Raw genomic sequence first — 55,208 nt, 5'->3', positions numbered from 1 at the left:
CGGCTGCTCCGCACATATAGTCATCATTTTCGCTGGACACACTGGAGCCCTGCCCATGGCCTTCGCCGCCGAAAAACTCCAATCGGATGACGCCTTGCTCGACACTTACTCGGCCACGGTTGCCGATGCCGTCGACCGCATCGGTCCGGCTGTCTGCCGCATCGAGCGCATCGGCGCCGGCGGCCACGGCTCCGGCTTCGTCATCTCGCAGGACGGGCTGGTCGTCACCAACTTCCATGTCGTCGGCGATGCGCGCGCCGTGCGCGTCACCATGCCGGACGGTGCTTCACGCGAAGGCCACGTGCTAGGCCGCGATCCGGATACCGACATTGCGCTGGTGCGCGCCGACGGCAGTTTCGCCGATGTCGCTCCGCTGGGCGATTCCAAGCGGCTGCGCCGCGGCCAGATCGCGATCGCGATCGGCAATCCGCTGGGTTTCGAATGGACCGTCACCGCCGGCGTCGTCTCCGCGCTCGGCCGGTCGATGCGCGCCTCGACCGGCCGGCTGATCGACGACGTCATCCAGACCGACGCCGCGCTCAATCCCGGCAATTCGGGCGGGCCGCTGGTGTCTTCGGCGGGCGAGGTGATCGGCGTCAACACCGCCATGATCCACGGCGCGCAGGGCATCGCCTTCGCGGTCGCCTCCAACACCGCCAATTTCGTCATATCGGAAATCATCCGCTTCGGCCGCGTGCGCCGCGCCTTCATCGGCGTTTCCGCCGACACGACCAACCTGCCGCGCCGGGCAGCACTTCTGTCGCAGGTGACCACGAACACGGCCGTGCGCCTGCGAAGCGTCGAGAAGAACGGTCCCGCCGCCAAGGCCGGGCTGAAGGAGGGCGACATCATCGCGGCAATAGACGGCCGGCCGGTGACCGGCGTCGACGACCTCGTGCGCATGCTCGATGCCGAGCGTATCGGCCGCGAGACGCTCTGCACCGTCGTACGCCGCACCGGCGTTAGCCAGGTGGCGGTGACGCCGGTGGCACGGACGAACTAAGCCTCTGCGACCGTACCTTCGGCGTATTGCGCCAAAAATTCCTCGCTGGGCGGGATCGGCTTGATCACGTCGATCAGCACGCCATTGGGATCGCTGGTGATGAAATGGCGTTGGCCGAAGGGCTCGTCTCGCAAGCTGCGCAGGATCGGCAGACCGGCGGCAACCACGCGCTCGTAGACGGCGTCAGGATCGCGGACCTCGAAATTGATCAGCAAGCCGGACGTGCGTCCGCGTCCCTCCTCCGGGATTGTCTCATGGTCGCCTTGGACGATGCCGAGATTGACGCGCCGGTCCTCTGTCGACTGCAGATGCACATACCAGTCGCTCTCGAAGAGTGGCTTGAAGCGGAAATGCGCGACGTAAAAGGTCGCGGTGCCTGCGACATCGTCCGTCATTAGCACCGGATAGTAGCTGGTCGTCTTCATCTTTCCTTCTCCTCTCGTTCGACATACAGTCTGTATGTAAGTGCAATAACATACAGGCTGCATGTATGCAACAGGAGTCGGGACGCCGCTCCAACCGCGACCGCACCGAGGGGACGCGCGCCGATCTGATCCGCGCGGCGCGAAAGCTGTTCACGGAAAAATCCTATGCCGAGACCGGCACGCCGGAGATCGTCGCCGAGGCCGGCGTGACGCGCGGCGCGCTTTATCATCATTTCACCGACAAGCAGGCGCTGTTCGCCGCGGTCGTCGAGCAGGAGGCGGCAGCGGTCGCGGCGGAGATCGACCATGCCTCGCCGCCGTCGCTGTCGGCGCGTGAGGCGCTCATCGCCGGCTCGGACGCCTATCTTAAGGCGATGCGCGCGCCCGGCCGCACGCGGCTTCTGCTGCTCGATGGGCCGGCCGTGCTTGGCCGCGCCGCCATGGACGAGATCGACAACCGCCATGGCAACCGCTCGCTCCGCGAGGGCCTGGTCGCGGCGATGCGGGCGCAAGCGGTGACCAGACTGCCGGCCGAGGCGCTGACCGCCCTGCTGGCCGCGGCTTTCGACCGGGCAGCTTTGGCCATTGAGGCCGGCGCGTCTGCCGCGGATTACCGCGCGGTGCTGATCGCGCTCATGGACGGCTTGTCCCCGGCTCCTCCTCCGTCCAAACGCCCGGCTCCATCTCGTTGAAGCAGCCAAGCTGGCGCTTGAACTCGTCGATCAGCCAGGTCGCCGCCGGCTTGGGGCTGCGGTCGGCGCGATGCATGGCATAGAGCGGCGAGCGCACCTCGCGATAGGGTTCCAGATCGAGCTCGACCAACCGGCCGCTGGCGAGGTCGTCGGCGATCAGCCAGCGTGGCAGGCCGCCCCAGCCGAGACCCTCGCGCATCAGCGCGTGCTTGGTGCGCACATCCGTCAACCGCCAGGTCCGATAGGCGAACACGCCATAGTCGCGCCCGCGCGTCCGCTCCGACTGGTCGGAGACGACGAGTTGGATATGCTCGCGCAGGTCCTCGACGGCCACCGGCTTCGGCAGTTTGGCCAAGGGATGGTCGGGCGCCGCCGCCGGCACCATCGAGGTGAAGCCGATGCGCAGCAGAGTGACGTCGGCATCGCCTTGCAGGCCGCCAAAGCCCAGATCCGACTGGCCGCTGACGACCTGGTCGACGATCAGGCCGAGCGAGCCGATATAGAGCCGCAGCATCACCGCCGGGAACTGGGCTTCGAAGGCCTTGAGCACGCGCACCAGGGCCGGTGAAGGCAGCGCCACGTCGACCGATATCGCCACTTCCGCTTCAAGCCCTTGCCGGTAGCCGTCGGCGCGCGAGCGGATGCGCTGCAGGACGCCGATCATGCGCCGCGCATCTTCCAGCATCGCCTTGCCGACATCCGTCAATTGCGGCTCGCGCACGCCCTCGCGCTCGAACAGTTTCAGGCCAAGCTGAGCTTCGAGATTGGCGATGCCGTAGCTCACCACTGACTGCGCCCGGTTGAGCTTGCGACCCGCGGCCGAGAAGCTGCCGGTGTCGGCCACGGCGACGAGGATTTGGAGCTGATCCAAGGTAGGGTTTGGTTGCATACTAAGCCATCCATTTTGTTGATGGATTGTATGCATATTATGCCAGTTTCCCTGATATGGCGGCAATCCCATATTGGCGGGGAAAGTTCAATCCAACCCAAGGGACACCGCCATGTCTATTCTTCTCGTTACCTCCAGCCCGCGCGGCGCCGCTTCGCATTCGACCCGCGTCGCCACCGATCTTGCCCAAAAGCTCGTTGCCGCCGATCCGTCCAACACGCTGGTCGTACGTGATCTGGTCGCCAATCCGCTGCCGCACATCGACCCTGATTACGCCTCCGGCATCTACACGCCGGCCGAAGCCCGCACCGCGCGCCAGGCCGAGGTCGTCGGCGTTTCCGACGCCGTGCTCGACGAGCTTTTTGCCGCCGACACCGTGATCCTCGCCACCGGCTTCATCAACTTCAACATCTCCTCGACGTTGAAGTCCTGGGTCGACCACGTCGCCCGCTCCGGCAAGACCTTTGCCTATGGCGAAGGTGGCCCGAAGGGGCTCGTCAGCGGAAAGAAGGTCTATATCGTGCTCGCTTCCGGCGGCATCTATTCGGAAGGCGCCGCGGTGCAGATGGACCATGCGGTCCCGTATCTGCGCAGCGTGCTCGGCTTCCTCGGCATGACCGATGTCGAAGTCATCCGCGTCGAGGGCGTCGGCATGGGCGCCGACGCCGTCACGGCAGCGCTTGCCAAGGCCACGGCCAAGGTCGATGCGATCGCTGCCGCCAGTGCCGATCAGGTCGCCGCCGCGGCCTGATCACCGATGCCGGGAATGAAAGGGGCAGGCGCCCGCCAGCGCCTGCCCCTTTTTGCATTCGCGCTCGCGGCCGGCACTGGTGATCGTGGCGATCCAAAACGCCGTGCCGATCTGGAACGACTTTTTCTTCCCGCTGGTGCTGATCACCTCCGACAATTTGAAGACACTGCCGCAAGGGCTGACCGTGTTCGTCGGCGAATTCACCACCGACTGGGGGGGTGTTGTTCACCGGGCTGACACTGGCGGCGCTGCCGATTACCTTGCTCTATCGTGCTGTCGAAGCAGTTCATTTCCGGCATCACGCAAGGCGCGGTCAAATAGGCGCGGTCCAACAACGAAGTCAGGACATCGAAAGTGGCGAACCAGAACAAGATCATCATCACCTGCGCGGTCACAGGCTCGATCCACACGCCATCGATGTCGCCGCATCTGCCGGTGACGGCGGAAGAGATCGCGACCGCCGCCATCGAGGCGGCCGAGGCAGGTGCCGCGATCGTCCATCTTCACGCCCGCAATCCGGTCGACGGACGTCCCGACCAGTCGACCGAGGCCTTCGCGCCTTTCCTGCAGGTCATCAAGCAGCGCTCCAATTGCGTCGTCAACATCACCACCGGGGGCGCGGCGACGATGAGCGTGGAGGAACGCGTCAAGCCGGCGAAGGTGTTTGCGCCTGAGGTCGCGTCGCTCAACATGGGGTCGATGAATTTCGCGCTGTTCCCGATGCTGGAGCGCTTCAAGACCTTTGAGCATGATTGGGAGCGGCCTTATCTGGAATCCTCGCGCGACCGCATCTTCCGCAACACCTTCGGCGACATCGAGCACATCTTGCGCACCTGCGCCGACAATGGCACGCGCTTCGAGATCGAATGCTACGACATCGGCCATCTCTACACGCTGGCGCATTTCGTCGAGCGCGGCCTGGTGAAGGCGCCCTTCTTCGTTCAGAGCGTGTTCGGCATTCTCGGCGGCATCGGCACGCATCCGGAGGATGTCGCGCACATGAAGCGCACGGCCGACCGCCTGTTCGGCAACGACTATCATTGGTCGGTGCTCGGCGCCGGCCGCCATCAACTGCCGATCGCCACGCAAGCGATCGCGCTCGGCGGCAATGTGCGGGTCGGCCTGGAGGATTCGCTATGGATCGGCAAGGGCAAGCTTGCCCGCTCCAGCGCCGAGCAGGTGACCAAGGTGCGCCAGATCATCGAAGGCCTCGGCGCATCGATCGCCACGCCCGACGAGGCACGGCAGATCCTGCAGCTCAAGGGCGGCGACAAGGTCGCGTTCTGAGCGGGTTGTAGGCAACCGGTTCTTGGGGCGTTGCAAAAGCAGCGGAAATAACGTCGCGCCGCGATTGGTTATTCCGATCGGCTGCGTTATCGCTTTGCCATGTTTCTTTCGGTTGCAACCACACATCGTCCTGCCACGGATCTTGGCTTCCTGTTGCACAAGCATCCCGAACGCCTGCACGAAGCAGACTTGTCCTTCGGCAAAGCCTGGCTGTTCTATCCCGAGGCCAGTGATGCGCGTTGCGAGGCCGCGCTGCTGCTCGATGTCGATCCGATCGGACTGGTCAGAGGCAAGGGTCAGGCGGACGGACTGCTCGACCAATATGTGAACGACCGGCCCTACGCGGCATCGTCCTTCCTGTCCGTTGCGCTCAATAAGATGCTGCGCACGGCAATGACCGGCATATCCAAGGAACGCCAGCAACTCGCCGACAGCGACCTGCCCCTGGAAGCTGTCGTGGCGCCCTTGCCGATGCGGGGCGGCGAGGCGCTGGTGCGAGAGCTATTCGAACCGCTGGGCTGGACCGTCGAGCTGACCCCGATCGAAGCCGTCAGTTCCAGTTCGGGAGGGCTCCGTTACGGCCATCTGAAATTGTCCGGCCTCGGCCGGCTGAGCAATCTGCTCAACCACCTCTATGTCCTCATTCCGGTGATGGACGACGCCAAGCATTATTGGGTCGGCGACGACGAGGTCGACAAGCTGCTGTCCAAGGGCGCGGGATGGCTGGAGCATCACCCCGCCAAGGAGCTGATCGCGCGCCGCTATTTGCGCAACAAATCGGGTTTGGCACGCTCGGCCCTGGCGCGACTGGTCCCTGAAACCGCGGCAGCGGAGACGCCAGCCGAAACCCGCAGCTCGCCCGAGGAAACGCTCGAGACGCCGATCCGGCTGCACGACCGGCGCCTGGATGCGGTCGTCGAAGCCATCCGCGCGAGTGGCGGCAAAGTTGTCGCGGACCTGGGATGCGGCGAAGGCAAGCTTCTCGACCGACTCTTGCGCGAGCGATGGATCCAAAAACTGTTCGGCTTGGACCCTGCCATCCGCGAGCTCGAATGGGCGGCAAGGCGGTTGAGACTGAATGAAGCGGGCGGCCCGCCGGAAGGGCGCGTCACGCTTCTGCACGGTTCGCTGACCTATCGCGACGGTCGCTGGGCCGAAGCCGACGTCGCTGTATTGGCCGAGGTCATCGAGCATCTCGACCAAGACAGGCTTCCTCTGGTCGAGCGGATTGTCTTTGGCGAAGCCGCCCCGAAAACAGTTGTCGTAACGACGCCCAATGCCGATCACAACGCTCTGTTCGACAATCTGGCGACTGGCGCTTTCCGTCATCCCGACCATCGCTTCGAGTGGAGCCGCGCCGAGTTCAAAACCTGGACGGCCAGAATAAGCGGGACTTACGGCTATACCGCTGAAATCAGCGGCATAGGCCCTGAGGATGCCACTTTGGGCGCGCCGACACAGATGGCGGTGTTCACGCGATGAGGGAAGCCGACAAGACAAACCTGGATATCCCGGATTTCGCTCTGGTCGTGCTGATCGGCTCGACCGGGTCCGGCAAGTCGACTTTTGCGGCGAGGCATTTCCTGCCGACCGAGATCGTCTCGTCCGACCGATGCCGCGGGCTCGTCTGCGATGACGAAACCAATCAGGATGTGTCGGCCGACGCTTTCGAACTGATGCGCGACATCATCGGCAAGCGGCTCAAGCACCGCAAGCTGGCCGTTGTCGACGCTACCAATGTGCGCGCGGCCGACCGCAAGGCCTGGATCGAACTGGCGCGCAAATGGCACGCTCTGCCGGTCGCCATGGTGCTCGATCCCGGTGTTGACGTGTGCGTGGCGCGCAATGCGAGCCGGCCCGATCGCCCCTTTGGCGCTGGGGTGGCCCAGCGCATGACGATGGAGATTCGCAAGGGTTTCGGCGCTCTGCAGCGGGAAGGCTTTCGCCAGGTCTGGAAGCTCACCAGCGAAGCCAGCATCGAGGCTGCCAAAATCTCGCGCCAGCCGCTTTGGACCGATAAGCGTCAGGATGCCGGCCCCTTCGACATCATCGGCGACGTGCATGGCTGCGCCGAAGAGCTTCAAGCCTTGCTGGGCAAACTCGGATACAGCCTTGCCTGGTCTGAGCATCGCGGCGAGCGGAGCGTGCTCGTTTCTCCTCCAGAAGGCCGCAAGGCTGTCTTTGTCGGCGATCTTGTCGATCGCGGCCCCAATACGCCCGACGTTCTGCGCATTGCGATGAGCATGGTCGCCGCCGGCACCGCCTACTGCGTCCAAGGCAATCACGAACGCAAGCTCGGCCGCTGGCTGGAAGGTCGCAAGGTCACGATCGCTCACGGCCTCCAGCAAACGATCGACCAGCTGGAGACCCAGGATCGTGGACTGAAGGAGGCGCTGCCGGCCTTCCTCGACAATCTGCGCAGCCATGTCTGGTTGGACGGGGGACGGCTGGCCGTCGCCCATGCCGGCCTCAAGGAGGACATGATCGGACGCGGCTCGGGCGCTGTGCGCGAATTCGCGCTCTATGGCGAGACGACCGGCGAGATCGACGAATTCGGCCTGCCGGTCCGAGCCGACTGGGCAGCCGCCTATCGCGGCAAGACGGCGGTCGTCTATGGTCATACGCCGATGCTGGCGGCCGAATGGGTCAACAACACCTTGTGCATCGACACCGGCTGCGTATTCGGCGGCAAGCTGACGGCGCTTCGTTGGCCGGAACGCGAGTTGGTCGAAGTACCAGCGATCCGTACCTGGTCGGAGCCTGTGCGCCCACTTGCCGCGTCGAACCCGGAAAAATCCGCGCAGGCCGACGCCGACGATGTGCTCGACATAAAGGACGTTTCCGGCCGACGCTGGATAGAGACGGAGCTGAAAGGCCGCGTCGTCGTGGCCGAGGAAAACGCCTCGGCCGCGCTCGAAGTAATGAGCCGCTTCGCGGTGGCGCCGCAATGGCTGGTGTACCTGCCGCCGACAATGTCGCCGTCCGAGACAAGCAGTCACGCCGGCTGGCTTGAACGCCCGGAAGAAGCTTTTGCTTATTTTCGCGAGCGCGGCGTCGCCGAGGTCGTGTGCGAGGAAAAGCACATGGGTTCGCGGGCGATCGTCGCGCTGTGCCGGACCGCGCAGGCGGCGCGCAGCCGGTTCGGCGTTTCAGGCGAAGAGACCGGCGCGATATGGACCCGTACAGGGCGTTCTTTCTTCGGCGACAACGCCATGACGGCGGGTCTGCTTGCCCGGCTTCGCGCAAGCGTCGACGCCGTCGGCCTCTGGGAGGAACTGCAAACCGACTGGCTGCTGCTCGACGCCGAAATCATGCCTTGGTCGGCCAAGGCAAGCAGCCTCATCGAAAGTCAGTACGGACCGGTGGCGGCGGCATCCGCGGCCGGCCTGCGGCTCGGTCGCGATGTCTTGGAGAGAGCGAAGGCGCGAGGCGTCGACGTGGCGGATCTGAATGCACGATTCACCGACCGGGCCGCGCGTGCAGGCAAATATGCCAGCGCCTGGTCGCCCTATGTCTGGCCGGTTTCGAGTGTCGATGATCTCAGGGTGGCGCCGTTCCATCTGCTGGCCAGCGAAGGCCGCGTCTGGTTCGACCATGACCACATCTGGCATATGTCGCTGGCCGAAGGTGTCGTCGTGCACACCAGATGGCGCAGCGTCGACTTGGCCGATGCTGGGGCCTGCGAGGAGGCCGTCGCTTGGTGGGAGATGCTGATCGCTTCAGGCGGCGAAGGTATGGTGGTCAAGCCGCGCGACTTTGTCAGCCGCGGTAAGAAAGGTCTCATCCAGCCGGCGCTCAAGGTCCGCGGCCGCGAATATCTGCGCATCATCTACGGACCGGAGTATGATGCGCCCGACAATCTTGTCCGGCTGCGCGAGCGGCATCTGGGCGGCAAGCGCAACCTGGCGCTCAGCGAGTTCGCCCTCGGCCACGAGGCGTTGAAACGATTTGTCGCGAGCCAGCCGCTGCGGCGGGTCCACGAATGCGTGTTCGCTGTGCTGGCGCTGGAGAGCGAACCGATCGATCCTCGACTATGATGACCTTCAGCCGAACATCTTCTCGCCCTGCTCATCGACCAGCTGGATGCCCTTCTTGATCGAGATGTCGATGGCGTCGTCCAGCCCGGCGAAACGGTCGGCGCGGATGAAGCGGTGTTCTTTCATCACGCCGTCCACTTCCTTCGAGACCACGCCGCAGGTCTGGTACTGGCCGTCGGCCTTGTAGGGCGTCGCGCTGATCAGGAAGCCCTTGTGTTCGACCTGCTTGGCCGGCTTGGCGGAGCCGGTGTCCGTGGCCTCACTGCTGCCGCCGCCGAAAAGCTTTTTCAGAAAAGACATTGTTCAAAACTCCATCTCACGCGGGCGCCGCCGAAGGATTCACGGCGCCCTGTTCATTCTGACTTTGTCTCAGCATGCGCGAATGCGCCGCCGTGTTCCAGCCCCTTGACGAAGACGCCGACCAGAAGCTCGATCTGATGCCAGATCTCCTCGGCCTGCCGGCTGTCCGAATTCGCCACATAGCCGCTGGTCACGATGCCATGCACGCTTGACCACAAGGTCCGGGCCGCAAGCGCGCGGCGCTTGTCGTCGAGCCCGAAGTCTCCAGCCTTGAGCACGCCGGCGACAATGTCGAAGAGTGCGTCGAGCAGCGCGTCATAGGCATCGGGGCCCGGCCGCGTCGCGCGGCGGCGGTTGAAGGCAAGCACGGCCGGCCAGCTGCCGGGATGCGCCTCGACGAAACGCACATAGGCCGCGGCCATGGCGAGGATGCGGTGCTGGACATCGGTCACTCCTTGTCTTTCGAGATCGGCCATCGCCGCCAGGCCTGTCGCGCCGAGCCGGTCGAGCAGCCGCATGTTGACGGCACGATGCACCTCGTCGAGATCGGCAAAGAGGTTGTAGACCGATCCGACCGAAATGCCGGCCTGCTCGGCTATCGTGCGCGCCTTCAGATTCTCGGCCCCGCCCTCATTGAGCAGTGCCTCGGCAATGGCGAGCACCTTCTCGCTCATCTCTTCCTTATCCAGCGCCATGCTGTTTCCCGTCCTTGTTTCCGGAGCCGGCGCCCGGCCGGATGCATTCCATTGCCTGCGTTTACCATGTCCAGCACTGCATGAACAGCGTTCAAAATAGCGCTTGAACAATGTTCACTTCCTGTTATGTTGACCACGTGAACATTGTTCACATCAACAGGGAGAAGACCATGCTTAGCCTGATCAAGACATTGCTGGACGGCGCCAGTGCCCGGGCCGAGGACAATCTGAAGGATCGTTTCGCCATCGACCTTCTGGCGCAGCGCATCCGCGACGCGGAGGCGGGCCTCGCCGCCGCCAAGCAGACGCTCGCCGCGCTGATCGTGCGCCAGCGTGCCGAGCAGACCAGCCTCGACCAGCTCGACCGCCGTATCGCCGATCTGGAAACCCGCACGCTGAGCGCGCTCTCGGCCAACAACCAGGCGCTTGCCGAAGGCGGCGCTTCAGCGATCGCCGAACTAGAGAACGAGCGCGAAGTCCGCCGCGCTACGGTCAAGAGCCTGGGCGAGAAGACCTTGCGGATGCGTCTGTCCGTCGAACAGGCGCACCGCCGCATCATCGGCCTCAACCAGGGCATGATCTCGGCTCGGGCGATCGATGCAGAACGCAAGGCGCAGTCGCGCCTCAACCGTTCGATTGGCCGCACGGCGAGTATCAATGAAGCGGAGGAATTGCTCGCCCGCATCAGGGAAAGCAGCGACCCGTTCGAGGAGGCTGGCATCCTTGACGAGATCGACGGCGAGTTGCGCCACGAGGCGATCCGCGAACGCCTCGCCGAAGCGGGTCATGGACCGGCCATCAAAGTGCGCGCCGAGGACGTCCTGGCGCGCCTGAAATCGCTCAACTGAACCCGCAATTCCCAGACAGATCAAATCCTCCAAACGGATCAAATCGAAGGAACGTTACGATGAACGGCAATCAGACCTACATCCTGTTCAACACCGTGTCGGTAGGCGCCGCCTATTTCATGCTCGGCCTGTCACTATGGCTGGCCCCGGTCGACCTCTCGACCAAGGGTTACTGGGCCATGGGCGTCCTCCTGCTTACCGGCAGCCTGGTGAACTTGGTCAAGTACCGCACCGACGAGCGGATCGCGGCCGAGACCACCGCCAAGATCGAGAAGGCGCGCAATGAGAAGCTGATCAGCGAATATGTCGGCAAGGAATAGTCCCTGCCCCGTCGATCACTGACTGAATGCAAAAAGCCCGGATCGCTCCGGGCTTTTTGGCTTCCATATGGAAAATGGCTTAGCGGCGCGACAGCGCCTCGATCGCCTCGGCGGCGTCTTCCAGGATGCTGATCGCCTCGGCCTGCTTGTCTTCCGGCGCGTCGGCGATGTCGCCGAGCGCGGCGCGGAGCCGGTGGCGCAGCGCGCGGAAGCGGTCGCGCGTCTCCGAGCGGCCACGGCGCCCCTCGTCCCTGTCGTCGCCCCAGCCGAACCATTCGCGCGCGGCGGCCATCTTGCGGCCAAAGCGCTCGAGATGGTCGAGGACGTTGTCGATCATCTCGCGGTTCTCCTCGAGATGCGCCTTGCCGGCCTCGGTGATCGAAAACACCTTCTTGTTGCCTTCGCTGGACGACACCGCATAGCCCGCCTCCTCCAGGAAGGTCAGCGTCGGATAGACCACGCCCGGGCTCGGGCTGTAGATGCCGCTGGTGCGCTCTTCCAGCGCCTTGATGATGTCGTAGCCGTGGCGCGGCGCGTCGGCCAGAAGCGACAGCGTGATCAGCTTGAGATCGCCGTCGGCCAGCATGCGCCCGGCGCGGAACATGTCGCCCGGGCCGCCGCGGCCGCCGCCCCTGCCGCCATGGCCGAACGGGCCGAAGCCGCCGCCCCCTTTGCCACCAAATTTGCCGGCCATATGCATGAACATGCGCTCGCCGAAATGGTTGTGCCCGAAGTGACCGTGTCTGTGCATAGATTGCTCCTTGCGTTATATCTTACGATACATCGTACGTAAGGCTGGCCCCTTTCGAAGTCAAGATATATCGTAAGATGTATCGTAACCTTAGCCAAGAGCCTGCCGTTCCGCGCACGGAGCGACCAAGCCGCCTACCAGCGGCCCTTGTGCCGGTTCCAGGCATAGAGAAGGTCCGCGAAGCGGTCGTAGCCAAAGCGCGTCAGCGGAAGCGCGATCACGTTGCCGAATAAGCGCGCCAGCCATCCCTCGCCCGGCGTGAGCCGCCAGACCGCGATCGCCACATCGGCGCCGACCAGCAGCCGTCCTTCGGCATCGATGGCATGTAGGCGCCGGCGAATATCCTCGAGCGAGGCGCCGAAGGCCGAAAGCGCTTCGGGCTCGAAATTGATGTCGCGGAATTCAACACGGCCCGCCTTGACCGCGTCGATGAGCCGCCGCTTCTGGCGGCTGACGCCGGCGTCGCACACCGGACAGCGTGTGTTGTACCAGACGATGAGCAGCGGCTTGGGCATGGCGCGACTATCGGGAATGCAGCGCGGCTTCGCAACAGCCGCGCCGATCCCCAAGCCGCCTCACCCCAGCGAGCTGATGATCTCGCGGTAGGCGAATTCCGGGAACGCCTTCATCGTCCGCGTCTTGACATTGCCGCCTGACGCCAACATCAGCGCAAAGCGGGCGAGCACCGCATCGTCCGGGGCTTCGACGATGGCCACCATGTCGCATTCGCCCATGGTCAGGTAGAATGATTTGAACGAGCCGCCCATCTCCCCCAGCAGCTTCTTAGCGGCATCGAGCCGTTTCGGCGACTCCCGCACATTCCTGGCGCCCAGCTCGGTCCAGTTGATAAGCACGATGTAGGTTGTCATGGCACACCTCCCTCCGGTGCCACGGAGCGAGCGTCTGGCCGTTTACGGCCGGCGCCGGGCGGGCATCCGGTCTATCGCCCACAAATGCATCCGACCCTGAAATTATCCTCCTGTCGGGCAAACCCGGCAAGGCGCCATGAGGGATAGCCAGAAACGCAAAAAAGGGCGCCGGAGGCGCCCCTTGGATCTTGGTGTGTTTGCGTTTCCGCTCAGCTGTCGAGGAAGCTTCTCAGCTTCCGCGACCGGCTCGGATGCTTGAGCTTGCGCAGCGCCTTCGCCTCGATCTGGCGGATGCGTTCGCGCGTCACCGAGAACTGCTGGCCGACTTCCTCCAGTGTGTGGTCGGTGTTCATGCCGATGCCGAAGCGCATTCTGAGAACGCGTTCCTCGCGCGGGGTTAGCGAGGCCAGCACGCGCGTCGTCGTCTCGCGCAGATTGGCCTGGATCGCCGCGTCGATCGGCAGGATCGCCATCTTGTCCTCGATGAAATCGCCGAGATGCGAATCCTCCTCGTCGCCGACAGGCGTTTCGAGCGAGATCGGCTCCTTGGCGATCTTCAAGACCTTGCGCACCTTTTCCAGCGGCATGGCGAGCTTCTCGGCCAGTTCCTCCGGCGTCGGCTCGCGGCCGATCTCGTGCAGCATCTGGCGCGAGGTGCGCACGATCTTGTTGATCGTCTCGATCATGTGCACCGGAATGCGGATGGTGCGCGCCTGGTCGGCGATCGAGCGGGTGATGGCCTGCCGGATCCACCAGGTGGCGTAGGTCGAGAACTTGTAGCCGCGGCGGTATTCGAACTTATCGACCGCCTTCATCAGGCCGATATTGCCTTCCTGGATGAGATCCAGGAACTGCAGGCCCCGGTTCGTGTATTTCTTGGCGATGGAGATGACCAGGCGAAGGTTCGCCTCGACCATTTCCTTCTTGGCGATTGCGGCCTCGCGCTCGCCCTTCTGCACCTGGTTCACGATCTTGCGGAATTCCTGGATCGAGATCGCCGTTTCGGTGGCGAGGTTCTGGATCTCGGCGCGCAGTTCCTTGATCGTGTCCTTCTCGTTCTTGGTGAACTCCTTCCAGCCGCGCGAGGTCAGGTTGGAGATCGAGCGAGTCCAGTTCGGATCGAGCTCGGAGCCTTGATACTCCTTGAGGAATTCCTCGCGGCGCACGCCATAGCTTTCGGCCAGCCGCAAAAGCTTGCCCTCGTTCTGCACCAGGCGCTTGTTGATGTCGTAGAGCTGCTCGACCAGCGCCTCGATGCGCGCGGCGTTGAGCGACAGCGACTTCACCGCCTTGATCAGTTGGTCCTTCAGCTCCTTTAGACGGCGATCCTGGCTGGGCGAGAGCGTGCCGGCCGCGGCCAGGCGGTTCTCGACCTGCTGATCCTGCAGCTTGCGGAGCTTCTTGTAGGTATCGGCGATGACGTCGAGCGTCTCCATCACCTGCGGACGCAGTTCGGCTTCCATCGCGGCCAGCGACAGGCTTGCCTCGTCCTCGTCGTCTTCCTCTTCCTCCAGCCCGCGCGTGTCGCCGCCGACATTGGTGATATCGTCTTCTTCCTCGCGTGCCGCCCCACGTCCGCGCGGCTTCTCTTCAGGCTTGGGCGCTTCCTCGACGCGTTCGACCACCGGCGCCTGCTTGGCCTCGGGGCCGGCATAGGTCGCCTCGAGGTCGATGATCTCGCGTAGCAGGATCTTCGATTCGTTGAGCTCGTCGCGCCAGATGATGATGGCCTGGAAGGTTAGCGGGCTTTCGCAAAGCCCGGCGATCATGGTCTCGCGGCCGGCCTCGATGCGCTTGGCGATGGCGATTTCGCCCTCGCGCGACAGAAGCTCGACCGAGCCCATCTCGCGCAGATACATGCGCACCGGGTCGTCGGTGCGATCGGTCGGCTCTTTCTTGGTGGTCGTGGCGGCGACGGCGGTGCCCGTCTGCTCGGCAAGCTCGTTGGCGTCTTCCTCGCTGTCGCCGGCCGCTTCGCCTTCGCTCTCTTCACCCTGCTCGTCGTCTTCGACGACATTGATGCCCATGTCGTTGAGCATCGCATTGATGTCTTCGATGCGATCCGGATCCGTCTCTTCCGAGGGCAGCACCGCGTTGAGTTCGTCGAGCGTGACATAGCCGCGTTTCTTCGCGGCCTTGATCATCTTCTTGACAGCATCGTCGGAAAGGTCGAGCAGAGGGCCATCGGTGGCGCCTTCACGTTCGGTCTCGACCTCTTCCTTTTCCTTTGTCGCCATTCTTTGTCGTCTCCAAGCGGCCGATATCGAGGCCGCGTAAACTGTCGGACCGGTTGCCGGTTGTGCCCGCGCCGGAACGCTTTCTACCGGCCCGGCAACCCGCGTCATCTCTTTTGTTTGTGCATGTCGCCCAAAACCGGCTTTCCACCTTTGGGCGACATGCATTAAGTCCAGCTTAACCGTGATATCTGGAGCAGGCATTTTGCCTGTCCAGCCATCACCAGTATCTCACATCGCTCAAATTTCCCGCCGACGCCGGGGCACGGTTAACGTTTCGAATCGTCCTGATTCCGCCAATCTGCCAGAAGGTCAAGCGCCTCTGGCATGATTCGCATGAAAAAAGCGAATCAATTACCCGACTTAGAGGCGTCGATTCGACGCGCTGCGTATTTCCACTTCACTTTCAACGGGTGGTGTTCGGCCCTAAACGCGGCCAACCCTGCCCGACGAAACGCCGAATCCTTCGATCAGCGCTTCCGTTGCCTGCACATCGTTGAATTGCGCTTGAATCTCGACGAGATGCCGGAAGTTTTCGTCCGAAGGGTCCGCATCGAGCGCCGCCTGCGCCTGTTTCAGCTCTCTATGTAATGTGCGGGCGCTGCGCTGCAAGTGCATCGCCTGGTTGAAGGCGTCGCGGGCGTCCTCGAGCGCCGCGGTTTCGAGCGCCGGCCACTGCCGCGCGCGCTTGATCAGTTCCACCGCCCGCTCCCAGATGCCGCCGCATCCGGCGCGCTCTATGGTGGCGATGACGGCGCCGCGCTCGTCGGCCGCGTCATGCGCCATCGCGTCGAGGATGGCCGCGTGGAGCTTGCGCAAATCCGAATTGGCGAGGTCGAGGAATTCGACATGCGCGAAATTCTCGTCGATCAGCGCCGGATGGTTGACCAGCGCCACGATGATCGTCGCCTCGCGCACCGACATGGCTTCGCCCGTGCGCTTGACCAGCGCCGAGCGGCCCAGGCTCTCGGTGATCGCGGCGCGCCCTCCCGCAGCGCTCCGGCCAAACGCCCCGCCTGGCGCCGACCTCCTGCCGCGCTCGCCCGGGCGGCCGTCGGAGCGTGCCCCGTGCTGGCCTTGCCGCGCGCCGCGCTGCGAGCCGAAGAAGCTCTGTTCCCGCTCGCGCATCTCCTGTTGATAATGATAGCGCGTGCTCTCGTCGCGGATGCGGCTGGTGATCTCGCGCAGCCTCTTTCCGAGTTCGGCGCGCCGCTCCGGCGTATCGAAGACACCGCCGGCCGTCTCGCGCGTCCAGAGCAGGTCGGCGAGCGGCCGCGCTTCCGAAAGCACCGCCCGAAACGCGTCAGGCCCTTCCGCCTTGACCAGATCATCAGGATCCTTGCCCTCGGGCAAGAGCGCAAAGCGCGCCGAGCGCCCGGGCCGGACGGCCGGAAGCGCCAGATCGGCCGCCCGCCATGCCGCTTTCAGCCCGGCCTTGTCGCCGTCGAAGCACAGCACCGGCTCCGGCGCCATGCGCCACAGAAGCTCGAGTTGGTTTTCGGTGAGTGCGGTGCCGAGCGGCGCCACGGCGTTCTCGAAGCCGGCCTGCGCCAGCGCGATCACGTCCATATAGCCTTCGACCGCGATCACCGTGCCGCCCTTGGCGAGAGCCTTTCGGGCTCGGGCGAAATTGTAAAGCACATTGCCCTTGTGGAAGAGCTCGGTCTCCGGCGAGTTCATGTATTTGGCCAAGGCATCGGGCGCTAGCGCCCGCCCGCCGAAAGCGATGATCTTGCCGCGCGAATCCGGGATCGGGAACATGATGCGGTCGCGGAACCAGTCATAGGAGACCGGGATGTCGTCGCCGTGCCGCACCAGCCCGCAGGCCTCGATGTCGGCCTTCGGCACGCCCTTCGCGGCGAGATGCTCCTTGAGCGCGTTGCGGCTGTCGGGCGCGTAACCCAGACGGAAGGATTGCTGCGTCGCCGGCGTCAGCCCGCGGTCGCGCAGATAGGCACGGGCCTTGGCGCCTTCCGGTCCCTGCAGCCGCTCCTGGAAGAAGGCGGTGGCCATTTCCATGACGTCGGTCAGGCTGGCGCGTTCCTTCTCTCGCCGCTCCTGCGCCTCATCCCGCACCGGCATCGGCACGCCGGCCATCTCGGCGATCTTCTCGACCGCCTCGGGAAAACTCATGCCGTCGAGCTCGGTGAGGAACTTGAAGTGATCGCCCGACACCGAACAGCCGAAGCAGTGGTAGCGGCCCTTCTTGTCCTCGCAATGGAAGGACGGGCTTTTCTCACCGTGGAACGGGCAGCAGGCCCAATAGTCGCCGCGCGACGTGTTGGTCTTTTTCCTGTCCCATGCGACGCGCTGGCCGATGACCTGAGAAATCGGCACGCGGTCGCGTATCTCGTCGAGGAAAGCGGGCGGAAATCGCATCGGGTAAAAGCTCGTTTGCCTCCATATAATCGAGCCGCCCGGGCGCGGCGACTCCGGCTGACCCATCGTACCCGCTTTTCACAGAGGAAAAGAAGGCGGCCGGGTGACCGCCTTCCGAATTTCCGGATTGCCGTGGATTAATGCGCGGCGATCGCGCCGAAGATGATGCCGGAAAGAATGCTGACCAGCACATAGTCATTGCCGACGCGGATCCACTCCTGGCCGGGGCCGGGACGGCGCAGGCCGTAGCGGTTCCAGTCGCGGATCGGCTGGTGGCGCCTCCAGTTGGAATATTTCTGACCGTTGCGCCAATGGCTGCGCTTTACGACGACCTTCTTCTTCACGACACGCTTGTCGACATGCCTGCCGGGCTTCTGCCAGTCGACCTGGGTGTAATTCGACTGCGGCGCGCTTGGTTGGGCAAGCGGCGCGGCCTGGCCGGAGAAGGCCGAGGCGGCCAGCATCGAGGCGGTGACGGCGGAAAGTATGAGACGCTTCATGGTCGGTACTCCTTGTTGTCGATAGGCGGAGGAGTAGCCGCCAATGGATGAACCGAAACTGAACGTTAGAATTACAATTCTGTAATGATTTCCGAGGCTTGCACAAGCTGCTTCAACAAAGCTTCGGATCGTCTCCGATCACCCGGCCGGGCATCGGCCACTACGAGGCGAAGCGCAGCTGCCAGGCGCATGCAACCAATGCCTCCTCCATTCATTTCCGACATGCGCCGTCGAGCCGAGACGATCATCGCATCAGAAAATCTATTATTCGGCTAATATTAATTGGTATATTTCGACGCGTTGAAATGGCTAAGATTCGTACTCCTCTCCACGTCGCCAAAGCCAACTCGCGAGGTCGGCTGTGAGCGGCTCTGTCATCCTCCTGCACCTTGCCGGCGCGGTGGCGCTGATGCTGTTCGCCACCCGCATGGTGAAGACCGGAGTCGAGCGCGCCTATGGCGACGTGCTGCGCCACAGGCTGCGCGCCACCATGCGCAATCCGGTCATGGCGGTGCTGGCCGGCTGTGGGCTGGCGGTCGCGCTGCAGAGCTCGACCGCGGTGACGCTGCTGGTCGGCTCCTTCGCCGGCGCCGGCATCGTTTCGGGCGCCGCCGGGCAACTGGCGGTGCGCGGCGCCGAGATCGGTTCGGCGCTGGTGGCCAAGCTGCTCACCTTCGACCTTACCCTTCTCGTGCCGCTCTGCCTGATCGCCGGCACGGTCATGTTCATGACCACCGAGCGGCGAAACTGGCGGCAGTTGGGCCGCATCCTGATCGGCGTCGGCCTGCTGATCCTGTCGCTCGAGATGATCGGCCAGGCGTCAGAGCCGCTGCGCAACAGCCAGTTGATGCCGCTGATCATCAATTATTTCTCGGGCGACTCCATCACCACTTACCTGTTGGCCGCGTTGGTCACCTGGCTGTTCCAGTCGAGCATCGCCGCGGTGCTCTTGATGGCGACGCTGGCGGGCCGCGGGCTGATCACGCCGGAACTGGGCGTGGTCCTGGTGCTGGGCGTCAATCTTGGCTCGTCGCTGATCGCGCCGATGCTGACGCGGTCGGCGCCGCCCGAGGTGCGGATCGTGCCGGTCGGCAATCTTTTGATGCGCGGCCTCGGCTCGCTGATCATGCTGGTCCTGATCATGACCTTCAAGCCGGATGTCGCCTTCCTCGGCAAGACCGCGCCGGATCAGATCGTCAACGCCCACATCCTGTTCAACGTGCTGATCCTGCTGGCCGGACTGCCGCTGGCCGGCCTCGTCTACCGCGCTTCCGAAAAGATCGTGGCGCTGGGCAGCAAGCCGCAACCCGCCGCCACGCTCGAGGTCGTGGAGCTTTCGGCGCTGAACGAGAGCGCGCTCGACACGCCGAGCCAAGCGTTGGCCAACGCCACGCGTGAGGTGGTGCGGGTCTGCGAGACGGTCGAGATCATGCTGAAGCGCATCATTGAGCTCTATGAGGATGCCGACCCCGCCAAGATCAAGGCGCTTGCCGCGCTCGACGACCGCGTCGACAGGAAGCACGCCGCGATCAAGCTCTATCTCGCCAAGGTCACCAGGAATCCGCTCACCGAGGACGAGGCATTGCGGTGCCAGGAGCTGATCGGCGCCTGCGTCAAGCTGGAGCAGGTCGGCGACATCATCGTGCGCAACATGCTGGTGCATGTCAGAAAGAAGCTGGAGCGCGGCTTGGAATTCACGTCCGAGGGCTGGCAGGAGCTCTGCGCCTTCCATTCCTCGGTGCTCGCCAATGCGCGGCTCGCCTTCAACGTCCTGGTCTCTCGCGATCCGGAAACCGCCAGGCAATTGGTTCTGGAGAAAGACCTGCTGCGCGAGCGCGAGAAGGAAACCAGCGCCAGCCATTTCCTGCGCCTGCGCGAAGGCACCGCCAAGAGCGTCGAGACGAGCTCGATCCACCTCGACACCATCCGCGACCTGAAGCAGATCAACTCGCTGCTTGCCTCGATCGCCTATCCGGTGCTCGAGGAGCGCGGCCTGCTCGGCGGCTCGCGGCTGAAGGCGAGTTGAGGCGATAGAGCGCAGTCGAAAAATTAGTCTTTGCCCATCCTCGCTTCCGTCGGCTAAGGATCGCCCGAGGACCTGTTGGGAGGATGATCGGTCGATGGACACGCATTCGCGCAGCTTCGCCAAGGCGCTTTCATGGCGTGCCACCGGCACGATCGACACGATGATCATATCGCTGGTGGTCACGGGAAGCGTCAAGCTGGCAGCCACTATCGGGCTGACCGAAGTCGTCACCAAGTCGCTGCTTTACTATTTGCATGAGCGGGCGTGGTTGAAGATACCTTACGGGCGCAAGACGACCGCGTAATCGGAGCAAAGGGCCGGCTTCGATCGGTCCACTCAAGAAAAGCTAAAGCGCCATCGTCAATTTCTGCATTGCCGCGCCCGCCCGGACGTGGTTTGAGGCCATGCATTCCTCGCCTGTGGTTTGAACCATGCTGCCGCTGATTGCCCTTTTCCTTGCCGCCTTTGCCTTCGGCACCACCGAGTTCGTCATCGCCGGCGTGCTGCCGGAGGTGGCGCAGGGCCTCGGGATTTCGGTGCCGACCGCCGGCTATCTCGTCTCCGGCTATGCCTGCGGCATCGCTATCGGCGGCCCTCTGTTGGCGCTCGCGACCGGCAAAGTCTCACGCAAGACGCTGCTGATCGGACTGACGATCGCCTTCACCCTCGGCCAGGTGGCCTGCGCGTTGGCGCCTGACTTCACCGCGATGCTTTTGCTGCGCGTCGCCACGGCCGTGGCGCATGGCTGCTATTTCGGCGTTGCCATGGTGGTTGCGGTGAGCCTGGCGCGCGAGGATCAGCGCGGCCGGGCGGTCGCGGTCATTCTCTCGGGATTGACGGTTTCCAATGTCATCGGCGTGCCCGCCGGTACCGCGATCGGCAGCCTCTGGGGCTGGCGCGCGACCTTCTGGGTGATGGGCGCGCTGGGCGTCATCGCGATGCTCGCCATGCTGGCGCTATTGCCGCGAACGGCGGGCGCCGCCAACCGGCCCGCCGGGCTGGCGCGCGAAGTTCGTGTGCTCGGCCGCCAACAGGTCTGGACGTCGCTGATCCTGATGCTGATGCTGATGATCGGCCAGTTTGCGCTGTTCACCTACATCACGCCGATGCTGCTCGAAGTGACCGGCCTCGACGAGAGCCTGATCCCTTGGGTGCTGCTGCTCAATGGTGCTGGCGCCACGATCGGCGTTCTGGTCGGCGGCAAGCTCGCCGACTGGAAGCTGATGCCCTCGCTGATCGTCATGCTTGCCTTGCAGGCGGCGGCGCTCGGCGTCATCCATCTTGTCAGCCCCTACCCGATGCCGATGATCGTCGCCATCGTCATCTGGGGCGGTCTCAACTTCGCCATCGGCGCGCCGATCCAGACGCGCATCCTCGCCTGGACGGCCGATGCCTCCAACCTCGCTTCCTCGCTGATCCCGTCCGGCTTCAATGTCGGTATCGCGCTCGCGGCGTCGCTTGGCGCGGCGATGCTCAATGCCGGTTACGGCTATCGCAGCCTGCCGCTCGCCGGCGCCTTGGCCATGCTGGTGGCGGTGGTGGTGGCTGTCGGCTCGCAGGCCTGGGAATGGCGCAGCCGGGCGACTCCGCCGCTGCCGGCGGCGGCGGAATAATCTAAAGGTCGATCCGGAACCTCAGGCTTTCCGCGCCTCCATAGGCAGCGACCTTGGCGAAGCGCCCGACAAGGATGCCACCGTTGGCGAGGATCACCTTCTGGGATGCCGGATTGTCGAGGTCCGTGGTGATCTCGACATGGTCCAGTCCCACTGCTCTTGCCTCGTCGAGCATCAGCCGCAGCGCTTCGGTGGCGTAACCGCGTCCCTCCTTCCACGGCACCACCGCATAGCCGATATGGCCAAGCACGTGCGGCGGCAGCGCCGACGTGCCTTTTTGCCAACGCAGCCCGATCGAGCCGGCAGCCTCGCCATCCCAGATCCAGCGCCGGAAGCCGGGCAGGCGCGGCACGGTTGTGCCGTCGGGCAAGGTGATGGGCGGCCCCTTGGCCTGAGGATCGTCAAGGCTGGCAAGAAAGGCCACCGGATCCCGTTCGATCGCCTCAAGCTGTTCACGCGTCGCTTCCAGCAGCCGCACATTGTCGGGCGACCACCCGCGCTCCAGCGCCGCCTTGTAGGACGGCAAATGTTCGAGCGCGGGTTTGACGATCTCGATCATAGTTCGTTCCTTGCCGAGACCGACATAGCCGCCACACGGATCGCTCTCAAGTTACCTGGAACTGGATTTCGCCCCTGTTGAGGAAACAGGCCTTGTCGAACAGCGAAAGGTCGAGCGGGTTCGGCAGCCGGATATCGCCGATATCCGGGAACGGCTTCCGGGCGTGATCGTATGACCTGTCGACCTGGGAGATGAAGACCAGCACCAGCCCGCGTTCGCGGGCGAACGACCTCAGCGCGCGGATCTGGACTATGAGCTCGGGATTCTCGCGCTTCTGGTCGAGCAATTGCAGATAATCGATCACCGCCAGCGTGCCACGCGGCGCCGACCGCAACGTCCGGATGGCGTAGGCAGCGCTGATGGCGTCGGAATTGTCGAACTCGAACAAGTGGCCGAAATCAGCAGGGTCGACGCCGATATCACGGAACCGATCGAGGATGTCGGCATGCGTGTATTCCAGGGTGAAGAATACGGCGCGACTGCCCTGCTTCATGGCCGCCACGGCGAGTTCGAGGCTCATCAGGGTCTTGCCCTGGCCCGGCCGCGCCGCCAAGAGAACCATGTCGCCGGGCATCAGCCGGGCGAGCAGCCCGTCGCCGGGCGCAGTCTCGGCGACCTTGGCCGCAAGCAGGCTCCAACTGGCAAAGCCTGCTTCACCGGCAACGCGGTCGAGCGCTTGATGGAGCGGAATATTTTCCCGGCGGGAAAGGAGCCTCGCCTAGCGTTTCAGATGATAGACGGGTGCGGAAAGCCGCATCGAAAGACCTCCTGCCGCGAGCAGTCTTGGCAATCCCTCCTTATGCCTTGCGCTCAAACAGTTGGTCGGGTGATCGACTGCCCTGCATGAACGATGCTTTCCCGGTGGAGGGAGGAGGCGTGGGCGCGCCGGGAATCAGATCATAGCTCAATTGAAACGGGCCGAAAATCCGACCTTCAAAAGGCGTCGCTAAACTAGAAGTGTTTCGCCGATGGACGCGAGACCTTCTATGATCGGCCCGGGTGATTCCCGAGATATTGGCCAGGAGGGGCAAAAGGGTGCGGTTGAGATCTGTTCCGCTGGGTGTTGCCATCTTCTGCCTTGTCGCGATTCTGGCCGCCCTGACGGCATCGGTCAGCTCGTTCGCGGCGTTGCGACCGTCGACCATTCCCGACTGGCTGCAGCGCCATGTCGGCGACGGCGAAGGCCAGATCTCTCAGGTCGTGCTGGAGCGGGCGCGCGCGCTCTACCAGAAGAAGGTCAGTGAAGGCTCGGTCAGCAACCCCTGCTATTTCGCCATGGATGCCACGCGTCCGGGCGACCTCGGCAACGGCGTGCTCGGTCAGCGTTATTACATCATCTGCGAAGCCAAGCAGCTCTTTCGCGCGGTTTCCTCGGGCCATGGCGGCGGCCGCAACCTGAGAGGCGTTGCGGATTTCTCCAACGGCAGGCGCTGCGCGAAGAATTTCGGCAATGCGATGGATTCCGAGCTCACCGCCGGCGGCGCCTACATGACCGCCGAGACCAAGACCTCCTTCAAGGGCTACTACCGTGTCGGCGCTCAGAACGCTGCGTTCATGCGCACCTTCATCCAATTCGATGGCGAAGGCGAAGCGGCGAACGCCAGGCAGCGCGTGATCGGCGGCCATCCGGCTGCTTTGCTGAGGGGCATGTGCCTGCGCAAGGACCCGAACAGTTCCTATGCCGACCATGACGGTTTCGTGCCGTTCGGCAAGCTGGTGAATTATGCCGGCGGCCGCAGCAATGGCTGCACCAGCTGGTCGCCCGCCGATGCCGAGCAGATCATCCCTCTGGTGAAAAACAACCCGACAACGCTCTACATCTATCCGGAATCGCGCGATATCGCCGCTGTCGCGCGGGCCAAGGCCGCCGGCCAGGCGCTCTCAAGCGCGGGCACCTATTGGAACGCCTCCTGCCTGAAGGAGATCGGCACGCCTAAATTCTGGCCGAAGAAGGTGCTGGAGCCGATCATCGCTCAGTACAAGAAGGACCATCCGGCGCCGCCGCCACAACCGGTGCCGATCTGCAAGGATTAGAGCAATTCCAGGAAAAGTGTGAGCGGTTTTCCGTCCGGAATTGCGTAAAACAAGGAGATAGAGCGGTTCGCCATTTCCGTGAAACGGCGAACCGCTCTAGCGAAGCCGCACCCTACTGCAGCAGCCCCTTGACGATGGCGCTCGCCTTGGCGAAGTCCATCTGGCCGGCATATTTCTGCTTCAGCGCACCGATCACCTTGCCCATATCCTTCTGGCTGGCGGCGCCCGTCGCCGCAATCGCCTCGCGGGCCGCGGCCTGGATCGCCGCGTCATCAAGCTGCGTCGGCAGGAATTCGCGGATGATCTCCATCTCGCCGCGTTCCTGCGCCGCCAGTTCCGGCCGCTTGCCGTCTTCGAAGGCCTTGGCCGATTCCTCGCGCTGCTTCACCATCTTGGCGAGGATCTGCAGGATCTCCTCCTCGCTCGCCGGCGGCTTGCCGGCGCCGCGATTGGCGATGTCGCGGTCGTGGACGGCGGCCTGGATCAGCCGCAGCGTCGGCAGGCGGTGCTTGTCCTGCGCCTTCATCGCGCTCTTCATGGATTCGGCGATTTTCTCGCGCATCGTGCTTTCTCCTTCGAATGCGGCGGACAATAGCTTTGCCGAACGGGTAAGGCAAATTCCGCCAAACCGCTGATATTGCTGGACGAAAGCACATCGGCCTTGGTTCGGGGGCGGCGCATTGACCACTCCCGCCGCTTCCCCTATGTACTCGGTCCTGCATGAGACAATGAGTTGACGCGAGGGGCTTCAGCCCGCGCGTCTTGCCGCGCCAACGGTCTCGCCGACCGTTTTGAAGCGCCCCACAGGAGTGCCGCCATGGCCATGACCACCGCCCCCTGGGCCACCGAAAAGCCGACCGCCCTTCTGGTGCTTGCCGACGGCACGGTGATCGAGGGCCGCGGTCTCGGCGCCACCGGGTCGGCCGTTGCGGAAGTGTGCTTCAACACCGCGCTGACCGGTTACGAGGAAATCCTCACCGATCCGTCCTATGCCGGCCAGATCGTCACCTTCACCTTCCCGCATATCGGCAATGTCGGCACCAATGACGAGGATATCGAGGACTTGCATCCTGTGGCTCGCGCCGGCGCCGTCGGCGCGATCTTCAAGGCCAATGTCACCGACCCGTCCAACTATCGCGCCGCCGGCCATCTCGACCAGTGGCTGAAGCGGCGCGGCATCGTCGCGCTGTCCGGGATCGACACCCGCGCGCTGACAGTGCTGATCCGCGAGAAGGGCATGCCCAATGCCGTCATCGCGCATGCGCCCGACGGCGTCTTCGACGTCGAGGATTTGAAGCGGCAGGCCGCGGCCTGGTCGGGCTTGATCGGCCTCGATCTCGCCAAGGAGGTCACGTCGGGCCAGTCCTCGGTCTGGCGCGAGACGCCCTGGGTCTGGAACGAGGGCTATGGCGAGCAGGACGCGCCGTCGATGCATGTCGTGGCCATCGACTATGGGGTGAAGCGCAACATCCTGCGCCTGCTGGCGGGGCTCGGCGCCAAGGTCACCGTGGTGCCGGCCAAGACGGGCGCGGAGGAAATCCTGGCCATGCAGCCGGACGGCATTTTCCTGTCGAACGGCCCCGGCGATCCGGAAGCGACCGGCGAATATGCCGTGCCGGTGATCCAGAACCTCCTAAAGACCGACATCCCGGTGTTCGGCATCTGCCTCGGCCACCAGATGCTGGCGCTGGCGCTCGGCGGCAGGACCGAGAAGATGCACCAGGGCCACCACGGCGCCAACCATCCGGTCAAGGACCACACCACCGGCAAGGTCGAGATCGTGTCGATGAATCACGGTTTCGCCGTCGATGCCGACTCGCTGCCCGAAGGCGTCGAGGAAACCCATGTCTCGCTCTTCGACGGTTCGAATTGCGGCATCGCGCTGACCGGCCGGCCGGTCTTCTCGGTGCAGCACCATCCCGAAGCCTCGCCCGGCCCGCAGGATTCGCATTACCTCTTCCGCCGCTTCGTCAACCTGATCCGCGAGCGGCGCGGCGAAGAGGCGCTGGCGGAACGCGCCTAGCTCAAACCACCAGCCTAAGCAGCGTCGGTCACCGCTTCCTGCGAGTGCATGCGCTCGACTTCCTTCGCCGTCGGCTTGGCTACTTTCGTCACGAAGACGATCACCGCCAGCGTCAGGAAGATCGCGCCGAGCACATATGGCGCGCCGCCGAACACGACCGGCGCGGTCGGGCTCGTGAACCAGGAGAAGATCGCCGTATAGAGCAGCGGCGTGACGATCGAGGTGATCGAGAAGATCGAGGTCATTGCGCCCTGCAATTCGCCCTGCGCCGAAGGCGGCACCTTCGCGGCTGCGAGGCTCCTCAACGGTGGGTCTGCCAGCGCTTCGAGGCAACCGGCCACGATCACCGCATAGATCATCCAGCCTTGCGTCGAGAACGCATAGCCGAAAGCGCTGAGCGCGGTGAAGGTCAGGCCGATCGCCGCCGTCCTCCACTCCCCAAGCCTGGGAATGACCCGCGGCAGCACGATCGCCATGACGATCGCGCCGCACAGGCCGAAGGCGCCGAGCGAAAAGCCGATCTGCTGCTGGTTCCAGCCATAGCGGTAGCTGGAGACGAACGCCCAGACCGCCGGGTAAACCATGTGGCCGAGCGTCATCAGGAAGAACACAAGCCCGATCCAGCCGATGCCCGGATAATTGCGCATCTGGATCAGCGTGCCAACCGGATTGGCGCGCTTCCACTCGAAGGGCCGGCGGTGCTTTTCGTCCAGCGTTTCCGGCAGGAACAGCATCGCGATCAGGAAATTCACGAAAGCAAGCGCGGCGGCGAAATAGAACGGCACGCGCGGCCCGAACGTGCCGAGCAGCCCGCCCAGCACCGGGCCGATGACGAAGCCGACGCCGAAGGCGATGCCGAGCAGGCCGAAATTCTTCGCCCGGTTCTCGTCGTTCGAGATGTCGGCGATGAAGGCCGATGTCGTCGAGTAACTCGCGCCGGAAATGCCGGCGAGCACGCGGCCGATGAACAGCATCGGATAGGACCAGGCGACGGCGCAGATCAGGTTGTCGATCGAGAAGGTCAGCACCGAGGCAAGCAGGACCGGGCGGCGCCCGAAGCGGTCGCTCAAGCCGCCGATGATCGGCGCGAAGAAGAATTGCATCGCAGCATAGACGAAGAACAGCCAGCCGCCCTCGATCGCGGCCTCGCTGACGCTGACGCCGCTCAGTTCCTCAAGGTAGGCCGGCAGCACCGGCATGATGATGCCGAAGCCGATGATGTCGAGCAGCAGCGTCGTGAAAACGAGCGCAAGGCCCCGCTTGGCGGTTTTCGGGTCGATCATGGCGATAAGCTCCTCAGGCCGCCCGAGGCGGAGGGCACCTTATAGGCGACGTTGCCGGCGGGAACAATGCGCGAACGAAGGCAAGCGCCTTATCCTGACACTCCTTGCCAGCCGTCTTTGATCGCCGATCTCAGCGGAAAAGAAGCGGCTGGCGCCGCCTCAGATAGGACCGCTCATGGTGTTGCAGTCGGACAGCTTGCCGCTCTTGTAGCCGCGCGCCAGCCATGTCTGCCGCTGCTGCGAGGTGCCATGGTTGAAGCTTTCCGGCACAACATAGCCCTGCATCCTCTTCTGCAGCGTGTCGTCGCCGATCTGCTTGGCGGCGTTCAGCGCACTTTCGATATCGCCCTGCTCCAACATGCCTTTTTGCGCGGTGTAATGTGCCCACACGCCGGCGAAGCAATCGGCTTGAAGCTCGATGCGCACCGAAAGCTGGTTGGCGTCGGCCTCGCTCATGCCTTGCCGCATCTGGTTGAACTTGCCCATGATGCCGGTGAGGTTCTGCACATGGTGACCGACCTCATGCGCCACCACATAGGCGCGCGCGAACTCGCCGGAAGCGCCGAACTGCTGGTCGAGCTGCTGGAAGAAGCTCATGTCGAGATAGACCTTATGGTCGCCCGGGCAGTAGAACGGCCCGGCAGCCGCCGAGGCGAAGCCGCAGGCCGAGCGGACCTGGCCGCTGAACAGCACCAGCTTGGGATCCTCGTAAGTCAATCCTTGAGATTTGAAAATGCCGGTCCAGGTGTCCTCGGTTTCCGCCAGCACGGTCGCAACGAATTGCTTCATCTCGTCATTGGCCGGCGAGCCGCCATTTTGCGAGCTGGTGTCTTCCGTGATCTGGCCGCCGCCGTCGCCGAGGATCTGCGACGGGTCGAAGCCGAAATACCATCCGGCGAGCACAACCAGGATGACCAGGAGGATGCTGCCGCCGCCACCGGTGCGGCCGCCGATCGGGATGCGGAACTGGCCGTCGCCGCCCAGTCCGCCGCCGAGCCCGCCGCCATCGCTGCGCTGGTCCTCGATATTGTCGCTCTGACGACGGCCTCTCCACAGCATGGCAACTCCTCGCAATGCGAATGTCCTGGAAGACGGCCCGCAACCACCCCCTGCAGATAATTATCGCAACGGCTGGCCTAAGTCACAGAATTTTTCGCGCTCGAAAAAGGCGCGGGCCGAAGGAAACTCCGATCGGCTGATCAATTTCCACTCCCGATAACCCGGCTAAAACCTCAGCTTTTCTGCTTGGCGCCGGCGCTCTTCCCGTCCGAACTCTTCGAACGTTCCTCGAAACGCGCCGCGCCCTTCTTCAGCGGACGGCCGGTCTCTGTCTCGGTCTTGCGCTCGTCCCTGGCGGCCGCCTGCCGCAATCCCCCGGCCGCCTGCTTTCCCTTGGCGGTCGGTGCCTGTTCGACGCCCATTGCTTCCTCCCTAAGCGCGATAGCCGCATGATGTGGGAAATAATGCAGCGGACATGGGTCGGTTCCGCTTCAACGCGCTCGGATAGATCGAACTCCTACGCTTGGCGATGCGTCATCGCTCGGCGGAAAGCTTCCAGCGTTTCGGCACTGACATGATGCTCGATGCCCTCGGCGTCGATGCGCGCCGTTTCGGCGCTGACGCCCAGCGAGCGCAGGAAGGCCTCCACCGTCTGGTGTCGGATGCGGCTTTCCTCGGCGACCTTGCGGCCGGCTTCGGTCAGGAATACGCCGCGATAAGGTTTTCGCGAGACCAGCCCGTCGGCGCACAGCCTGGTCAGCATCTTGGCCACCGTCGGTTGCGCGACGCCAAGCCTTGCGGCGATATCCACCTGCCGCGCCTCATTGCCGTCCTCGATCAGGTCGGCGATGAGCTCGACATAGTCCTCGACCAGCGCGCTGCGACGGGCCTGGCGCTGCTGCCGGAATCCTTCCGAATGGATTTCGGCATCGGGAAGCGGCTCTTCGCGTCGAACCGGTTTGTTCCTAAGCGCCAAAATGCGCTCCTCCTAGCCTCTCATAAGGCATGATGCCGAAAAGTATGAAGCGGTTTTCGGACGACATCGTGCTCTATCCCGTTGGCTGAATCGGGACCGTATCCATAACACGAACCCCTGATGGTCCGGCCGTTTATTTGCATTCCCGCGCGGGCGCAACCGGCGTTTGCAGTCACCCGCCCTGGAACTCGCTCCGACGTATCACGAAAGCATGATCAATGAAATATAGCCTATTGCATAATGTTGAGCCACAGCATAGATAGAAGGCATCTTCGACAGTTCCCGCGGAAATCCCTATGTCCGATGCCGATGCAGCAACCGTAGTCCGACCCGCATGGCGATTCGACAGGCCCGATGACGAGCAGCTTAGCCTGCGCGAGGTGAATGCCTCGATCGCGGTGCCAAAGACCGGCGTCTGGTTCCGCCGCTTGTTCGCCTTCATGGGACCGGGCTATATGGTCTCGGTCGGCTACATGGACCCGGGCAATTGGGCGACCGATCTCGCCGGCGGCGCCCAATTCGGCTACACGCTGCTGTTCATCATCATGCTGTCGAACCTGATGGCGATCCTGCTGCAGGCGCTGGCGGCGCGGCTCGGCATCGCCACCGGCCGCGACCTCGCCCAGGCCTGCCGCGCCTACTATCCGCGTCCTGTCAATTTCGTGCTCTGGATCGCCTGCGAACTGGCGATCATCGCCTGCGATCTTGCCGAGGTGATCGGCACGGCGATCGCGCTGCAGCTTCTGTTCGGCATTCCGCTGATCGGCGGCGCCATGCTGACCGCGCTCGACGCCTTCCTGGTGCTTCTCTTGATGAACAAGGGCTTCCGCTACCTCGAAGCCTTCGTCATCGCGCTTCTGATCATCATCTTCGGCTGCTTTGCCATCCAGATCTTCGTCGCCGCGCCGCCGGCAGGCACCATCCTGCATTCGATGTTCGTGCCGTCGTCGCAGATCGTCACCAATCCGGCGATGCTCTACATCGCCATCGGCATCATCGGCGCCACCGTGATGCCGCATAATCTGTATCTGCATTCCTCGATCGTGCAGACCCGTGCCTATGAGCGCACCGATAGCGGCAAGCGCGACGCCATCAAATGGGCGACGACGGATTCGACCATCGCGCTGATCCTGGCGCTGTTCGTCAACGCTTCGATCCTGATCGTCGCGGCGGTCGCCTTTCACGATACCGGCCATCACGACGTCGCCGAGATCGGTCAGGCCTTCGAGCTGCTGTCGCCGCTGCTGGGCCTGAGCATCGCCTCGATCCTGTTCGCGGTCGCGCTGCTCGCTTCCGGCCTCAACTCGACCGTCACCGCAACGCTTGCCGGCCAGATCGTGATGGAAGGCTTTTTGCGGCTGCGCATCCCGCAATGGGCGCGCCGCCTCCTGACGCGCGGCATCGCCATCGTCCCGGTGGTGGTCGTCACGGCGCTCTACGGCGAGAAGGGCACGGCCGAGCTGCTTGTGTTCAGCCAGGTGGTGCTGTCGATGCAGCTGCCCTTCGCCGTCATCCCGCTGGTGCAGTTTGTGTCGGACAGGAAGAAGATGGGCAGTTTCGCCATACCGCGTGCCGTCGCGGTCCTGGCCTGGGTGGTGGCGGCCGTCATCCTCGTTCTCAACTTCAAGCTGCTCTACGACACCTTCGCCGGCTGATCGCGACATTCGCGCCGGACGCGCTATCTTCGCGCCATGGCCGAACCGGACGAAGCCCGCAGATTTTACGCCAGGCTGATGGCCGCGCAGGCGCGGTCGGCCGACCCGCGCATCGAGGAGGTGTTCGCCTCGGTGCCGCGCGAGGCTTTCCTGGGTCCGGGACCATGGACGGTGTTTGCCGGCGAAGGCCGGTTCGAGACGCCGAGCGCCGATCCGACCTATATCTACCAAAACGTGCTCGTCGTGCTCGATGCCGACAAGGGCATCAACAATGGCGAGCCGATGCTGCACGCGATGTGGCTCGGCAAGGTCGAGCCGAAACCGGGCGAAGCCGTCACCCATATCGGCGCCGGCACCGGCTACTACACGGCGCTGCTGGCGAGACTGGTCGAGCCGGGCGGCAGCGTCACCGCCTTCGAGATCGAGGCCGACCTTGCCGCGCGCGCCAAGGCAAACCTTGCCCGATACGACAACGTCGAAATTATCCAGGGCGACGCCGTCGCCAATCCGTTGCCGCCCTCCGATATCATCTATGTCAATGCCGGCGTCGTTGCCCCGCCCGCCGCATGGCTGAAAGCGCTGAAACCCCACGGCCGTATGGTCTTTCCGTGGCGTCCCTCTGAAACGGTCGGCCTCGCGGTCCTCATAACCCGCCTGGAAAACGGCTTTGCCTGCCGGCCCTTCATGGGCTCCTGGTTCATCCCTTGCGTCGGCGCTTCCATTGCCGGGGCGGGCGCGAAAATACCGACGCGCGAGCGCGCCGCGCGCACCCGCTCGATCTGGCTGAGAAAAGACAAGGCGCCCGACCGCACCGCGACCGCCGTGTTCGGCGACGTCTGGTTCTCGTCACGCGCCATTCGCGCCGACAGCGCCCGATAGAAATTCGCGGAGCCGTGTCGGAAAGCGGCCTTGCCGTTCGTCCTTGGAGCAATTCCAGGAAAAAGTGCGAAGCGGTTTTCCGCCAGGAATTGCGTCAAACGCTTTGGACAGAAAATCCGGCCGTGACGGCGCGGACCAGCAAAGGAGAAGACTATGCGCAAGATCATCGCCGCTACATTTGTCAGCCTCGACGGCGTCATGCAGGCACCCGGCGGGCCGGAAGAAGATCCGGTCGGCGGTTTCAAATTCGGCGGCTGGACCTTCCATTATTTCGACGAGGTGGCAGGGGCGGCCATGGAGGAACTGTTCTCCAGACCGTTCGACCTGCTGCTCGGCCGCAGGACCTACGATATCTTCGCCGCGCATTGGCCGTATCAGAACGATCCGATCGCGGATGTCTTCAACCCTGCGGTCAAATATGTGGCGACGCATCGGCCGGATTCGCTGACCTGGCAGAACACCCAGTCGCTCGGATCCGATATCGTTGCCAGGCTTAAGGAACTCAAGCAGGAAGACGGGCCGGACCTGCTCATCCAAGGCTCGGCCAATCTGATCCAGACCCTGCTCGCCAACGGCCTGATCGACGAGATGCGGCTGATGATCTTCCCGTTGGTGCTCGGCAAGGGCAAGCGGCTGTTCGGCGACAACGCCATGCCGGCGGCCTTCAAGCTCGTCAAATCGCAGGCTTCCACCACCGGCGTCATCATGGCGACCTATGAGCGCGGAGGCGAAATCCGCACGGGTTCTTTTGCCCAGCGGGAGCCTTCGGAAGCCGAGCTCGAGCGGCGCAGAAACTGGAAGTAGCACAAGGCTGTCGCGTGGCGGGCCGAGCCCGCCGCGCATCCGATTTGAAGCCTCTCTTCCGCAACGAAGACTAAATGGTCAGGAGCAGCCGATGATACCCACCATCACCGCCTTCGAACGATCGCCCGACGGCGGCGGAGGGCTGGCGCGCGACATGCAAGTGCGCTGGGCGCTCGAGGAAGTCGGACAGCCTTACGACGTTCGTCTCGTCTCGTTCATTGCGATGAAGCAGCCCGAGCATCTCGCGCTCAATCCTTTCGGCAGTATCCCGACCTACGAGGAAGGCGATCTCGCCCTGTTCGAGTCAGGCGCGATCGTCCTTCACATCGCGGTGCGTCACGCGGGTCTGTTGCCCGACGATGCGAACGCCCGGGCGCGCGCGGTCGCCTGGATGTTTGCCGCGTACAGCACGGTGGAGCCGCCGATCCTCGAGCGCGCAACCGCCGTGATCCTGGAGCACGATGCGCCGTGGCGCGATGAGCGCCTGCCCCTCGTCGACGATCGAATCCGCAAGCGGTTGGCCGAACTCTCCCGCCATCTCGGCGGCGATTGCGACTGGCTCGATGGCGCTTTCAGCGCCGGCGACCTTGTCATGGTGGGCGTGCTGCGCCGGCTGCAAAGATCGGGACTGCTGAACGAATTCCCAAACGTTGCTGCCTATGTCGCCCGCGGCGAGGCTCGGCCGGCCTTCAAGCGCGCTTTCGAAGCGCAATTGACGGTTGCGATGGCGGCGAATGGCTGACCGGCGATCGCGTCACGCCGCCTGGCGATAGCGGGAAAGTCCCTCGCGGATATGGCTGGCGAAAGCCTGCGCGGCCGGCTGGGTGGCATGTTTGGGCAGATGCAGGTTGACGGAGAAATTCGGCAGCGGCGGAAGGCCGGCATCGGACAGGATGTCGAGATCGGCAGGAACCGTCGAGGCAAGCCAGGTGGTCACGGCGAGGTCCGAGCGCACCGTCGCGGTCGTGGCATCGATATTGCCGTTCTCGAACACGGTGCGCCAGTCGAGCCCGTGCTCGCCGAGTGCGGCCAGCACCGCCGGCCGGAAGGCGCAGGTGTCGGCGACGATCGAAACCGGCAGCGGCCGCTTCAGACGCGCCGCCCCGCCTCTGGCGCCGACCCAGACCAGCCGGTCGACGAGCAGGCATTCGCCGGCGCTGGGGCCGACGCGCTCCTCGATGACGGCAAGATCGATGGTGCTGGCCGCCAAGGCCGACGCGAGTTCCGGCGAGGACGCACAGACCAGCGAAATCTCCACCTGCGGATAGGCTTCGGCATAGGTCTTCAGCACCGGCGCGAGCAGCGTGCCGACGAGATCGTAAGGCACGCCGATCCGCACCCGCCCGGCAACCGCCCTGCCCCTGATTTCGGCAAGGATCTCGTCATTGAGCTGCAGCAGGCGCCTGGCCTTGTCGAGCAGCCGCTCGCCGGCCCGCGTCAGCTTGAGACCCCGGCGGCCGCGCTCGAACAGGCTTTGCCCCAGCACCTCTTCCAGCCGCTTGACCTGCTGGCTGACGGCGCCTTGCGTCAGGTGGAGCGCGTTAGCCGCCGCCGTCATGCTGGCCTTGTCGGCCGTCGTGACGAAGGTGCGGATGAGGGTCGTGTCGAGATCGCGGATCATGGCCGGCATTATAATTGCTAATGCACACCATATCAAACATTGCATTTACTGATGAGCAGCCACGCCTAGCATGACGCCTTCCACAAGGAACGCGCCATGCTCCAGTCTATCCTGCCCTTGATCCTGTTCGCTTTCGTGGCCACCGCCACGCCCGGCATCGCCACCACCTTGTCCACGGCATCGGGCGCACAATTCGGCTTTCGCCGGTCTGTGCCGCTGATGGCTGGCAGCGCGGCGGGCCTTGCCACGGTAACCGGCGCGGCGGCCGCGGGGCTCGCCGGTTTGCTGCTTGCCATGCCGTCCTTGCAGCTTGCGATGAAGATCGCCGGCTCGCTCTACCTGGTCTGGCTTGCAATCAAGATCGGCCGAGCCGGGCCGCCCAATCTCGACGTCACCATGGCCAAGCCGAACAGTTTCGTGGGCGGCGCCGGCATCCAGTGGATGAATCCGAAAGGCTGGGCGATGGGTCTGGGGGCGGCGGCTTCCTTCGCCGCATTGGCGGACGGGCCGGCGCAACTCGCCCTGCTGCTTGGCTCGACTTTCGGCCTCACCGCCGCGATCTCGCTGTCCATCTGGTGCGTGGCCGGCATGATCCTAGCGCGGCTGCTCAAGACCGAGTGGCAATGGCGCGCGCTCAACATCGCGCTGGCGCTTGTGCTCGCCGCTTCCATCATCCCGATGTGGCGGCCGGCGTAACGCCGTTCCTCGCCCCACGAAGGAGGCTACGGCATGCACACATTTCAAAGCGGCTGGTCTTTGGCGATAGCATGCGTGGAGCTTGGCGCATACACCGTCCAATGTAGCGCTGGTCGACCCCCACTCCGTCTCGGCTTCGCCGAGCCACCTCTCTCCCCCGATCGACGGGGTAGAGGAAAGGCGCCGAGGCTTTTTGCAGCGCTCCGTTCCTTTCCCTCCGGAGGGGGAAAGGTGGCGCTGCGAAGCAGCGACGGATTGGGGGAACCACGTGGCAATCAGCCTCGGCTTGATCAGTCACGCCAGTCACAAAGATAGCCCTCAGACGGCGTAACGCGCGGCCGGCTTGCCGGAGAACAGGCTGCCGAAGAAATGATCCCGGGCACCGAGATAGGTGTTCAGCTCGGAAGCGTCGGCAAGGCCGGGCGCAGTGACGGTCTCGCCCTGGGCGAACCCGGCAAGTGCCGCGTCGACCAGATCTTCGGCACTCATGATCCAGTCCGGATTGATCCTGTCGAGGCTGATTCCGGAGACGTCCCACAACTCGGTGCGGATCGGTCCGGGCACGACGGATTGGACTTTCACATTGGTGCCGGCGACTTCCTTCTGCAGCGCTTCCGTGAAGTTGGCGACATAGGCCTTGGTGCCGCTGTAGATGCCGCCAACGGCGATGCCATAGGCAACGACCGAAGCGATGTTGATGATCGCGCCGCGATCGCGCTGGAGCAGGCCCGGCAGCACCGCGCGGGTCAGCCTGGTCAGCGCCACGACATTGACCTTGATCATGCGCTCGGCCGCGTCTGCGTCGGCGCCGGCGATCGTCTCCAGGCCACCCACGCCGGCATTGTTGATCAGCAGCGTCACACTGTCGTCCGTCGACACCGCCTGTTCGACCCGGCGCAGATCGGCATCGGCCGCAAGATCGGCGACGATCGTTTTGACCTTGCGGCCATAGGCGTAGGCGAGCCTGTCCGCCACCTCCTGCAGCCGGTCGGCGCGGCGCGCCACCAGCACCAGATCGTAGCCCTGCCCTGCCAGCCGGTCCGCATAGACCGCGCCGATGCCTGATGAAGCGCCGGTGATAACGGCCGTGCCCTTATTGTCCTTCGTGCTCATTGTCCTGTTCCTTTGTGCACTTCGCTTGGTCCGGCGCCGATGGTCAGTTCATCCGCCCAGCTTCTGATTTCAATTAGTGGCATATGCCACATTACTCGAAGTAGGCATATGCCACTATCTTGTCAACGGCGACGACGAAAACTATTTCTGCGGCAGGCCGGCGCGCCTTTGCGCCGGCGAGGAGTGATCATGACCGTAGCTCGGAAGCCGGGTTTCAGCGACTGCAACAACGCCACGCTGCGGCGCGCCGCGCGCAGCCTGGGCCGATTCTACGACGACGCGCTGGCGCCTTCGGGCCTGAAGAGCACGCAGTTCGGCCTGCTCTTTCAGATCCACATCGGCGATGAGCCGGCGATGGGCGCCATCGCCGAAGCGCTGATCATGGATCTCTCGGCGCTCGGCCATACGCTGAAGCCGCTGATCCGCGACGGTTACGTCGAGACCTTTCCCGACAAGGACGACCGCCGCGTCAAGCGCGTGCGGCTGACGCCACGAGGCCAGGCCAAGCTCGACGAGGCGCTCAAGCTCTGGAGCGTCGCGCAGCGGCAGTTCGAGGACAAGGTTGGCGCGGAGCAGGCGGCGAAGCTGCGCGCGGCGTTGGACGCCGTGGCCGATCTCGACCTGGACATGCCGGCGGCCGCCCCATCGAACTGAAGAAGCGGCTGCCGATCAATTCTTCAGCTGTGAAGACGTGCTGAGATTCAGGTCAGGCCGAGCCGAAAGTGGCAGGTTCCGAGAACCGGAGCGGAGCGTACTGAAGTACGTGAGCACCGGAAGCGCAGGAACTCGGCAATTGCAGGCCGGGCTCACCTGAATATCGGCACGTCTTACTCGGCGGGCATCGTCACCGGCCGGGCCAGCACCCTTCCCGCCAACACGATGCCGAGCCCGACGATCGGAAACACCGCGGCGATCAGGCCGAGATCGGCCGGCGCGCCGAAGCGCAGCACTGCGGCGCCGACAACGGCACCCAGCGCAACGCCGAAATAGAGCGCCGAAGCATTGAGCGACAGCACGATGGGGGCGGCGTCGGGTGCGATCTTGAGGATGCGGCTCGCCTGTGCCGGCGGAAAGGCCCAGCCGACGATGCCCCACGGGACCATCATGCCCATCAGCGCCGGTCCGGCCAGACGATGCGGCAGGAAAGTCGGGATCAGCGAGAAGGTGACGAGCATCGCGGCCGACAGCGTCAGCGACCAGGCGACGGTGCGTGTCGCGCCGAAGCGGTCGGCGGCCTGCCCGCCGGCAATGTTGCCGATGACGGCGCCGACGCCGAAGGCGAGCAGCATGCCGGGCAGCGCCAGCGGGCTCAGGCCACCGCCCTGGATGGCCAGGGGCGCGATGAAGCTGAACACCGTGAAGGCGCCGACCAGCGCTAGCGCCGTCGTCAGAAGGATCGGCATCACGCCGGGGCGCACCGCCGCCGCCAGCCGGCGCTTCAGCGGCAGCCTGGTGCCGACGATGCCGCGCGGCAGGCGCCACCAGAGGATCGCGCCGGCCAGCGCGCCGAGCGCGGCGATGGCGAAGAACGTGCCGCGCCAGCCGGCGATCGCCGCGACCAGCGCGCCGAGCGGCGCGCCGACCGCAACAGCCACCGTCGTGCCGCCGACGACGACGGCAATGGCGCGCGCCCGGTGATGGTCATCCACCAGCGCCACGGCCGTGCCCTGCGCGGTCGCCGCGAACAGGCCGGACGAAAGCGCCATGACGATGCGGGCAATCAGCAACAATTCGAAGGACGAGCTTACCGCCGCCACCAGATTGCCGATCACGAAGAACACCAGCGTCCACAGGATCACGCGCCGCCGGTCCCATTCGCCCGTCAGCGTCGCCAGCACCGGCGCACCGATCGCATAGGCGAGCGCGAAGGCGGTGATCAGCGAGCCGGCGAGCGGCACGGAGATGCCGGCATCGGTCGCGATATCGGGAAGAAGGCTGGAAATGACGAAGCCTTCGGTCGAGATCGCAAACGATCCGAGCGCCAGCCAGAAGATCCGCTTGTCCATGGGGTTGTCCTTAGTTCAAAAGTTATTGAACAATTGGACATAACAGGGCATGATGTCAACCGCGCCGGGAGAAAATAGCTGAACCCTGCTGACAGCCCTGTGTCAGGACCGGGCCGAAGGGAAGAGGCTATTGCTCTCGGCAGAAAGGGAAGCCGCGTTGAAGTTCGTGCCGTTTGTGCTTAATTCTGGGTCATGAGCCTGCCCCATCCAACTGCCGACCAGATCAGCCTGCCGATCGTGCTCGCCGTGCTCGGCGACCCGACCCGGCTTGCCATCGTGCGCTATCTGGCTCGCAAGGAAGGCGTACCGCTGAACTGCAGCAAGTTCCTCGACCTCGCCTCCAAGACCAATCTCAGCTATCACTTGGCCAAGCTGCGCGAGGCGGGCGTCACCCGAAGCGAAGCGGTCGGCACCAGCCGGCTGATCACGCTGCGCCGCGATGACCTCGACAAGCGCTTCCCCGGCCTGCTCGACAGCGTGATTGCCGCGGCCGATGGCGACTCCACTTTGCCCGCGGTCGGCACGTCCGAGGTCGAGGTTTCGGCCTGAGCGCATATGCGCGTGCCTCGGGCCTCATAATCGCCGCTAAATTCAGGATGACATCCGGCAGTCCCGCCGCCTATATCTGGTCGCGCCTTGGAAATTGCAGCCAAAAGATGAAGCGCAAAGCTACGCTCCGACTGACGCTGAAGGCACTCCTGGCCGCCTCGTTGCTGCCCGTCTCCCTGCCGGCCTTGGCTCAGGAGGCACCCGGGACAATCATCTCGATCATCGGCGGCCTCGCCCCGGATGATCTCCTCAACATCCGCGCCACTGCTTCACCGGGCGGAAAGATCGAAGCGCGGCTGCCCAACGGCGCGGCGGTGAAGAATTACGGCTGCAAGACGGTCAACAATTATCCATGGTGCAAGGTCGAGGACACGCAGGACGCCCACATAACCGGCTGGGTGCCGGCCCGCTATCTCAGCCCCAACAACCCGGCGTCGCCTCCTGAAGACACCGCCGCGCCGGCGGCCGCGCCTCAAGAAGCTCTCGAGGAGCCGCAACCTGACATCGCGGCGCGCCTGGGTGGCGGCGAGCCGGCCAAGCCGCCATCGGCGGCTGAAATTGGCAGGACCGCCATGCTGGATGCCTATGGCCTCGCCTTCGCGGCTGCGGCAAACGCCCAATCCGACGCGCCGGAAGCTGGCATCCCCTGCGCGCGTCATGTCGGCCAACCGATGACCCGCTGCGAAATCAGTGTCGCGCATGAGGGCGGCGACAGCGTCGTGACGGTGACCTGGCCGGACGGCGGCACACGCGTCATCAATTTCCACGACGGCAAGCCGAGTGGCTCCGACTCCTCCGACGAATTCCGCTTCACGCGCGAAGGCACGCTCAACATGATCCGCATCGGCGTTTCCGAACGGTTTGAGATCACGGATCAGCTCGCGCTGGGGGATTGAAAAGGGAATAAGGCAGTAGGGCAGTAAGGCAATAGGGAAGAGCCACCCCACTGCCCTACTGCCCTACTGCCCTACTGCCCTGCATTTTCGGGGTTACATCCCGCAAAACTCTTCCCTATAAGGCCCTCCTAGCCTGATACCAGAATCGCAAGCACAACCGGCCGGGTCCTCCCCGCCCGGTTTTTTGTGCAAGCCGCTCGCCGAACGGAACCGCTCGACCATGCCAAGACGCACCGACATCAAGTCGATCCTGATCATCGGGGCCGGCCCCATCGTCATCGGCCAGGCTTGCGAATTCGACTATTCCGGCACACAGGCCTGCAAGGCGCTGAAGGAAGAGGGTTTCCGCGTCATCCTGGTCAACTCCAACCCGGCCACGATCATGACCGACCCGGAGCTGGCCGACGCCACCTATGTCGAGCCGATCACGCCCGAAGTGGTGGCGAAGATCATCGCCAAGGAGCGCCCCGACGCGCTGCTGCCGACCATGGGCGGCCAGACCGCGCTCAATACCGCGCTCTCGCTGCGCCGCATGGGCGTGCTCGACCGCTATAATGTCGAGATGATCGGCGCCGATGCGGCCGCCATCGACAAGGCCGAGGACCGCGCGCTGTTCCGCCAGGCGATGAGCAAGATCGGCTTGGAGACGCCGCGCTCGATGCTGGCCAACGCCACCGAGGTCAAGGACGCCGACCGCAAGATCCACGAGGCCGAGCGCGCCGCGCTGAAGGCGGAGAACCCGGAAAATCTCGATGCCGCGCTCGATGCGCTGGAAACCCGCTGGAACCTTGGCGAAGGCGACCGCAAGCAGCGCTATATCAGCCACGCCATGGCGATCGCCGCCCAGGCGCTTGACCATGTCGGCCTTCCCGCGATCATCCGCCCCTCCTTCACCATGGGGGGCACCGGCGGCGGCATCGCCTACAACCGCGCCGAATTCTACGACATCGTCCAGTCGGGCCTCGACGCCTCGCCCACCACCGAGGTGCTGATCGAGGAAAGCGTGCTCGGCTGGAAGGAGTATGAGATGGAGGTCGTCCGCGATAAGGCGGACAACTGCATCATCGTCTGCTCGATCGAGAATCTCGATCCGATGGGCGTGCACACGGGCGACTCGATCACCGTCGCGCCGGCGCTGACCTTGACCGACAAGGAATACCAGATGATGCGCAACGCATCGATCGCGGTGCTGCGCGAGATCGGCGTCGAGACGGGCGGCTCCAACGTGCAGTTCGCCGTTAACCCAGCCGACGGCCGCCTGGTCGTCATCGAGATGAACCCGCGCGTCTCGCGCTCCTCTGCCCTTGCATCCAAGGCCACTGGCTTCCCGATCGCCAAGGTCGCGGCCAAGCTCGCCGTCGGCTACACGCTGGACGAGCTGGAGAACGACATCACCGGCGGCGCCACGCCGGCCTCCTTCGAGCCGACCATCGACTACGTGGTGACGAAGATCCCGCGCTTCGCCTTCGAGAAATTCCCCGGCGCCGAGCCGGTGCTGACCACCGCGATGAAGTCGGTGGGCGAAGTGATGGCCATCGGCCGCACCTTCCAGGAATCGCTGCAGAAGGCCCTGCGTGGACTGGAAACCGGCCTGACCGGCCTCGACGAGATCGAGATCCCCGGGCTTGGCCATGGCACCAGCCCGGCCAGTCACGTCGACGACCGCAACGCGATCCGTGCCGCGCTCGGCACCCCGACGCCGGACCGGCTGCGTATGGTGGCGCAGGCGATCCGCATGGGCACCTCGCTGGAAGACGTGCACGCCATGTGCAAGATCGACCCGTGGTTCCTCGAGCAGATCGCCGGCATCATCGCCATGGAGGAACGCGTCCGCGAGCATGGCCTGCCGCAGGATGCCGTAAACCTGCGCATGCTGAAGGCGATGGGTTTTTCCGACGCCCGCCTCGCCTCGCTGACGAAGACCGACGCCGAGGTCGTTCAGAAGCTCCGCGAAAAGCTCGACGTTTATCCGGTCTACAAGCGCATCGACACCTGCGCCGCCGAGTTCGCCTCGCCGACCGCCTATATGTACTCGACCTATGAAGTGCCCTTCGCCGGAGCGCTCGACAACGAGGCGCGCGTGTCGTCGCGCAAGAAGGTCGTCATCCTTGGCGGCGGCCCGAACCGTATCGGCCAGGGCATCGAGTTCGACTATTGCTGCTGCCACGCTGCCTTTGCGCTCCGCGACGCCGGCTATGAAGCGATCATGGTCAACTGCAACCCGGAGACGGTCTCGACCGACTACGATACCTCCGACCGGCTCTATTTCGATCCGTTGACGGCGGAGGACGTGCTGGAGATCCTGCGCGCCGAGCAGGCGTCCGGCGAGCTGGTCGGCGTCATCGTGCAGTTCGGCGGCCAGACGCCGCTGAAGCTGGCCGACGCGCTGGAGAAGGCCGGCATCCCGATCCTCGGCACCTCGCCCGACATGATCGATCTGGCCGAAGACCGCGACCGGTTCCAGAAGCTGCTCCACAAGCTGAACCTCACCCAGCCGAAGAACGGCATCGCCTATTCGGTCGAACAGGCCCGCCTCGTCGCCGGCGAGCTCGGCTTCCCGCTGGTGGTGCGTCCGTCCTATGTGCTCGGCGGCCGCGCCATGCAGATCATCCATGACGAAAGCATGCTGCAGACCTACCTGCTCGACACCGTGCCCGGCTTGGTGCCGGAGGACATCAAGCAGAAATATCCCAACGACAAGACCGGTCAGATCAACACGCTGCTCGGCAAGAACCCGCTTCTGTTCGACACCTATCTCACCGGCGCCATCGAGGTCGATGTCGACTGCCTGTGCGACGGCAAGGAGACCTTCGTCTCCGGCATTCTCGAGCATATCGAGGAGGCCGGCATCCATTCGGGCGACTCGGCCTGCTCACTGCCGACGCATTCGCTGCGCCCTGACCTCGTCGACGAACTGGAGCGGCAGACCGCTGCGCTCGCCCGCGCGCTCAACGTCGGCGGCCTTATGAACGTGCAATATGCTATTCAGGACGGCACGGTCTACGTGTTGGAGGTGAATCCCCGCGCCTCGCGCACCGTGCCCTTCGTCGCCAAGACCATCGGCCGTCCGATCGCCAAGATCGCGGCGCGCATCATGGCCGGCGAGACGCTGGAAAACGCCTTCGCCCATTACGGCGCCATGCCCGACGCGCGCAACCCCGGCCACATCGCGGTCAAGGAAGCCGTCTTCCCCTTCGCCCGCTTCCCCGGTGTCGACATCCTGCTCGGTCCGGAAATGCGCTCAACCGGCGAGGTCATGGGCCTCGACCGCGACTTTGCCCTCGCCTTCGCCAAGAGCCAGCTCGGGGCCAATGTCGACCTGCCGCGTTCCGGCACGCTGTTCGTTTCGGTGCGCGACGAGGACAAGAAGGGCATCCTGCCGGCGGTCAAACGCCTCGCCGGCCAGGGCTTTAAAGTGCTGGCCACCTCCGGCACCGCCCGCTTCCTCGCCGAGAACGGCGTGACGGCCGAAAAGATCAACAAGGTGCTGGAAGGCCGCCCCCATATCGAGGACGCCATCCGCAACCGCCAGGTCCAGATCGTCTTCAACACCACGGATGGCCAAAAGGCGGTGTCGGATTCGAAGTCGCTGAGGCGGGCGACACTGATGCAGAAGGTGCCGTATTATACCACGCTGTCGGGCGCGGCTGCGGTGGCGGAAGCGATTGCCGCGCTGCGGGCGGGGAATTTGGAGGTTCGGCCGCTGCAGGAGTATTTTGGGTGAGCGACTACTCGCTCTTGGACGTCAGCGCCCTCACTCGGGGCTACTTAGCAGTATCCAGACCATCGAGATTCATCATCGCGGGGAAATCTCGGTTGAACCTAAAGTCATGCCAAGAGCTAGTAGCCATCCTTTTTAGTCCTTCACGCACTCGAACTCGCATATTTTCAGCATCACTGACCCCGGAAATACTAGCAATATTGCCAAAAGCGCTATGCTGTGTTGCACGTAGGAAAATGGGAAAAGCCTTATATCGGTCTGCGTATAAGAGAGTCTGAGGATACCACTCAATCTCTTCTGACAGTAGGGCCACAAAAAAGACGACAGCGTCAGCCTCCATAAGGGCGTCAAATGTTATATCTTTTCGATTGGCGCTCCGCTTGACCAACTCTGCGGACGGGCTCAGAAATCGTCTGCCTTCAGGAGCGAAAACCGAATTTAGAATTTCGGAAAAACTGTTGAATACCTCAAACGTGACCAACGGATCGCTCCGATTCTGCATAGTCTCTGCAGGCATATAACGCAGTGAAAGGATTTTATTTAACTGATTGTACGATTTAGATCTAAGCAAAGCGGCAATAATGTACAGAAAGCACTCGTAGACAAACAGACCGTGGGCATCGAACCAGGATTCGTTCCATTGTGTTATCTCCTTCGGTCTAGATTTTTGCTCGATAAGCCGCTCCATGAAGTCGTGAAGCGAATCCAGAAAACCAGAATTGGGGCCAGAAGAAGTCTCCAAAAGAACCCAGTCGATAATATGATTTCTGACGTGTTTCAGGCTGTTAAAATCGTCTAATATCTTTTGACCGAGAGCTTGCAGGTTTGGCTCGGACCTCGTCCGAAGAGCGTCGGAATATTCGATGCAGGAATCCAAAAAATCGTTTCTATAAAGTCCGAGGCCGGGTTTCCCGCTCAAAATGGCCTGACGCAAATTTGACAACTTGCCAAGCGAGGGGCTCGCTGGCAGACTTGAATTCTCTCGGACATAAGCAGGAGCATTGCCGAGCCGAGGTTTCTGATTGGCCGGCTTACCAAAAAGCAGCCTAACTAACCGCTCCCAATTTTCATTAACGGCCTCGGCAGATGAGAAATCAATCCATATTCTTGACTTCATGAACGCAGGCAAAAATGGCTCGCCATCATCCCCAAACTCGCAAACAACAGGTATGAACTTGCTCTGATCAACTTTATTGTAGACCTCACTTGAGATAATTTGAGACTCCGTTCCCACCCCCGACTTTCGCTGATCGGCTTTTTCTGCGTATGCTCTGTCACATATGACTAATACGTGCGTAACACTATCGTCAGCGACCATCTTCTCCATGAAGGCGTATTTATCTTGGCCCTCTTTCAAGTCAAACTGATCGATAATAATATCCACGCCATCACCAAGCAGGCGCTCACTCCACTCAAGAACAGTCTTTTGATGAGTTTGGTTGGTCCAGCTATACGAGATGAAAGCTTTTGGAGAAGTCATTGCACATCCCAAGAATCGAGCCCAGTGCCTCTTAATTAACACAACGGCTGGACAGCTGCACCAGACTAGTTGTTTTTGGATGGGCGCTTGCCCGCTGAATTCGCTTGAGCCGAGCGTCGGCACGCATGACTTCACCTCTACCCTCGTACCCTCTCCCCACCGTTATGCAAAAACCGCCTATCCGAACTCGGGCTCACCACGTCGATGTCGGAGCAGGTGATAACATCCTCCGGGTTGCGCGACCCGACTTCCAGGTAGCGCGCCGTCACAGATGACCGGTTGATCATGTGCAGTTGCCGCTGTTCTTGGCGAAGGCAGCACTATCGCCCGCCCTGAGCAGCGTATCGCCGCCGTCCTCGACCAGCGTCAGCTCGACCTCCAGCACATAGACGAGCTCGTCCTCATGCCAGTGGCGCTGGCGGGGAGAAATGCCCGGCAGGGCAATGAGGGGCAGCGCCGGCGCCGGCAATGTAAGCCCCTTGCCAGCCACGCGTGGGCAGCCGTGACGCACGCGGTCGGCGCCCCTCTCAACACTTGCAACCGCCCCTACAAGAACCCGATGAACCGCCCGGCCATCAGCACGCCGAGCCACAGCGCCAGCGACAGCACCGCTAGCAGGACGGCAGGCCCGCCTGCCGGCACTTCTCCGCCGCGCCCGCGGGTAAGCCATAGAAAGCAGAGGAAATTGGCCCCCGCGAGAAGGATCAGCGTCATCTTGGCGAGGAAGATCGGCATTGCCGCATAGGCGCTCGCCCGAACCGAAAAGAGCAGCGCGCCGGTGACCAGCGCGCCGGCGAAAGCGACGAATGCCGTGCGGCGCAGCAGGCCGGTGAACGCCGCATAGGGCAACGTCCGGAACGCCCCGCAGACTCTCAGATCCATCAGCGCGACGCTGGTCAGCAGCGCGCCGACCGCAATGATGTGCAGCGCGTTGACGATCGGGTAAGCGACGAAGGAGGCTTTCAGCCCCCGCACCAAGGCAAGCTGCTCGATGCCGGCCAGAAACTCCGCCATCTAGGCCGGCGGCAGGCGGTCGGGATAGACGTCGTAGCTCTTGCCGCCGACGCTGATGCGCACCGCCTTCATGCGCTTTTCCGCCTCGTCGCGCGAGCGGTGGCCAATCGCGGTCACCTGGTCGCCGATCTTGGCGACTTCCTCCGTAAAGCCGGCGGCGATGGTGCGGGCGGGCGGCGCCATCTCCACCCGCCACATCTCGCCCTGCGCATCGACATCCAGCGTCGCATGCGGATTGCCGATATAGATCGCCGTGATCTTGCCCTTGAGCTCGAAGAAGTCGTCCTGCGTCCACGACCAGCCGTGATGGGCATAGGCGGCGGTGCCTGCGGCAAGCGTCAACGCCGCCACCAGCACGATGCGCCGCATCTGGTTGAAAGGTGACTGCATCGCCCGTCTCCTCCTCGGTTCATCAGGCCGAGAGTAGGTCACCGCGCGACGAGGTCAAATCACATCGGGCCTCAGCCCGGATGCGCGCCCGCCAGTTCCTTTACATGCTTCTCGTGCATCTTCAGCACCGGCAGCGTCTTCTTGGCGAATTCCTTCATCGCCGGGTCGTCGCCCGATTTGCCGTAGGTGCTGAACAAGGCGACCGCTTCCTTATGCGCGTCCGTCTGCATCTGGATGTATTTCCGGTCGAAATCCTTGCCGCTGGCGCTCTTCAATTCGTCCAGCATCTGCTGCTCCTTTGGCTGCAGCATGGAGCCGGCCGGCTTGATCGAAGCGGTGGTCTGCCCCTGGCTGAGAGCGGCCTTGAAGTCCTCCCCGGCCTTGGTGTGGTCCGTGATCATCTGCTTGGCGAATTTCTTCACGTCGGCCGACTTGGATTTCTCTTCGGCCAGCTTGCTCGACTGGATCTCGAATTCGTTGGCGCTGGGCACGGTCTTGACGAAGGTTGGGGTGTCGACCTTGCTGTCGGCGGCCATCGGCGTGACCTTGGTCGAATCCGTGTCGCTCGATTGGGCAAATGCGGCCGGCGCGCCTGCAAGAAGCGCGATGGCGGCAACCGTTAGAAGCGTTTTCATTTTTAAGTCTCCGATCCGGAATGATCCCTCAGAGACTTCCAACGCTGGGTGGACCAGCCGGTTGCGGTGTACCTATCCCTTAACCCCGCCGGCAGTCAGGCCGGAAACGATGCGGCGCTGGAAGATCAGCACCAGCACAACCAGCGGCACGGTGACGATTACCGAGGCGGCCATGATGTTACCCCAGGGGATCTCGAACTGCGAATTGCCCGACAGAAGCGCGATCGCCACCGGCACGGTGCGCTGCGTGTTGGTGGAGGTGAATGTGAGCGCGAAGAGGAACTCGTTCCAGGCGCTGATGAAGGCAAGCAGCCCGGTGGTGGCGAGCGCCGGCCACATCAGCGGCAGGAAGATGCGCGTGAGGATCGTCCACGGCCCGGCGCCGTCGAGGATCGCCGCCTCCTCGATCTCGACCGGCAGGTCGCGCACGAAAGTGGTGAGCACCCAGACGGTGAACGGCAGCGTGAAGATCATATAGGACAGGATGAGCGCGAGCAGCGAATTGTAGAGATGCAGCGCCCGGATGATCTCGAACAGCCCGGCAAGCGCCGCAACCTGCGGAAACATCGAAACCGACAGGATGGCGAGCATCAGCGCCGAGCGCCCGCGGAAGCGGATGCGCGCCAGCGCATAGGCCGCGGTGACGCCGATGAGCAGCGAGATCGCCACCACCGCACCGGAGACGATGAGCGAATTAATGAGATTGCGCAGGAAGGGACCTTCCGTCAGCACGTTGCGGTAATTGGCAAGGCTGAACGTTTCCGGCCAGAGGCTCGCCCCGAACAGCTCGGTTCCCGATTTCAGGCTGGTGACGATGGCATAGTAGAACGGAAACACCGCGAGGAAGACGATAGCCAGAAGCAGCAGATAGAAGGCGGCGCGCTTCAGCATTCTCATGTCAGCGCCCTCCGTCGAAACTCAACCGTCCAAGCCGGATATAGGCGATGGTGAGCAGGCCGATGATCAGGAAAAGCAGCGTCGAGGCGGCCGAGCCATAGGCGAACTTGTCGAACTCGAACAGGTTCTCGCGCGCGAAGATCGACATCGACTTGGTCTGCACATTGTTGGGCGTCAGCACATAGATCAGGTCGAAGATGCGCAGCGCGTCGAGCGCGCGGAAGATCACCGCCACCATCACCGCCGGGCGGATAAGCGGCAAGGTCACGCGCCAGAAGATCTGCCATGGGCTCGCGCCATCGAGCTTCGCCACTTCCAGGATCTCGCGCGGCAGCATCTGAAGGGCGGCCAGGATCAGCAGCGCCATGAACGGTGTCGTCTTCCAGATGTCGACGATGAGCACCGCGATCATCGCGGTATCGGCACTGGCGGTCCAGGCGATCTTGGTATCGATCAGGCCGAGATTGAGCAGCACGACATTGATGATGCCGAACTGGTCGTTGAGCATCCACTGCCACATCTTGGCCGAAACGATGGTCGGGATCGCCCAAGGGATGAGGATCGCGGCCCGCACGATGCCGCGCCCCGGGAATTCGGCGTTGAGGGCAAGCGCGACGACCATGCCCAGCACCGTCTCGCAGGCCACCGACACCACGGCGAAGCGCACCGTGTTCCACACCGCGCGCCACCAGACCGGATCGACCAGCAACCCATCATAGAGCACCCGGCCGCTCGGCAGGCGCAGCACCGAGAAATAATTGTCGAAGCCCACCCAGCGCCGGGCGTCGAGATCGGCCAGCGAAGCATCGGTGAAGCTGTAATAGACCGTGCGCAGGAACGGCCAGCCGGCGACGAGGACGAGCACGAAAAGCATCGGCGCGAGAAACAGCCATGCCGTGCGCACGCGCCGGCGCATCAGCGGCGATCGCCTTGCCGCGCTCACCAGCCCTTGCCCTTGAGCTTGGTGAGCCTAGCCTCGAGATCGCCTAGATTGTCGGCCGCGGTTCCGTTCCCGGAGATCGTGTTGTGCACGGCCGTCCAGAACTGGCTGGATGCCTCATTGTATTTGATCCTGGCGGTCGCCGAGGGACGCGGCTGAGCGGTGAGGAAGATCTCTTTCCAGCGCGGCACGATCGGCTGCTGCCGGGCGATGTCCGGGTCGTCGTAGAGCGATGCGATGGTCGGCAGGTTGGACGTCTGCAGCGTCCGGTATTTCTGCATCTCGGGAGAGGCGATGAACTTGACCAGGTCGATCGCGGCATCTGGATGCTTCGAATATTTGGACACGGCAAGGTTCCAGCCGCCCAGCGTCGCGACCGGATGCCCGCTATCGCCGGCCGGCAGGGGCGCCACGTCGAACTTGCCCTTGATCGGTGAATTCTCGCTGTTGCCGAGCGCATTGGCATAGGGCCAGTTGCGCATGAAGACCGCATTGCCGGTCTGCCAGACGCCGCGCGCTTCCTCCTCCTGATAGGCGAGCACGCCCGGCGGTGAGATTGTGCCGATCCAGCCCTTGACCCTATCGAGCGCCGCCGCCGCCTTTGGATTGTTGATGGAGATGCGGCCGTCCGGCTCGATGATCCCGCCGCCGCCATTCGACATCACCCATTCGAGCGCGTTGCAGCTCAGCCCCTCATAGGCATTGCCCTGAAAGACATAGCCCCAGAGATCCCTGTTGCCGGCGGCCCGCTCCTTGTCCATGACCAGCTTCGCGGTGTCCTGCAGTTCCTTCCAGGTGGTCGGCACCTTGGCGCCATATTTGTCGAGCAGATCCTTGCGGTAATAGAGCGCCGGCGCGTCGGTGAAGATCGGCAGGGCGACCAGCCTGCCATTGACCGTTTGCGATTGGATGATCGACGGGAAATGCTCGCCCACCACATCCCTGGTCGCCTCGGTCAGGTCCACCAATTGGCTGGCAAGCTGCGGCGCCCAGATGACGTCGGTCTGGTAGACGTCGATGTCGCTGCTGCCGGCGGCAAGCCAGAGCCGGTATTGGCCGAACTGGTCGGTGGTCGAAGGCGGGATGACGACGATGTCGACCTTGTTGCCGCTCTTCTTCTCGTAACGGTCGAGTATCTCACGCAGCACCTTGATGCCGTTGCCGGTATCCCCCGACACGATCGACAGTTGCACGGCTTGCGCTTGAGCCGTGGCCAGCAGGACGGCGGCGGCCAAGGCAAGGAACGCTGAAACAAATTTCGTGGGGATGTGGACCTCCCTCGGCGTCCGGCGTCGCCGTCTCGGCGCCGCGGCTCATCAAGGCCCCTGCGTTGAATGCGCGACGTTGCTTAGGGTTCCCCGCGCTTGTGCGCGCTGACCAGCCCGGCGGCAGAGAAGCCGATCTCGGTCGGCTCGACCGCGTCGGTGCCCCGCTCCTTCCACCTCGCTTCACGCAAAGCGGACGGGCTCCGAAACCCCCGCCCCGGAGCCCGCCTGGGAGTGGCTGACGCATGCCGGCACAGCCGCCTCCGACGCCTTGCCAGCGTCGATCCGCCGATCGGCCGCCCGGCACGACGAGGCATTAGCATGCCCTAACGTCAGCCTATGTGAAAGAGTTCACAATGCCGGAGGCGTCAGCCTTCCCAGTCGACCGGGATCATGCCGAGCCGCTCGTAGAGCCTGAAGGCCGCGCTGTTCTTCACTATATTGGTCTTGAGATCGACATGGGTCGCCCCGCGCTCGCGAAACGTCAGGAACACATGCCGCATCAGCGCCTCGCCGATACCCTGCCGTCTCGACTCCGGATGGACGGCGAGGTCCTTGACGAAACCGGACGTCCAGCAGAGCGCCGCGCCCGCCAGCAGGCCCTTGCCGTCGATCACCAGGAAACAGAGAGCGGGATCGAATTCGGCGTCGCCCGCGATGCGCGGCCACCACTCGTCGAACGGCCCGTCGACGCCGTCGTCGAACACTTCCTCCAGCAGCGCGTGGAGCGCCAGAGCATGATGCCGAAAAGTGTGAAGCGGTTTTCGGGCAACATCATGCTCCGTCGCTAACGCGTCGCGGTGTTCGAACGCGCGCATGCCGAAGCCCTCCGGCCAATGCGGCGCGGTGAGCGTATCGTCGAGCAGCTTGCGCAGGCGGATGTCGTTGGGAGCCGGCGGACGGGGCGTCGTGTTCTCATGCATGGCGCTGTCTCGAACGCCGCGCGACCTGACCCGTCGGCTCAGGCGTCGGGTTGCAAGCGGCGCCGCTTGCGGTCGGCGCCAAGGCCCGTCGCCTCGAGCAGGCCCTTGCGCTTGGCGTCGTAATAGTAGCCGGTCTGGTAGAGCGTGTCGGCCCGCTTGGCGTTGCCGCCCGAAACCAGCCAGGCGCCGCGCAGATATTTCACCGCATATTTGAGATTGGTCTCGGCGTCGAACAGGCCGGCCGCCGGTCCGTCATAGCCCATGCCGCGCGCCGTCGCGTGCTTGATCTGCATCAGCCCCCAATGGCCGTGATTATAGGCTTTCGGGTTGAAGGTGCTCTCGCGGTTGACGACATGGCGCACCAGCTCGACCGGCACTTCGTAGATCGCCGAATATTTCTCGATCAGCCGTTCGATCTCGGCGCGCGGACCGCTGGCATGCTGCTCGGGCTGGCCGGGTGCGGCAAGCAGCGCCGGGTTGTCCGGCGCGACATAGGCAACCTGCTGGACGCCAGGCATTGGGGCAACTTTCCCCGACTGGCCGGTGACGGGCATTGCGACGCCCGCAGTCGTATAGACCGCAGCCTGTTTGATGGATGCCGCTTGCTTGATGGATCCGGGGCCGGTCGGCGAGCCGCCGGCGGTCAGCACCGGCGCCGGTGGAAACTGGCCGGCCATCGGCGTCGCTCCGGCGAAGGCCGCGGGCTGAGCCAGCGCCGCGGCGGGCGCGCCGGGCTGGACAGGCGGCGGCAACGGCGCGCCTTGCGTCGCCGGCGCGCCGGGCGTGGCCGCCATGGCGACGGCATCGCCAGCCAGCGCCGCGGTCTGCACCTGCGCGAGGCCCGACGGCTCCGGCAGCACGGCCACCGTTTCCGGCAGGGCAAGGGTCGGCGTGTCGTCCGCGACAGCAGGCGTCGATGCCTCCGCAAGCGCGGGCGCGGCCTTCATCTGCGAGGTCGAGGTGCAACCGCTGAGACCGGCTGCTGCAACGAGCACGCCGAGCGCGGTGAGTATGATTTTAGCTGGCAAGCCGTGTGGGTCCGGTTTGTCGGTTGTTAAGGAGTCCTTACACCAGCGATTCACACCCGGCAATCGGGGTCACCACGCGGTTTTCGGGTGGCGATAACAGGGCGGAACTGCCATATTGTTCCGGATATGTACTCGTTTTTCACCGTTTTGCAGAGGGAATAGGCCTTGAAACCCGCATCTCAGATCACGGCCGGCCACGCAGTGTTAGAAACAGTGATCGGCTTCATGGGCATCGCCTGGAGCGAAAAGGGCCTGATCCGGCTCTGCCTGCCGGAGCGCAGCCGCGAAGCGGTCGAGCGCCGGCTGTTCCGCCACCAGGGTGTTTCGACCTCGACCGATCAGCCGCAATGGGTTGTCGAGCTGATCGCCTCGATCAAAGCCTACGCGGCCGGCGAGGACGTCGACTTCTCCGGCGTTCCGGTCGACCTCGACGGCGTCGATGATTTCCGCCTCGCCATCTACGATGCCGCGCGCAAGCTCGGCTTCGGCGAGACCACCACCTATGGCGAGTTGGCCAAGCGCGCCGGCCATGCCGGCCTCGCCCGCGAGACGGGCGCGGCGCTCGGCGCCAATCCGGTGCCGCTGGTCATTCCCTGTCACCGCATCCTCGCCGCGGGCGGCAAGATCGGCGGCTTCTCGGCGCCCGGCGGCTCGGCCACCAAGGAGAAGATGCTGGCCATGGAAGGCGTTCGCCTCGGCCCGCCGCCGGCCGCGCAGGCCTCGTTCGGATTCTGAGGGGCGCTGTTCCCGTCCACCGCGTGTTAATCGTGCAGGAACCGGCGGCGGAAGCGCCGCTCGAAATCCGGGCGCTTGCAGACATAGACCATGCATGACCGGATGTCGGCGCTCGGCACATAGGCGCGCGCCCGCACTTCGCCCGCGTTGCAGAAGCGCTCGTCGCGCACATAGCGGTCGTAGAGCGGCAGCCCCGGCACGCGCGCCGACTGATAGCGCAGGATGACGGCGCCCTGTCTGGCGATCGTCGCCCGCACCCGGTCGCAGCTCATGCGCGTCGGATCATAGCGCGACATCGCTTGCGCCTCCGCGGCCATCAGCAGGAAGCAGGCGGCAAGCAGGATTGTCTTCATGGTTCCTCTCCTTGGAACGGCAAGCATCTCATCCCTCCACAACGTATGGCCGCTGTCAAAGCTTCCATGTGCCACTGTATTCCGCTCGATCCGGCATGCGGGCAGCGTCCAGGCACCCGTCTTGTTTTCTTGCTCAAACTATCCTATATCCGCAGCATTGAATTTGGCCGATCGATCGGGCCGCGATCTTCGCGTTTGCTGACGTCTATCTCCAAAGTTTCGATACCGCCGGCCGAACATTGGTTCGGTCAAACAAAAGCAAATGCGAAGGGCATTCTATATGGCAACTGGTACGGTCAAGTGGTTCAACGCCACCAAAGGCTACGGCTTCATCCAGCCTGACAATGGCGGCGCGGACGTTTTCGTCCACATCTCCGCTGTCGAGCGCGCTGGCATGACCAGCCTCACTGAAGGCCAGAAGATCAACTTCGAGATCGAGCAGGACCGCCGCACCGGCAAGTCCGCCGCTGGGTCTCTGAGCAAGGCAGCCTGATTTGGCTTGAGCATTTTGCGGCCTGGCTTAACCGCCAAGCGCCGCGAAATGCGAGTGAGCAAGGCGCGCACTGGGCGAAGGTTCAGGGCGCGCGGCAAGTCACGGATGTACTGACGGTCGCGCGATAAGCGCGCCGGAGCGAAAAGAGCCGACAAGCTGGAACAGCAGATAGCTGCCAGCCCGGACCGGACGCTCCCGATCAGGCTACCGGCAACAGGAAGGCGGGCAATGCCCGCCTTTTTTGTTGTCTGGATTTAGGCGATTGGCCTCCTTCTCCCCGTTCACGGGGAGAAGGGACGCTTTCGCTAATCCCCAACGTCGCGGCTCAAGGCACCCACTCGATCGGCACATGTCCCTTATCCGCCTCGACCCGCTTCAGCCAGGCCATCACGGCCGGATAGGCGTCGAGCTGGAAGCCGCCCATCCCGGCGGTGTGGGTATAGGCGTACAAAGCTATGTCGGCGACGCTATAGGCGCTGCCGGCGAAGAATTCGTTCCGCTCCAGATGCTGGTTCATCACGCCGAGCGCCTTGTTGCCGCGCTCCAGCGTCAGCGCCAGCCGTTCCGGCGTGGCGTCCTTCGCCCGTTCCGGAAAAGTCAAAAGCGCCTTGCGCACCGCGATATAGGGCTCATGGCTGTATTGCTCGAAGAACAGCCATTGGTAAGCCAGCGCGCGTTCATATTTGTCGGCCGGCAGGAAGCGTGTGCCCTCGGCAAGATAAAGCAGGATGGCGTTGCTCTCGGCGATGCGCCTGCCGTCGTCGAGCTCGAGCATCGGCACCATCGCGTTCGGATTCTTGGCAAGGTAGTCGGGCCTGCGCGTTTCGCCGGTATGCGAGCTCACCTCGACCCGGGTGAAGGCAATGCCGAGCTTCGCCATCAGCAGCCGCGGCTTGTAGCAATTGCCGCTATCGGCCATGTCGTAAAGGATTATGCCTCTTACCTCTCGCGTCATGCCAGGAGGCTCTAGCGCAGCGGTCGGGCCTCATCCAATGATTTGTTTTTGAGAAGAACCATCAGCGGCGCTGATGCGTCTTTTGGCTTCTTTGGTGGGGCATCAGCGATGCTGATGCAGCGGCACAACCTTGTTGCTGGCGCCGAGCAGGGCGTCAATGGAGAGCGGTTCTTCGTTGAAGATCGTGCCGGCAAGCGCCGGACGGGCGAGATGGAAACCTTGCAAAAGGTCGACGCCGCCCTCGAGCGCGACACGCAAATGCCGTGCGTTCTCGATGCCCTCGACCAGCACTTTGGCGCCTCGCTCGTGCAGCATCGCCACCAGCGGCCGGAAGAAGCGCTCGGCGGCGGCGTGGCGGCAGAGCTCGCCGAACCAGGCGCCATCGATCTTGACGATGTCGGGCGCAAGCAGATTGATGCGGGCCTCGGCCGAATGTCCCGTGCCGAAATCGTCGATGGCGATGCGGATGCCGTCGCGCCGCATTTCACGCACCAGGCTGGCAAGAACACGGTCGTCCGCCGCCTGTTCGGTGATCTCGCAGACCAGCAGGCCGGGCTCCAGCTCGAAATCGCCGAGATGCCTGGTCATCAGCCGGATCTCGGCGAGCGCCCGTCCGAGATGGTCGTTGACGGTCGGGTTGTAGTTGAAGAACAGCGTCAATCCTTCG

The 55,208-nt window shown here is 63.8% G+C and carries 57 protein-coding genes and 1 pseudogene (1 of these 58 running past the window's edge); 24 read left to right on the top strand and 34 right to left on the bottom strand.

Annotation, left to right across the window (positions count from 1 at the left end; all coding sequences use genetic code 11):
• Positions 1–55: 55 nt before the first annotated feature.
• Positions 56–1,003, top strand: a complete 948-nt coding sequence (locus P9273_RS14060; protein ID WP_278049444.1) for a S1C family serine protease — start codon at positions 56–58, stop codon at positions 1,001–1,003.
• On the opposite strand, the gene P9273_RS14055 is transcribed toward P9273_RS14060, so the two are convergent.
• Positions 1,000–1,428 (bottom strand): VOC family protein, encoded by a 429-nt coding sequence (locus P9273_RS14055; protein ID WP_278049443.1) that lies wholly within the window; start codon positions 1,426–1,428, stop codon positions 1,000–1,002. The two genes, P9273_RS14060 and P9273_RS14055, sit on opposite strands and share 4 nt — an antisense overlap.
• A gap of 65 nt (positions 1,429–1,493) precedes the next feature.
• Between P9273_RS14055 and P9273_RS14050 the strand changes: the two genes are divergently transcribed.
• Positions 1,494–2,120 carry a TetR/AcrR family transcriptional regulator gene (locus P9273_RS14050; RefSeq protein WP_278049442.1) on the top strand — a complete coding sequence of 209 codons (627 nt, stop codon included), beginning with the start codon at positions 1,494–1,496 and terminating at the stop codon, positions 2,118–2,120.
• On the opposite strand, the gene P9273_RS14045 is transcribed toward P9273_RS14050, so the two are convergent.
• Complete coding sequence (locus P9273_RS14045; RefSeq protein WP_278049441.1) at positions 2,062–3,009, bottom strand: LysR family transcriptional regulator; 948 nt, start codon at positions 3,007–3,009, stop codon at positions 2,062–2,064. The genes P9273_RS14050 and P9273_RS14045 overlap by 59 nt on opposite strands.
• Before the next feature lie 112 nt (positions 3,010–3,121).
• Between P9273_RS14045 and P9273_RS14040 the strand changes: the two genes are divergently transcribed.
• Positions 3,122–3,760: an FMN-dependent NADH-azoreductase gene (locus P9273_RS14040; protein ID WP_278049440.1), complete on the top strand. Its 639-nt coding sequence runs from the start codon at positions 3,122–3,124 to the stop codon at positions 3,758–3,760.
• On the opposite strand, the gene P9273_RS14035 is transcribed toward P9273_RS14040, so the two are convergent.
• A complete protein-coding gene (locus tag P9273_RS14035) occupies positions 3,761–3,916 on the bottom strand; it encodes a hypothetical protein (RefSeq protein ID WP_278049439.1) in 156 nt (51 codons plus the stop codon). It lies immediately after the preceding gene.
• A gap of 198 nt (positions 3,917–4,114) precedes the next feature.
• Here P9273_RS14035 and P9273_RS14030 point away from each other — a divergent pair, with 198 nt between their 5' ends.
• The 3 genes from P9273_RS14030 (at position 4,115) to P9273_RS14020 (ending at position 9,084) form a co-directional block, all read left to right on the top strand.
• Positions 4,115–5,047 carry a 3-keto-5-aminohexanoate cleavage protein gene (locus tag P9273_RS14030; protein ID WP_040996669.1) on the top strand — a complete coding sequence of 311 codons (933 nt, stop codon included), beginning with the start codon at positions 4,115–4,117 and terminating at the stop codon, positions 5,045–5,047.
• Positions 5,048–5,146: 99 nt separating this feature from the next.
• On the top strand, positions 5,147–6,529 hold the full coding sequence (locus P9273_RS14025) for a 3' terminal RNA ribose 2'-O-methyltransferase Hen1 (RefSeq protein ID WP_278049438.1): 1,383 nt from the start codon (positions 5,147–5,149) through the stop codon (positions 6,527–6,529).
• Entirely contained in the window at positions 6,526–9,084 is a 2,559-nt protein-coding gene (locus P9273_RS14020) for a polynucleotide kinase-phosphatase (protein WP_278049437.1), read from the top strand. Before P9273_RS14025 ends, P9273_RS14020 begins: the two co-directional genes overlap by 4 nt.
• Before the next feature lie 6 nt (positions 9,085–9,090).
• Here the strand turns inward: P9273_RS14020 and P9273_RS14015 are convergent, their stop codons facing one another.
• Positions 9,091–9,384, bottom strand: a complete 294-nt coding sequence (locus P9273_RS14015) for an HlyU family transcriptional regulator (protein ID WP_040996671.1) — start codon at positions 9,382–9,384, stop codon at positions 9,091–9,093.
• A 53-nt stretch (positions 9,385–9,437) separates the two neighbouring features.
• Entirely contained in the window at positions 9,438–10,079 is a 642-nt protein-coding gene (locus P9273_RS14010; protein ID WP_040997622.1) for a TetR/AcrR family transcriptional regulator, read from the bottom strand.
• A 170-nt stretch (positions 10,080–10,249) separates the two neighbouring features.
• Between P9273_RS14010 and P9273_RS14005 the strand changes: the two genes are divergently transcribed.
• Positions 10,250–10,927, top strand: coding sequence for a PspA/IM30 family protein (locus P9273_RS14005; protein ID WP_278049436.1), 678 nt, complete (start codon positions 10,250–10,252; stop codon positions 10,925–10,927).
• 59 nt (positions 10,928–10,986) lie between these two features.
• Entirely contained in the window at positions 10,987–11,247 is a 261-nt protein-coding gene (locus tag P9273_RS14000; protein ID WP_040996673.1) for a YiaA/YiaB family inner membrane protein, read from the top strand.
• A gap of 79 nt (positions 11,248–11,326) precedes the next feature.
• Here P9273_RS14000 and P9273_RS13995 read toward each other — a convergent pair whose 3' ends face one another.
• The 6 genes from P9273_RS13995 to P9273_RS13970 form a co-directional block, all read right to left on the bottom strand.
• Positions 11,327–11,998 carry a PadR family transcriptional regulator gene (locus P9273_RS13995; protein ID WP_278049435.1) on the bottom strand — a complete coding sequence of 224 codons (672 nt, stop codon included), beginning with the start codon at positions 11,996–11,998 and terminating at the stop codon, positions 11,327–11,329.
• A gap of 134 nt (positions 11,999–12,132) precedes the next feature.
• Positions 12,133–12,513 carry a thiol-disulfide oxidoreductase DCC family protein gene (locus P9273_RS13990; protein WP_278049434.1) on the bottom strand — a complete coding sequence of 127 codons (381 nt, stop codon included), beginning with the start codon at positions 12,511–12,513 and terminating at the stop codon, positions 12,133–12,135.
• A 60-nt stretch (positions 12,514–12,573) separates the two neighbouring features.
• Positions 12,574–12,867 (bottom strand): GYD domain-containing protein, encoded by a 294-nt coding sequence (locus P9273_RS13985; protein WP_040996679.1) that lies wholly within the window; start codon positions 12,865–12,867, stop codon positions 12,574–12,576.
• A gap of 209 nt (positions 12,868–13,076) precedes the next feature.
• Complete coding sequence (rpoD, locus tag P9273_RS13980) at positions 13,077–15,104, bottom strand: RNA polymerase sigma factor RpoD (RefSeq protein WP_278049432.1); 2,028 nt, start codon at positions 15,102–15,104, stop codon at positions 13,077–13,079.
• A 423-nt stretch (positions 15,105–15,527) separates the two neighbouring features.
• A complete protein-coding gene (gene dnaG, locus P9273_RS13975; protein ID WP_278049430.1) occupies positions 15,528–17,480 on the bottom strand; it encodes a DNA primase in 1,953 nt (650 codons plus the stop codon).
• Between the two features lie 137 nt (positions 17,481–17,617).
• Positions 17,618–17,980 (bottom strand): RcnB family protein, encoded by a 363-nt coding sequence (locus tag P9273_RS13970; protein ID WP_278049428.1) that lies wholly within the window; start codon positions 17,978–17,980, stop codon positions 17,618–17,620.
• A 361-nt stretch (positions 17,981–18,341) separates the two neighbouring features.
• On the opposite strand from P9273_RS13970, the gene P9273_RS13965 reads away from it, so the two are divergent.
• From P9273_RS13965 to P9273_RS13955, 3 genes are all read left to right on the top strand, one after another.
• Positions 18,342–20,006, top strand: coding sequence for a Na/Pi cotransporter family protein (locus P9273_RS13965; protein WP_278049427.1), 1,665 nt, complete (start codon positions 18,342–18,344; stop codon positions 20,004–20,006).
• A 94-nt stretch (positions 20,007–20,100) separates the two neighbouring features.
• Positions 20,101–20,310 carry a DUF2061 domain-containing protein gene (locus tag P9273_RS13960; RefSeq protein ID WP_040996690.1) on the top strand — a complete coding sequence of 70 codons (210 nt, stop codon included), beginning with the start codon at positions 20,101–20,103 and terminating at the stop codon, positions 20,308–20,310.
• Positions 20,311–20,437: 127 nt separating this feature from the next.
• Positions 20,438–21,619 (top strand): MFS transporter, encoded by a 1,182-nt coding sequence (locus P9273_RS13955; RefSeq protein WP_278049426.1) that lies wholly within the window; start codon positions 20,438–20,440, stop codon positions 21,617–21,619.
• Between the two features lies 1 nt (position 21,620).
• Here the strand turns inward: P9273_RS13955 and P9273_RS13950 are convergent, their stop codons facing one another.
• Positions 21,621–22,178, bottom strand: coding sequence for a GNAT family N-acetyltransferase (locus tag P9273_RS13950; RefSeq protein WP_278049425.1), 558 nt, complete (start codon positions 22,176–22,178; stop codon positions 21,621–21,623).
• Positions 22,179–22,224: 46 nt separating this feature from the next.
• Entirely contained in the window at positions 22,225–22,869 is a 645-nt protein-coding gene (locus P9273_RS13945; protein ID WP_278049531.1) for a DNA helicase, read from the bottom strand.
• A 344-nt stretch (positions 22,870–23,213) separates the two neighbouring features.
• On the opposite strand from P9273_RS13945, the gene P9273_RS13940 reads away from it, so the two are divergent.
• A complete protein-coding gene (locus tag P9273_RS13940; RefSeq protein ID WP_278049424.1) occupies positions 23,214–24,212 on the top strand; it encodes a hypothetical protein in 999 nt (332 codons plus the stop codon).
• A gap of 112 nt (positions 24,213–24,324) precedes the next feature.
• On the opposite strand, the gene P9273_RS13935 is transcribed toward P9273_RS13940, so the two are convergent.
• A complete protein-coding gene (locus P9273_RS13935; protein ID WP_278049422.1) occupies positions 24,325–24,774 on the bottom strand; it encodes a GatB/YqeY domain-containing protein in 450 nt (149 codons plus the stop codon).
• A gap of 255 nt (positions 24,775–25,029) precedes the next feature.
• Between P9273_RS13935 and carA the strand changes: the two genes are divergently transcribed.
• Entirely contained in the window at positions 25,030–26,235 is a 1,206-nt protein-coding gene (gene carA, locus P9273_RS13930) for a glutamine-hydrolyzing carbamoyl-phosphate synthase small subunit (protein WP_278049421.1), read from the top strand.
• Positions 26,236–26,249: 14 nt separating this feature from the next.
• Here the strand turns inward: carA and P9273_RS13925 are convergent, their stop codons facing one another.
• The 4 genes from P9273_RS13925 to mntR form a co-directional block, all read right to left on the bottom strand.
• Positions 26,250–27,518, bottom strand: coding sequence for a TCR/Tet family MFS transporter (locus P9273_RS13925; RefSeq protein WP_278049420.1), 1,269 nt, complete (start codon positions 27,516–27,518; stop codon positions 26,250–26,252).
• A 159-nt stretch (positions 27,519–27,677) separates the two neighbouring features.
• The gene (ypfJ, locus tag P9273_RS13920) at positions 27,678–28,577 is read right to left on the bottom strand and encodes a KPN_02809 family neutral zinc metallopeptidase (protein WP_278049418.1); all 900 of its coding nucleotides are present in this window, start codon (positions 28,575–28,577) and stop codon (positions 27,678–27,680) included.
• Positions 28,578–28,750: 173 nt separating this feature from the next.
• Positions 28,751–28,939 (bottom strand): hypothetical protein, encoded by a 189-nt coding sequence (locus P9273_RS13915; protein WP_278049416.1) that lies wholly within the window; start codon positions 28,937–28,939, stop codon positions 28,751–28,753.
• A 95-nt stretch (positions 28,940–29,034) separates the two neighbouring features.
• A complete protein-coding gene (gene mntR, locus P9273_RS13910; RefSeq protein WP_040996705.1) occupies positions 29,035–29,493 on the bottom strand; it encodes a manganese-binding transcriptional regulator MntR in 459 nt (152 codons plus the stop codon).
• A gap of 296 nt (positions 29,494–29,789) precedes the next feature.
• On the opposite strand from mntR, the gene P9273_RS13905 reads away from it, so the two are divergent.
• The 4 genes from P9273_RS13905 to P9273_RS13890 all read left to right on the top strand — a co-directional run bounded on the left by P9273_RS13905 (position 29,790) and on the right by P9273_RS13890 (position 33,573).
• A complete protein-coding gene (locus P9273_RS13905) occupies positions 29,790–31,148 on the top strand; it encodes an Nramp family divalent metal transporter (protein WP_278049415.1) in 1,359 nt (452 codons plus the stop codon).
• Positions 31,149–31,184: 36 nt separating this feature from the next.
• The gene (locus P9273_RS13900; RefSeq protein WP_278049414.1) at positions 31,185–32,027 is read left to right on the top strand and encodes a protein-L-isoaspartate O-methyltransferase family protein; all 843 of its coding nucleotides are present in this window, start codon (positions 31,185–31,187) and stop codon (positions 32,025–32,027) included.
• A 153-nt stretch (positions 32,028–32,180) separates the two neighbouring features.
• Positions 32,181–32,831 (top strand): dihydrofolate reductase family protein, encoded by a 651-nt coding sequence (locus P9273_RS13895; RefSeq protein ID WP_278049413.1) that lies wholly within the window; start codon positions 32,181–32,183, stop codon positions 32,829–32,831.
• 91 nt (positions 32,832–32,922) lie between these two features.
• Positions 32,923–33,573, top strand: coding sequence for a glutathione S-transferase family protein (locus tag P9273_RS13890; RefSeq protein ID WP_278049412.1), 651 nt, complete (start codon positions 32,923–32,925; stop codon positions 33,571–33,573).
• A gap of 12 nt (positions 33,574–33,585) precedes the next feature.
• On the opposite strand, the gene P9273_RS13885 is transcribed toward P9273_RS13890, so the two are convergent.
• Complete coding sequence (locus tag P9273_RS13885) at positions 33,586–34,452, bottom strand: LysR family transcriptional regulator (RefSeq protein ID WP_278049530.1); 867 nt, start codon at positions 34,450–34,452, stop codon at positions 33,586–33,588.
• 96 nt (positions 34,453–34,548) lie between these two features.
• On the opposite strand from P9273_RS13885, the gene P9273_RS13880 reads away from it, so the two are divergent.
• Positions 34,549–35,148 carry a LysE family translocator gene (locus P9273_RS13880; protein WP_278049411.1) on the top strand — a complete coding sequence of 200 codons (600 nt, stop codon included), beginning with the start codon at positions 34,549–34,551 and terminating at the stop codon, positions 35,146–35,148.
• 318 nt (positions 35,149–35,466) lie between these two features.
• Here the strand turns inward: P9273_RS13880 and P9273_RS13875 are convergent, their stop codons facing one another.
• Positions 35,467–36,261: an SDR family NAD(P)-dependent oxidoreductase gene (locus P9273_RS13875; RefSeq protein ID WP_278049410.1), complete on the bottom strand. Its 795-nt coding sequence runs from the start codon at positions 36,259–36,261 to the stop codon at positions 35,467–35,469.
• Positions 36,262–36,450: 189 nt separating this feature from the next.
• Between P9273_RS13875 and P9273_RS13870 the strand changes: the two genes are divergently transcribed.
• Positions 36,451–36,915 carry a MarR family winged helix-turn-helix transcriptional regulator gene (locus P9273_RS13870; RefSeq protein ID WP_278049409.1) on the top strand — a complete coding sequence of 155 codons (465 nt, stop codon included), beginning with the start codon at positions 36,451–36,453 and terminating at the stop codon, positions 36,913–36,915.
• Positions 36,916–37,088: 173 nt separating this feature from the next.
• Here the strand turns inward: P9273_RS13870 and P9273_RS13865 are convergent, their stop codons facing one another.
• The gene (locus P9273_RS13865; RefSeq protein WP_278049408.1) at positions 37,089–38,267 is read right to left on the bottom strand and encodes an MFS transporter; all 1,179 of its coding nucleotides are present in this window, start codon (positions 38,265–38,267) and stop codon (positions 37,089–37,091) included.
• A 192-nt stretch (positions 38,268–38,459) separates the two neighbouring features.
• Between P9273_RS13865 and P9273_RS13860 the strand changes: the two genes are divergently transcribed.
• The 3 genes from P9273_RS13860 to carB all read left to right on the top strand — a co-directional run bounded on the left by P9273_RS13860 (position 38,460) and on the right by carB (position 43,436).
• Positions 38,460–38,816: an ArsR/SmtB family transcription factor gene (locus tag P9273_RS13860; protein ID WP_040996723.1), complete on the top strand. Its 357-nt coding sequence runs from the start codon at positions 38,460–38,462 to the stop codon at positions 38,814–38,816.
• 107 nt (positions 38,817–38,923) lie between these two features.
• On the top strand, positions 38,924–39,712 hold the full coding sequence (locus P9273_RS13855) for an SH3 domain-containing protein (RefSeq protein ID WP_040996724.1): 789 nt from the start codon (positions 38,924–38,926) through the stop codon (positions 39,710–39,712).
• Positions 39,713–39,932: 220 nt separating this feature from the next.
• Complete coding sequence (carB, locus tag P9273_RS13850) at positions 39,933–43,436, top strand: carbamoyl-phosphate synthase large subunit (protein ID WP_278049407.1); 3,504 nt, start codon at positions 39,933–39,935, stop codon at positions 43,434–43,436.
• Between the two features lie 40 nt (positions 43,437–43,476).
• Here the strand turns inward: carB and P9273_RS13845 are convergent, their stop codons facing one another.
• From P9273_RS13845 to P9273_RS13800, 10 genes and pseudogenes are all read right to left on the bottom strand, one after another.
• A complete protein-coding gene (locus P9273_RS13845) occupies positions 43,477–44,913 on the bottom strand; it encodes an SEFIR domain-containing protein (RefSeq protein WP_278049406.1) in 1,437 nt (478 codons plus the stop codon).
• A 137-nt stretch (positions 44,914–45,050) separates the two neighbouring features.
• Positions 45,051–45,349: pseudogene (locus tag P9273_RS13840) on the bottom strand (cupin domain-containing protein); the annotation flags it as partial.
• Positions 45,350–45,459: 110 nt separating this feature from the next.
• Entirely contained in the window at positions 45,460–45,927 is a 468-nt protein-coding gene (locus P9273_RS13835; RefSeq protein WP_278049405.1) for a hypothetical protein, read from the bottom strand.
• Positions 45,928–46,317 carry a DUF6152 family protein gene (locus P9273_RS13830; RefSeq protein WP_278049404.1) on the bottom strand — a complete coding sequence of 130 codons (390 nt, stop codon included), beginning with the start codon at positions 46,315–46,317 and terminating at the stop codon, positions 45,928–45,930.
• A 71-nt stretch (positions 46,318–46,388) separates the two neighbouring features.
• Positions 46,389–46,952, bottom strand: coding sequence for a DUF4142 domain-containing protein (locus tag P9273_RS13825; RefSeq protein WP_278049403.1), 564 nt, complete (start codon positions 46,950–46,952; stop codon positions 46,389–46,391).
• Between the two features lie 72 nt (positions 46,953–47,024).
• Complete coding sequence (locus P9273_RS13820; protein WP_278049402.1) at positions 47,025–47,849, bottom strand: carbohydrate ABC transporter permease; 825 nt, start codon at positions 47,847–47,849, stop codon at positions 47,025–47,027.
• A 1-nt stretch (position 47,850) separates the two neighbouring features.
• Positions 47,851–48,765 (bottom strand): carbohydrate ABC transporter permease, encoded by a 915-nt coding sequence (locus tag P9273_RS13815; protein ID WP_278049529.1) that lies wholly within the window; start codon positions 48,763–48,765, stop codon positions 47,851–47,853.
• A 23-nt stretch (positions 48,766–48,788) separates the two neighbouring features.
• Complete coding sequence (locus P9273_RS13810) at positions 48,789–50,024, bottom strand: ABC transporter substrate-binding protein (RefSeq protein ID WP_278049401.1); 1,236 nt, start codon at positions 50,022–50,024, stop codon at positions 48,789–48,791.
• 398 nt (positions 50,025–50,422) lie between these two features.
• The gene (locus tag P9273_RS13805; protein ID WP_278049400.1) at positions 50,423–50,977 is read right to left on the bottom strand and encodes a GNAT family N-acetyltransferase; all 555 of its coding nucleotides are present in this window, start codon (positions 50,975–50,977) and stop codon (positions 50,423–50,425) included.
• A 38-nt stretch (positions 50,978–51,015) separates the two neighbouring features.
• Positions 51,016–52,005, bottom strand: a complete 990-nt coding sequence (locus tag P9273_RS13800) for a transglycosylase SLT domain-containing protein (RefSeq protein ID WP_278049399.1) — start codon at positions 52,003–52,005, stop codon at positions 51,016–51,018.
• A 165-nt stretch (positions 52,006–52,170) separates the two neighbouring features.
• Between P9273_RS13800 and P9273_RS13795 the strand changes: the two genes are divergently transcribed.
• Positions 52,171–52,740 (top strand): methylated-DNA--[protein]-cysteine S-methyltransferase, encoded by a 570-nt coding sequence (locus P9273_RS13795; RefSeq protein ID WP_040996741.1) that lies wholly within the window; start codon positions 52,171–52,173, stop codon positions 52,738–52,740.
• A 26-nt stretch (positions 52,741–52,766) separates the two neighbouring features.
• Here P9273_RS13795 and P9273_RS13790 read toward each other — a convergent pair whose 3' ends face one another.
• Positions 52,767–53,093 carry a hypothetical protein gene (locus tag P9273_RS13790; RefSeq protein WP_278049398.1) on the bottom strand — a complete coding sequence of 109 codons (327 nt, stop codon included), beginning with the start codon at positions 53,091–53,093 and terminating at the stop codon, positions 52,767–52,769.
• Between the two features lie 280 nt (positions 53,094–53,373).
• Here P9273_RS13790 and P9273_RS13785 point away from each other — a divergent pair, with 280 nt between their 5' ends.
• Positions 53,374–53,586, top strand: a complete 213-nt coding sequence (locus tag P9273_RS13785; protein ID WP_040996745.1) for a cold-shock protein — start codon at positions 53,374–53,376, stop codon at positions 53,584–53,586.
• A 325-nt stretch (positions 53,587–53,911) separates the two neighbouring features.
• On the opposite strand, the gene P9273_RS13780 is transcribed toward P9273_RS13785, so the two are convergent.
• On the bottom strand, positions 53,912–54,520 hold the full coding sequence (locus tag P9273_RS13780; RefSeq protein WP_278049528.1) for a glutathione S-transferase family protein: 609 nt from the start codon (positions 54,518–54,520) through the stop codon (positions 53,912–53,914).
• A 123-nt stretch (positions 54,521–54,643) separates the two neighbouring features.
• Positions 54,644–55,208 carry the 3' portion of an EAL domain-containing protein gene (locus P9273_RS13775; RefSeq protein WP_278049397.1) on the bottom strand. 296 nt of this gene lie beyond the right edge of the window, so 565 of the gene's 861 nt are visible here — the last part of the coding sequence; its start codon lies beyond the right edge, outside the window; its stop codon occupies positions 54,644–54,646.

It is taken from the genome of Mesorhizobium sp. WSM4935, from assembly GCF_029625735.1.
Classification (GTDB): Bacteria; Pseudomonadota; Alphaproteobacteria; order Rhizobiales; family Rhizobiaceae; genus Mesorhizobium.
Note: the sequence above shows the minus strand (reverse complement) of the source record. Positions and strands in the feature narration are given on the sequence as shown.

Coding starts and splice junctions, on each gene's coding strand:
- P9273_RS14025 (WP_278049438.1), top strand. CDS start 5,147: ATGTTTCTTTCGGTTGCAACCACACATCGTCCTGCCACGGATCTTGGC.
- P9273_RS13985 (WP_040996679.1), bottom strand. CDS start 12,867: ATGACAACCTACATCGTGCTTATCAACTGGACCGAGCTGGGCGCCAGG.
- P9273_RS13855 (WP_040996724.1), top strand. CDS start 38,924: ATGAAGCGCAAAGCTACGCTCCGACTGACGCTGAAGGCACTCCTGGCC.
- P9273_RS14000 (WP_040996673.1), top strand. CDS start 10,987: ATGAACGGCAATCAGACCTACATCCTGTTCAACACCGTGTCGGTAGGC.
- rpoD (WP_278049432.1), bottom strand. CDS start 15,104: ATGGCGACAAAGGAAAAGGAAGAGGTCGAGACCGAACGTGAAGGCGCC.
- P9273_RS13915 (WP_278049416.1), bottom strand. CDS start 28,939: ATGGGCGTCGAACAGGCACCGACCGCCAAGGGAAAGCAGGCGGCCGGG.
- P9273_RS13835 (WP_278049405.1), bottom strand. CDS start 45,927: ATGGCGGAGTTTCTGGCCGGCATCGAGCAGCTTGCCTTGGTGCGGGGG.
- P9273_RS13815 (WP_278049529.1), bottom strand. CDS start 48,765: ATGCGCCGGCGCGTGCGCACGGCATGGCTGTTTCTCGCGCCGATGCTT.
- carB (WP_278049407.1), top strand. CDS start 39,933: ATGCCAAGACGCACCGACATCAAGTCGATCCTGATCATCGGGGCCGGC.
- P9273_RS13925 (WP_278049420.1), bottom strand. CDS start 27,518: ATGATCGACCCGAAAACCGCCAAGCGGGGCCTTGCGCTCGTTTTCACG.
- carA (WP_278049421.1), top strand. CDS start 25,030: ATGGCCATGACCACCGCCCCCTGGGCCACCGAAAAGCCGACCGCCCTT.
- P9273_RS13885 (WP_278049530.1), bottom strand. CDS start 34,452: ATGATCCGCGATCTCGACACGACCCTCATCCGCACCTTCGTCACGACG.
- P9273_RS13845 (WP_278049406.1), bottom strand. CDS start 44,913: ATGACTTCTCCAAAAGCTTTCATCTCGTATAGCTGGACCAACCAAACT.
- ypfJ (WP_278049418.1), bottom strand. CDS start 28,577: ATGCTGTGGAGAGGCCGTCGTCAGAGCGACAATATCGAGGACCAGCGC.
- P9273_RS14055 (WP_278049443.1), bottom strand. CDS start 1,428: ATGAAGACGACCAGCTACTATCCGGTGCTAATGACGGACGATGTCGCA.
- P9273_RS13865 (WP_278049408.1), bottom strand. CDS start 38,267: ATGGACAAGCGGATCTTCTGGCTGGCGCTCGGATCGTTTGCGATCTCG.
- P9273_RS13805 (WP_278049400.1), bottom strand. CDS start 50,977: ATGCATGAGAACACGACGCCCCGTCCGCCGGCTCCCAACGACATCCGC.
- P9273_RS13900 (WP_278049414.1), top strand. CDS start 31,185: ATGGCCGAACCGGACGAAGCCCGCAGATTTTACGCCAGGCTGATGGCC.
- P9273_RS13990 (WP_278049434.1), bottom strand. CDS start 12,513: ATGCCCAAGCCGCTGCTCATCGTCTGGTACAACACACGCTGTCCGGTG.
- P9273_RS13820 (WP_278049402.1), bottom strand. CDS start 47,849: ATGAGAATGCTGAAGCGCGCCGCCTTCTATCTGCTGCTTCTGGCTATC.
- P9273_RS13890 (WP_278049412.1), top strand. CDS start 32,923: ATGATACCCACCATCACCGCCTTCGAACGATCGCCCGACGGCGGCGGA.
- P9273_RS14005 (WP_278049436.1), top strand. CDS start 10,250: ATGCTTAGCCTGATCAAGACATTGCTGGACGGCGCCAGTGCCCGGGCC.
- P9273_RS13825 (WP_278049403.1), bottom strand. CDS start 46,952: ATGAAAACGCTTCTAACGGTTGCCGCCATCGCGCTTCTTGCAGGCGCG.
- P9273_RS13905 (WP_278049415.1), top strand. CDS start 29,790: ATGTCCGATGCCGATGCAGCAACCGTAGTCCGACCCGCATGGCGATTC.
- P9273_RS14015 (WP_040996671.1), bottom strand. CDS start 9,384: ATGTCTTTTCTGAAAAAGCTTTTCGGCGGCGGCAGCAGTGAGGCCACG.
- P9273_RS13935 (WP_278049422.1), bottom strand. CDS start 24,774: ATGCGCGAGAAAATCGCCGAATCCATGAAGAGCGCGATGAAGGCGCAG.
- P9273_RS13875 (WP_278049410.1), bottom strand. CDS start 36,261: ATGAGCACGAAGGACAATAAGGGCACGGCCGTTATCACCGGCGCTTCA.
- P9273_RS13880 (WP_278049411.1), top strand. CDS start 34,549: ATGCTCCAGTCTATCCTGCCCTTGATCCTGTTCGCTTTCGTGGCCACC.
- P9273_RS13860 (WP_040996723.1), top strand. CDS start 38,460: ATGAGCCTGCCCCATCCAACTGCCGACCAGATCAGCCTGCCGATCGTG.
- P9273_RS14040 (WP_278049440.1), top strand. CDS start 3,122: ATGTCTATTCTTCTCGTTACCTCCAGCCCGCGCGGCGCCGCTTCGCAT.
- P9273_RS13960 (WP_040996690.1), top strand. CDS start 20,101: ATGGACACGCATTCGCGCAGCTTCGCCAAGGCGCTTTCATGGCGTGCC.
- P9273_RS13870 (WP_278049409.1), top strand. CDS start 36,451: ATGACCGTAGCTCGGAAGCCGGGTTTCAGCGACTGCAACAACGCCACG.
- P9273_RS14020 (WP_278049437.1), top strand. CDS start 6,526: ATGAGGGAAGCCGACAAGACAAACCTGGATATCCCGGATTTCGCTCTG.
- P9273_RS14060 (WP_278049444.1), top strand. CDS start 56: ATGGCCTTCGCCGCCGAAAAACTCCAATCGGATGACGCCTTGCTCGAC.
- P9273_RS13830 (WP_278049404.1), bottom strand. CDS start 46,317: ATGCAGTCACCTTTCAACCAGATGCGGCGCATCGTGCTGGTGGCGGCG.
- P9273_RS13785 (WP_040996745.1), top strand. CDS start 53,374: ATGGCAACTGGTACGGTCAAGTGGTTCAACGCCACCAAAGGCTACGGC.
- P9273_RS14050 (WP_278049442.1), top strand. CDS start 1,494: ATGCAACAGGAGTCGGGACGCCGCTCCAACCGCGACCGCACCGAGGGG.
- P9273_RS13970 (WP_278049428.1), bottom strand. CDS start 17,980: ATGAAGCGTCTCATACTTTCCGCCGTCACCGCCTCGATGCTGGCCGCC.
- P9273_RS14010 (WP_040997622.1), bottom strand. CDS start 10,079: ATGGCGCTGGATAAGGAAGAGATGAGCGAGAAGGTGCTCGCCATTGCC.
- P9273_RS13955 (WP_278049426.1), top strand. CDS start 20,438: ATGCTGCCGCTGATTGCCCTTTTCCTTGCCGCCTTTGCCTTCGGCACC.
- P9273_RS13995 (WP_278049435.1), bottom strand. CDS start 11,998: ATGCACAGACACGGTCACTTCGGGCACAACCATTTCGGCGAGCGCATG.
- P9273_RS13790 (WP_278049398.1), bottom strand. CDS start 53,093: ATGAAGACAATCCTGCTTGCCGCCTGCTTCCTGCTGATGGCCGCGGAG.
- P9273_RS13895 (WP_278049413.1), top strand. CDS start 32,181: ATGCGCAAGATCATCGCCGCTACATTTGTCAGCCTCGACGGCGTCATG.
- dnaG (WP_278049430.1), bottom strand. CDS start 17,480: ATGCGATTTCCGCCCGCTTTCCTCGACGAGATACGCGACCGCGTGCCG.
- P9273_RS14045 (WP_278049441.1), bottom strand. CDS start 3,009: ATGCAACCAAACCCTACCTTGGATCAGCTCCAAATCCTCGTCGCCGTG.
- P9273_RS13950 (WP_278049425.1), bottom strand. CDS start 22,178: ATGATCGAGATCGTCAAACCCGCGCTCGAACATTTGCCGTCCTACAAG.